Genomic DNA, 57531 nt, shown 5'->3' with positions numbered 1-57531 from the left:
CCTTCGGGTCCCGGCCATGGAGCGCCATCAGATGGCTGATCCAGACCATATATTCATCCACCGTACGCTGGTCGAAGGTGGAGATGCGCCACTGTTCAACAATCGCCTTGTCTTCAATCAGCGCGAAGACGGTGTTGGTGTTGCCTGCATCAATTGTCAAAAGCATGTTTGTCACTCCAGCCCGGCCACGGGGAAAATGTCCCCTGCATATAGGCGTTTTTCCTGTCCGTCGTCCAGTAGGACCACAAGCCCGCCATCTTCGGCGAGATATCGGGGCGTGCCGGTAAAGCTCTCCCCCATGGTCCGCAAGGTACAGACCTTACCTAGTCCCCATGCGGCGTTTGACCAGTCCTGCCTGATATCGGTGAATTCACCCACTTTCCAATTTGTTAGGCGGGCAAACAAACTGGCGGAAAGTGATTCGAATACAGGCCTTACGGCTACATCTCTTCCAACGACTGCACTGAGGCTGGTTGCCGTGAACTGCGCATCGTCCGGATAGAAACCAATGTTCATTCCGATGCCAATAATCACATGGTCAAGCCCGCCGCCGGAACGTGCGCTGCTCTCGATCAGGATACCGCTCGCCTTGCGGTCGCGAATGAGCACATCGTTCGGCCATTTGCAGCGCACATCAGCCGCTGGTGCGCCGTGGGCAATGAAAGCATCCCGCACCGCAAGGGCCGCGATGAACGGCAGCGCCGTCAAATCCTTCGGTTCAAGCTGGGGGCGGATGAGCAGTGAGGCATAGAGGTTGCCGGTCTTCGATGTCCACGCCCTGCCCCGACTACCGCGCCCGGCACTTTGCTGACCTGCAATGATCCACAGCGGGCCGGGCTCACCTGCAATGGCAAGTTCAGTTGCGACCGCATTGGTGCTGCCGCATTCCTCATAAAAGTGGGCCCCGACACCAGCCGGTGCCGAGGCCCCCCAATCTTGATAATCCGTTGTCACTAGAACAACAGCGACCCGGCTGCCCAGCTTGCTGCTGCCACCAGCGGACCGATGAGCAGGAAGTAGCTGACCGGCGAGTTCACGATAGCGGCAATGGCGATCACGCTTGAAACAGCGCGGCCGTGGCCACTTTCAAATGCCGGAGCCGGTTCATCAAAGAACATGACCTTGATGATGCGGAGGTAATAGAAGGCACCCACCACGCTCGTCAGCACGCCGATGACCGCAAGCGGAATAAGGCCTGCCTCAACGGCCGCAAGGAACACATACCATTTGCCCCAGAAACCGGCGAGCAGCGGAATACCTGCAAGCGAGAACATGAAGATCGCCACGGCAATCGCGAGCGGCAGGTTGGTCTGCGACAGGCCGGAAAGGTCTGAAATTTCTTCAACCATGCCCTCGCTACGGCGCAGGGTCAGGATAGCACCGAAGGAGCCGAGCGTCATCGTGAGGTAAATTGCGATATAGATCAGCAGCGCTTCAACACCAGCCGGTGTTGCAGCCGCAAGGCCAACAAGCGCATAACCAATATGACCAATGCTCGAGTATGCCATCAGGCGTTTGATGTTGGTTTGCACGAGCGCCACGAAGGAGCCGACAAGCATCGACGCGATCGAGATAAACACAACAACCTGCTGCCACTCGCCCGACATGGACGGGAAGCCGGTGGTCATGACCCGCACGAAGAGCGCAAGCGCCGCCACTTTCGGTGCTGCCGCAAAGAAGGCGGTAACCGGGGTTGGCGAACCCTCGTACACATCAGGCGTCCACATGTGGAACGGTACAGCCGAAACCTTGAACGCGAGGCCTGCCATCAGGAAGACCATGCCAATGATGATGCCAACTTGCGGCTCATGCATGGCTTTGAGCGTGGTTGCGAGCGTATCGAAGTCCGTCGTGCCAGCAAAACCGTAGATGAGCGATACGCCGTACAGCAGCATGCCTGATGAGAGCGCACCCAGTACAAAATACTTGAGGCCCGCTTCAGTAGAGCGCGAACGGTCACGGTTGAGGGCCGCAAGCACGTAGAGCGAGAGGCTTTGCAGCTCAAGGCCGACATAAAGGCTCATGAGGTTGTTTGCCGAGATCATCACCATCATGCCAAGCGTGGCAAGAAGAATGAGGATCGGATATTCGAACTTCGAGATACCCATCTGGCGCATGTAGGACGCGGACATCAGGATCGCGATGCCGGAGCCGATGAACACCAATGTCTTGGTAAACACCGCAAAGGCGTCGGTCACGAACATGCCGCCGAAGGTCAACTGACGGTCACCACCGACCTGCGTGATCATCACGAAAGCCGCAACAACCATCAACAGGATCGAAAGGTTGGCCATCTGGCCGTAGCTTTTATCGCCCTGGAATACACCCAGCATCAGCAGGAGCATCGCACCGATGCCCATAATCAGCTCGGGCATCACAGGGAGGAGGATTGGCATTTCACCAGTCATGTCTCACTTACTCCTTAGTGCGCGTCGTGATGCGCTTCAGCCGCCGGGGCTTCGGTTTCTTCAACCGGGCCCACATTGACAACCGTCTGGTTCTCAAAAGCGGAGAATTTCGTATCAATCAGGTTTTGAACCGATGCGTGGATCGGGTCGAGGAAGCTGTTCGGATAGATACCCATCCAGAAGACCACAGCAACGAGCGGTACGAAGATGATCTTCTCACGCAGGTTCAGGTCTGGCATGGCTTTCACATCGTCTTTGTCCAGTTCACCGAACACAAGGCGGCGAACGAGGTAGAGCATGTATGCAGCACCCAGTACCACGCCGGTGGTCGCGAAGAAGGCGATCCAGCTGTCGTAGGTGTAGGCGCCGTTGAGGACAAGGAACTCGCCCACAAAGCCGCTCATACCCGGCAGACCAACCGATGCCATCGAGAAGATGACAAAGATGGTCGCATAGATCTTCATGTTGATGGACAGGCCGCCATAGCGCGAGATTTCCCTCGTGTGCAGGCGGTCATAGATGACCCCCACACAAAGGAAGAGCGCGCCAGAGACAATACCGTGGCTCAGCATGGTGAAGATCGCGCCTTCAATACCGTTCGCATTGAGAACGAAGATACCGATGGTGACAAAACCCATGTGGGCGACGGACGAATAAGCAATCAGCTTCTTGATGTCGTTCTGCACAAGCGCCACGAGCGATGTGTAGACGATCGCAATGATCGACAGTGCAAACACAAGCCACGCGAAGTGCATGGTGGCTTCCGGGAACATGGGTAGGCTGAAACGGAGGAAACCGTAACCACCCATCTTCAGAAGCACACCAGCAAGGATCACGGAACCCGCCGTTGGTGCCTGTACGTGCGCATCCGGCAGCCATGTATGCACCGGCCACATCGGCATCTTCACCGCGAACGAGGCAAAGAAGGCGAGCCAGAGCAAATTCTGCACATCCGCATCAAAGTGGTGGTTCATGAGCATCGGGATATCGGTCGTGCCGGTCTCGATGAACATATAGAACACAGCCACCAGCATCAGCACGGAGCCAAGCAGCGTATAAAGGAAGAATTTGAAGCTAGCGTAAATCCGGTTCAAACCACCCCAGACGCCGATGATCAGATACATCGGGATCAGGCCGCCTTCGAAGAAGACGTAGAACAGGAAAATATCAAGCGCGGAGAACACACCGATCATCAGGGTTTCGAGCAGCAGGAAGGCAATCATATATTCCTTCACACGCGTCTCGACAGATTCCCAGCTTGCCAGCACCACAATCGGCATCAGGAAAGCCGTGAGAACCACGAACAGCATGGAGATGCCGTCAACGCCCACATGGTAGCTGATGCTGTTGCCAATCCATTCGTATTTCTCAACGAACTGGAAGTCGGCGGTGGAGCCGTCAAACAGGCCCCAAAGTACAATGCTGAGCACAAACGTGAAGAGCGTTGCAAGCAGCGTTACCCAACGGATGTTACGCTTCTCAATCTCTTTGTCCTGGTGACGCACGATGAGCACGAAGCCGGCACCAATGAGCGGCACGAGCATCATCAGCGAGAGCAGGTTATGTATCAGAAAATTCATCTTTAATATCCCCTGCCCTTAGTGTCCGCCACTCTGGGCCATAAACCATGTCACCACGAGCGCGAGGCCGATGATCATGGCAAACGCATAGTGATAGACATAACCGGATTGCAGCTTGCGAGCTTTGGCCGCAATCACAGCGACCGCGTGCGACACACCGTTCGGGCCGAAGCCATCGATGGTCTGTTCATCACCGCGCTTCCAGAAGAAGCCGCCAAGCCAGAAGGCCGGGCGAACGAAGATGAAGTTATAAAGCTCGTCAAAGTACCATTTGTTGAGAAGGAAGGCATAAAGGCCGTCCCACATTTCTGCCGTGCGCTGCGGCAGGTCTGTCTTGCGAAGGTAGAACCACATCGCCAGCACAGCACCGAGCACCATCACAACAAATGGCATTGCTTTTACGATAAAGGGTACGTGGTGTGCTTCGGTCATGATGTCATGTGCCGACGTTACCAGTGCACCGTTCCAGAAGGCCACGCGGTTATCACCAATGAACGCACCATGGAACACCATACCGGCGAACACGGCACCAACGGCAAGCACGATAAGCGGGAAGCGGATGGTCCACGGCCCTTCATGTGCGTGGTCATAGGTGTGATGGTCCGCACGGGTTTCGCCCATGAAGGTCATGAACCACAGACGCCAGCTGTAGAAGCTTGTCATCAGTGCGGCAGCAACACCCATCACAAAGGCAAATTCAGCGCCCGGTGCGTGCGAAGCGTAAGCAGCTTCGATGATCATATCTTTCGAGTAGAAGCCCGAAAGGAACGGGAAACCGGTGATCGCGAGGTTACCAATGAACATCACAGCAGCTGTGAGTGGGATCTTCTTGAGAAGGCCACCCATGTTGCGCATGTCTTGCTCATGGTGCATCGCGTGGATCACGGAACCCGCGCCTAGGAACAAGAGCGCCTTGAAGAATGCGTGCGTGAACAGGTGGAACACTGCGCCGCCATAGGCACCAACGCCAAGCGCGAAGAACATGTAACCGAGCTGCGAACAGGTCGAATACGCGATCACGCGTTTGATGTCGTTCTGCACAAGGCCAACACTGGCCGCGAAGAAGGCCGTGGCTGCACCGATAACGGTGACAACAACAAGCGCATCCGGCGCATATTGGAATACAGGGCTGAAGCGAGCCACAAGGAATACACCCGCCGTCACCATTGTTGCCGCGTGAATAAGCGCGGACACCGGTGTCGGCCCTTCCATAGCGTCCGGGAGCCAGGTGTGGAGGCCGAGCTGGGCCGATTTACCCATGGCACCCACGAACAGCAGTAGGCAGATGACCGTCAGCGCATGATATTCATGGCCGAGGAAAGTCATCGTCGCATTCTGGAAGTCAGCGGCGTTTGCAAAAATCACGTCGAACTCAACGGAGCCGAACAGCACAAATACAGCATAGATACCAAGCGCGAAGCCAAAGTCACCCACACGGTTGACAACAAACGCCTTGATGGCGGCTGCGTTCGCGCTCGGTTTCTTGAACCAGAAACCGATGAGCAGGTAAGAGGCAAGACCCACGCCTTCCCAACCGAAGAACATCTGCACGAGGTTATCGGAGGTGACGAGCATCAGCATCGCAAAGGTGAAGAGCGACAGGTACGCGAAGAAGCGCGGCTTGTCGGGGTCTTCATGCATATAGCCCATGGAATACCAGTGCACGAGCGCGGAAACCGAGTTGACGACAACCAGCATAACCGCCGTAAGCGTGTCGATCTTGAATGCCCAAGAGAAGTTGAGCGTGCCCGAAGATACCCAGTCCAGCACGTGAACGTGCGCTTTGTTACCAGAAAGCGCGATTTCAGCAAACGCCATCCAGGAGAGGATAGCAGCCACACTCACGAGCGAGGCCGTCAGAAGCTGGCTGGCCTTGTCACCAATCCTGCGGCCAAACATGCCCGCAATCAGGAAGCCGATAAGCGGCAGGAAAACAATAAGTTTGTACATCATCGCCCTACCCTCTCATCTGGTTGATATCTTCCACGGCGATGGAGCCGCGGGTACGGAAGTAAACAACGAGGATCGCAAGGCCGATGGCCGCTTCAGCAGCAGCAACGGTCAGCACGAACATCGCGAATACCTGGCCCACAAGGTCATTGAGATGCGTAGAGAAGGCCACGAGGTTGATATTGACGGAGAGCAGAATGAGCTCCACCGACATAAGAATGATGATGACGTTCTTCCGGTTGAGGAAGATACCGAAAATCCCGAATACAAACAGGATCGCGGCGACCGTCAGATAATGTCCTAACCCAATAGTCATGGACTATCGTCCCCTAGCCTTTTTTGGTTGGCATGGGAACACCCTTGCCAACTTCCACATCAACGAGTTCGAAAGCATCTTCCGGACGGCGGGCGTTCTGTTTGCCGATATTCTGGCGTTTCACACCCGGACGGTCGCGGTGCGTAAGCACAATCGCGCCGATCATGGCCACAAGAAGAATGAGGCCGGCGGTCTGGAAGATGAAAATATAGTCGGTATAGATCACCGAGCCGAGGGCCGCAGTGTTCTCAACCTGCTCAAGCGCTGGCATTGGCGCGGCCGCATTCAGCGCGATATCGCCACCGAACGTCCAGGCTGTGCCAAGCGTTACCAACTCCGCGAGCAGGATAAGACCGATCAGCGCACCAATTGGCAGATACTGCAGGAAACCCTGACGAAGCTCGACAAAGTTGATGTCGAGCATCATCACCACGAAGAGGAAGAGCACCGCAACCGCGCCCACGTAAACAATCACGAGCAGCATGGCGAGGAACTCCGCCCCCATCAGGACAAAAAGCCCCGCGGCGGAGAAGAAGGCAAGGATAAGCCAGAGCACGGAGTGCACCGGGTTCCTTGATGAGATAACCATCAGGCCCGACAGGACCGTAATGGCAGCGAACAGCCAGAAGGCAGCCGCAGGAAGTGTTGAAGCGAGATCCATGTGTCCACCCCTGCCTTAACGGTACGGCGCGTCAAGGGCGATGTTCGCCGCAATCTCGCGCTCCCAGCGCTCACCGTTGGCGAGCAGCTTGTCCTTGTTGTACATCAGCTCTTCACGGGTTTCCGTGGCGAACTCGAAATTCGGACCCTCGACAATCGCATCCACCGGGCACGCTTCCTGACAGAAGCCGCAGTAGATGCATTTGGTCATGTCGATGTCATAACGCGTGGTACGGCGAGAGCCGTCAGCGCGCGGTTCAGCCTCGATCGTGATCGCCTGTGCCGGGCAGATAGCCTCACAGAGTTTACAGGCGATGCAGCGTTCTTCCCCGTTCGGGTAACGACGCAGCGCGTGCTCACCCCGGAAACGCGGCGACAACGGACCCTTCTCATAGGGATAGTTGATCGTCACTTTCGGGCGGAAGAAATATTTGGTCGTCAGCACGAGCGCTGCCCAAAATTCCTTCAGAAGCAAGCTTTTAGCGGCTTGTACGATAGCAGTCATTTATCAAGCCTCTCCGTTATCCGTTGGTGGGGAGCCAGCCGGCGTAAACCATGACCCCCGAGTAAATGATGACAAATGCGAGCGACAGCGGCAGGAACACTTTCCAGCCAAGACGCATCAGTTGGTCGTAGCGGTAACGCGGCACAAACGCCTTCACCATCGCGAACATCCAGAAGAAGAGCGCGGTTTTGATGAAGAGCCAGATAAAGCCCGGAATGAAATCCAGGAACGGAAGCGGCGCATACCAGCCACCGAAGAACAGGATCGCCATCACAATCGACATCAAGAGGATGTTGGCATATTCGCCAAGGAAGAAGAGCGCGAACGCCATCGACGAATATTCAACCTGATAACCGGCCACAAGCTCGGCTTCCGCTTCCGGAAGGTCAAACGGTGGGCGGTTGGTTTCAGCCAGTGCCGAGATGAAGAAAATGATGAAAATCGGGAAGAACGGGATGAAGTGCCAGCTCAGCACGCCGCCTTCTTGCGCATACACCACATCGCTCAGGTTCAGCGAGCCCACTTTCACAAGCACACACACAAGCACAAAGCCGATGGATACCTCGTAGGATACCATCTGTGCGGCGGAGCGCAGGCCACCAAGGAACGCATAGCGGCTGTTCGATGCCCAGCCCGACATGATGATGCCGTATACGCCAAGCGAAGAGATCGCGAGGATATAAAGCACACCAACGTTCAGGTCAGAGATCGCCATGCCTTCATCGAACGGGATTACCGCCCATGAGATGAGTGCGAGTGTGAAGGTGATCATCGGCGCCATCAGGAAGATGACCTTGTTGGCACCTGCCGGAATGATCGTCTCCTTCAGGAACAGCTTGATACCGTCCGCGAAGGATTGCAGCAAACCAAACGGCCCCACCACGTTCGGACCACGGCGCATCTGCACAGCGGCCCAGATCTTACGGTCGAAATAAACCGCGAAAGCGACGGCAATCGTCAGCGGCAGCACGACCCCAAGGATCGATGCAATGACCGCGAGGAAGTAAAGGAAAGGTCCTTCGCCACCGAAAAGGTTATAAAGCGCCTCAACCATGGGTTCCCGTCGCCTCCTCGTCCTCGAAGCCGCGCGCTGCTACGCAGTCAGCCATGATCTGGCTTGCACGGGCAATCGGGTTTGTCAGGTAAAAATTATCGATAATCGGTGCAAAACCGCCGTCTGCGAGTTCACCCTTGGTGCCAAAGTCGCCCCAGGCTTCCGTCGGCAGTGTGTCACGCGTCGCGGTCGCCGGTGCGACTTCTGCAAGGCGGGCACGCAGTTCACCGATGGTATTGTACGGCAGCGTCGTACCAACAATGTCAGACAGTGCACGCAGGATCGTCCAGTCCTCGCGGGCGTCGCCCGGTGCGAAGTGGGCTTTCTCCGTGCGCTGCACGCGGCCTTCGGTGTTGATATAGGTGCCCGATTTCTCGGTATAGGCTGCGCCCGGCAGGATCACGTCAGCGTTCTTCACGCCTTCATCACCATGGGTGCCGAGGTAAACCGTAAAGGTTTTGGCGAGATCGCTTGTATCCACCTCGTCAGCGCCGAGAAGGAAGACAGCCTTCAGTTTGCCAGCCTTCGCGTCATCAAGGATCGCGTCAACGCCGCCCTCGGTCGTGAGACCAAGGTCCATCGCGCCAACACGCGCCGCTGCAGTGTGCAGCATGTTGAAGCCGTTCCAGCCTTCACGCACACAGTAACGGTCAGCAATGTCACGTACTGCCTTGAGGACAGCAGCGCCGTCTTCACGGGCAAGTGCCGCCTGACCGACGATGATCATCGGGTTTTTCGCAGCCTTGAGCGCTTTTGCAGCGTCATGGCGGCCTGTTCCCACCGACTTCAGGATCGTCGCATCGTCGCCAAATTCCTCAACCTTGTAGGTGAGGTCAACAGCGTTGCCGATGTTGCCGACCTTGAGACCAAGGTGACGAACAGCCTTACGGATGCGTGTGTTGATGATCGGCGCTTCTGTGCGCGGGTCACAGCCAACGAGCAGCAGATAGTCTGCTTCTTCGATACCAGCGATGCTGGTGTTGAAAAGGTAGCCTGAGCGCACGCTTGCGTCGATCGCAGCACCATCCTGGCGGCCCTCAATACGGCTTGCGCCGAGCGACGCCATCAGGTCCTTGAGCGCGAGCATGGCTTCCATGTCGGCGAGGTCGCCAACGATGGCTGCAATCTCATCGCCCGAAACGCCTTTGAGCTTTTTCTTGATCGCCTCAAACGCTTCGCCCCAGGTTGCTTCTTCAAGCTTCTTGTTCTTGCGAACATAGGGACGGTCAAGGCGGCGCTTACGAAGACCATCATAAACAAAGCGTGTCTTGTCGGAGATCCACTCTTCGTTCACGTCTTCATTAAGACGCGGCAGAATGCGCATGACCGCAGCACCGCGGGTATCAACGCTGATGTTCGAGCCAACGGCGTCCATCACGTCGATGCTTTCGGTGTGCTTCAGTTCCCAGCTCCGCGCCGTGAAGGCATAGGGCTTCGAGGTCAGTGCGCCTACCGGGCAAAGGTCAATCACGTTGCCCGACATTTCGCTGTCGAGCGATTTCTCGAGATACGTGGTCACTTCCGTATGTTCGCCACGCCACAGCGCGCCCATGTCATCCACACCGGCAACTTCTTCGGAGAAGCGCACGCAGCGCATGCAGTGAATGCAGCGTGTCATGGTGGTGGAAATGAGCGGACCCATGTGTTTGTCTTCAACCGCGCGCTTGTTCTCGTCGAAACGGTTCGCGCCGCGACCGAAGGCCATGGCCTGGTCCTGAAGGTCACATTCACCGCCCTGGTCACAGATCGGGCAGTCAAGCGGGTGGTTGATCAGCAGGAACTCCATCACACCTTCGCGCGCTTTTTTTACGCGTTCGGTATTGGTGTGGATCACCATGCCGTCACCCGCTGGCATTGCGCAGCTTGCGATTGGCTTCGGCGAACGTTCCATGTCCACGAGGCACATGCGGCAGTTACCGGCAATCGACAGGCGCTCGTGATAGCAGAAACGCGGCACTTCAATGCCGATTTCCTCACACGCCTGCAGAACGGTCGTGCCCGCCTCTACAGTTACTTCTTTTCCATCAATGGTTAGCGTGGGCATCTAACTCTCCTTGCCATGCGCTCTATTCAGCCGCTTTGGCATGATATGAATCGATACGTGCTTCCACTTCACCGCGGAAGTGGCGCATCAAACCCTGGATTGGCCATGCCGCCGCGTCGCCAAGCGCGCAGATGGTGTGGCCTTCAATCTGTTTCGTGACATCGAGCAGCGTGTCGATCTCTGATTTTTCCGCCCTGCCCTCGACAAGACGTTCCATCACGCGCCACATCCAGCCGGTGCCTTCACGGCACGGCGTACACTGGCCGCAGCTCTCATGCTTGTAGAACTCGCTCAGGCGTGTGATCGCCTTCACGATATCGGTGGACTTGTCCATCACGATAACGGCCGCGGTACCAAGACCGGACTGCACTTCGCGCAGGCTGTCAAAGTCCATCAGCACGGTGTCACAAATGTCTTTTGGCAGAAGTGGAACCGAAGAACCGCCTGGAATAACAGCCAGAAGGTTGTCCCAACCGCCGCGAACACCGCCTGCGTGCTTCTCGATGAGTTCCTTGAGCGGAATGCCCATTTCTTCTTCGACGTTGCACGGGTTGTTCACATGGCCCGAAATACAGAACACCTTTGTGCCCGTATTGTTTGGACGACCAATGCCAGCAAACCAAGAAGCGCCGCGGCGCAGGATGGTTGGCGCAACCGCGATCGATTCGACGTTGTTCACCGTGGTCGGGCAGCCCCACACACCGACGTTCGCAGGGAACGGCGGCTTCAGGCGCGGCTGGCCTTTCTTGCCTTCAAGGCTTTCGATGAGCGCAGTTTCTTCACCACAGATGTAGGCGCCCGCACCGCGGTGCACATACACATCGAAGTCATAGCCGGAACCACAGGCGTTTTTACCGAGGAAGCCTTTTGCATATGCTTCGTCGATGGCGCGGTTCAGCGCTTCCGCCTCGCGGTAGAACTCACCACGGATATAGATGTAAGCCGCGATGGCATTCATCGCAAAACCGGCGATCAGGCAGCCTTCGATCAGCTTGTGCGGATCGTGGCGCATCAGGTCGCGGTCTTTACAGGTGCCCGGCTCGCCCTCGTCCGCGTTTACCACGAGGTAGGACGGACGGCCATCCGATTGTTTCGGCATGAAGGACCATTTGAGGCCCGTCGGGAAGCCTGCGCCACCACGACCACGAAGGCCCGATTCCTTCATTTCACTGATGATCCAGTCACGACCCTTGGCGATGATGTCCTTGGTCCCGTCCCAGTCACCGCGTTTCATCGCGGCGTCGATGCCGGGGCTTTGGAACCCATAAAGGTTCGTGAAGATGCGATCCTTATCTGCAAGCATTATGCATCCTCCGCCATAAAGTCTTTGAGCGTGGTGGGACCACCGAGCGGCGCGCTCGTCTGACGGTCAACCTGTGGGCCCGGCTTCACGTCTTCACCAGCGCGCAGCTTGTTCAGAAGTTCAACCATGGTCTCAGGCGTCAGGTCTTCGAAATAATCGTCACCAATAGCCACAACCGGCGCGTTCACACAGGCGCCTGCACACTCAACCTCCGAAAGGGTGAACATACCGTCTTCGGTCGTCTGGCCCTTCTCGATACCGAGATGTTTTTTGCATGCGCCCATGATCTCGTCAGAACCACGCAGCCAGCACGGCGTGGTGCCGCACACTTGCACGTGGTGTTTGCCGATCGGCTTGTGGTTATACATGGTATAGAAGGTCGCGACCTCCATCACCTTGATCGGTGCCATATCGAGGTAATCCGCGATATATTCCATGATTTCCTGGGTCACGTGACCGCCGTTCTGACGCTGCGCGATATCGAGAAGCGGCATCACGGCGCTTTGCTGGCGCCCTTCCGGGTACTTCGCGATAAATTTCTGCGCGAGCGCCTCGTTTTCAGGCGTCCACTCGAATTTCTGGTCTACCGCACTCATCGGTCCACCTCACCAAACACAATATCCATTGCACCAAGCACTGCCGGTGCATCCGCGAGCATGTGACCGCGGCACAAGAAGTCCATCGCCTGCAGGTGCGAGAAGCCCGGTGCGTGGATCTTACAGCGGTACGGACGGTTCGACCCGTCAGACACCAGATACACACCAAACTCGCCCTTCGGCGCCTCAACAGCGGCGTAAACCTCACCTTCCGGCACTTTGAAGCCCTCGGTATAGAGCTTGAAGTGGTGGATGAGAGCTTCCATCGATGTTTTCATTTCCGCGCGGCGCGGCGGTGCCACTTTCGTGTTCACGCTCATGGCCGGGCCAGACGGCATCTCGTTGATACACTGGCGCATGATCTTGAGCGATTCACGCATCTCGGCGATGCGGATCATGAAGCGGTCATAGCAGTCGCCGGCGTTACCGATCGCCACTTTGAAGTCCATCTTGTTATAGACTTCATACGGCTGCGATTTGCGCAGGTCCCATGCAAGGCCGGTCGAGCGCAGCATCGGGCCGGAGAAGCCCCATGCCAGTGCCTCTTCCGCCGTGAAGGAGCCAATATCAACGTTACGCTGCTTGAAAATACGGTTGTCGACGAGGAGCGCTTCCATATCCGCAATCATCTGCGGATAGGTTTCAGTCCACGCCATGATGTCCTCAAGGAGGCCATCCGGCAGGTCCTGGTGCACACCACCCGGACGGAAGTATGCCGCGTGGAAACGTGAACCAGATGCGCGCTCGTAAAACTCCATGAGTTTTTCGCGTTCCTCGAACATCCAGGTGATCGGCGTCATCGCACCAACGTCAAGCGCGTGAGTCGTCAGGTTCAGGATGTGGTTGAGGATACGGCCGATCTCGCAGTACAGCACACGGATATACTGGCCGCGCTGTGGTACTTCGAGTTCAAGCAGCTTCTCAACCGCAAGGCAGAACGCGTGTTCCTGGTTCATCGGCGCCACATAGTCGAGGCGGTCGAAATACGGCATCGCCTGCAGATACTGTTTATGCTCGATGAGTTTTTCCGTGCCCCGGTGCAGGAGACCGATGTGCGGGTCAACCCGCTCGATCACTTCACCGTCCAGCTCCAGTACCATGCGGAGCACGCCGTGCGCTGCAGGGTGCTGCGGACCGAAGTTAAGGCAATAGTTCTTGATATCGACTTCAGCCATTATTTTGCCCCCTCTTTCTTGGGCGCAGCAACGTCGGCCTTCTCGTCACCCGGCAGCACATATTTTGCGCTTTCCCATGGGCTCATGAAGTCGAAGTTGCGGAATTCCTGCTTCAGTTTCACCGGCTCGTACACAACGCGCTTCTTCTCTTCCGAGTAGCGCACTTCCACATAGCCCGTAAGCGGGAAGTCCTTGCGGAGCGGGTGACCCTGGAAGCCATAGTCGGTCAGCATGCGGCGAAGGTCCGGGTGGTCGGCGAAGAAGATGCCGTACATGTCCCACGCTTCGCGCTCATACCAGCCAGCGGCCGGGAACACGTCCGTCACGCTCGGCACCGGGGTGTCCGCGTCCGTTTCCACCTTCACGCGGATGCGCTGGTTCAGCTGCAGGCTGAGCAGGTGGTAAACGACGTCGAACCGCTTGGCGCGCGCCGGATAGTCCGCACCGCAAATGTCGACCAGTTGCTTGAACATGCATTCCTGATCGTCGCGAAGGAAAGTGAGGACTTTTTGAATATGTTCAGCCCGGGCGATGATCGTCAGCTCATTATAAGCGACGGTCGCCGAGGCCACTTCATTTTCAAGACTGCTGGCGATGTGCTCGCCAAGTCCAGCTAATGCCTTGTCAGTCATGCGCTCTCGCGCTCCTTTTATGATGTTGCGGCGCCGGGGCCGCAGGCACACAGCGAAGCACCTTCAAGCGAGCTCGAAGGTGCTTCGGATGAGATCTACCGGGCGATGGTACCGGTACGGCGGATTTTGCGCTGAAGCTGCAGGATGCCGTACACGAGTGCTTCCGCCGTCGGCGGGCAACCCGGAACATAGATGTCGACAGGGACGATACGGTCACAGCCACGCACCACCGAATAGGAATAGTGATAGTAGCCGCCGCCGTTTGCGCACGAACCCATAGAGATAACGTACCGCGGCTCCGGCATCTGGTCATAAACCTTGCGGAGTGCGGGTGCCATCTTGTTCGTGAGCGTACCGGCAACGATCATCACGTCGGACTGGCGTGGGCTACCGCGCGGGGCAAAGCCAAAACGCTCTACGTCGTAACGCGGTGTACCCGAATGCATCATCTCAACGGCGCAGCAGGCGAGACCGAAGGTCATCCACCACAGCGAACCCGTACGGGCCCAGTTGATCAGATCCTCAAGCGAGGTAACAACAAAACCTTTTTCGGTCAGTTCCTCGTTGAGGGATTCGAGAAAAGCGCCATCGGCCGCGGGAGTACCCGTGCCGTCAGGACCCATTGGGCTGTTAGGCTGTACTACTCCCATTCCAGCGCTCCTTTGTTCCATTCATAGATGAAGCCAACAGTCAGCACGCCGAGGAAAATCATCATGGACCAGAAGCCGTAAACGCCGATGTCGCCGAGGGACACAGCCCACGGGAACAGGAAGGCGACTTCAAGGTCGAAGATGATGAAGAGGATGGCAACGAGGTAGAAGCGAACGTCAAACTGGTGACGCGCGTCATCAAAAGCCTCAAAGCCACACTCGTAAGCTGACAGTTTTTCGTCATCGGGATTCTGGCGCGCGATCAGCACGGCCGCACCGACAAAGACGAGTGAGAAAGCAATGGCGATCCCGAGGAAAATCAGGATCGGAAGATATTGTGTGAGCAACGACTCCATGGGAGTCCCTTTTTGTTTATTGGCCCTAAATTACTGCGCCCTTTTATCGACCGAGCAGCCGACAGTAAAGGATGAATTTACCCGGGGCGGCAATGCGCGCGAGTATAACGACCGAAATGCTTAATGAAAAGCTTATGAGCCGGTATTTTAAGGGAAAAAGCGGCTATTCGACGCAGAAAAACAAAAAACGCGTCCGAACAAGCCGGAACGCGTTTTTATGGTTGTCAAGCAAGTGGCGCGAGTGACGGGGCTCGAACCCGCGACCCTCGGCGTGACAGGCCGATACTCTAACCAACTGAGCTACACCCGCGCACTGCTTGCGGAGCGGGTTTTATGATTTTGACACCCCCTTGTCAATCAGAGAATGACAATTTTTTTGCACTTTTTTACCACGACAATCCGAGAGGCAGAATCACCTCGAAGATTTTAGTTGGTGGGATGAAAGGCAAGCCGAATCATAAACTTAGATCGCGATATTCAGGCAGGAGGAAACAGAAATGCCTGCGAGAAACAAAAAAGCCTCCAGGCCGGAACCTGGAGGCTTTTTGATACCCTCATCAGAGGGAGCAAGTGGCGCGAGTGACGGGGCTCGAACCCGCGACCCTCGGCGTGACAGGCCGATACTCTAACCAACTGAGCTACACCCGCGCATCGCTTGCGTGAGGGGGTGTTTAGGGCCTGCCGCCGCCGGTGTCAATGCTCTTTTTTCCAATTATTTGCCGCGCATGAAAAAGCGAGGAAAATCAAGGAGACTACCACGAATCTCAGCCCATGGTTGCCCCTGCCCTAAAGCAGAAAATACGCGCCAACTGCGCCTGCTACGGCGACCAGCATCAAAAGCTGAATAAAGCCAGGCAACCGCCTGATCGCATCGTTGATAAGCAGGAAGAAATTAAGCACCGGATGGAAAGCCGCGATGATGCGGATCATCGACATGGTGCGTTCACCCTTGGTGGCTTCAGAATCATAAAGCCGGTCACGCGGGTCCTTTGGCGCCCAGGACGCCTCTATCACAATCGGCTCCTCGTCCGCCTGCCCTGCCTGATTTTCACGGACTTCAGCCACAGCAAAACCTCAAACACAAATAAACAGCCACGACCATGCCGTGCTGCGCGCAAAACGTCCATCAGTATATGTCTGGGATAAGGAAGCCATGGTGGGCGATGACAGGCTCGAACTGCCGACCCTCTCGGTGTAAACGAGATGCTCTACCAACTGAGCTAATCGCCCTCACAAGGCATGTCCCCGAGCTTGGTAANNNANGGNANNNATGGTGGGCGATGACAGGCTCGAACTGCCGACCCTCTCGGTGTAAACGAGATGCTCTACCAACTGAGCTAATCGCCCTCACAAGGCATGTCCCCGAGCTTGGTAATCAAGGGGAAAGATGGTGGGCGATGACAGGCTCGAACTGCCGACCCTCTCGGTGTAAACGAGATGCTCTACCAACTGAGCTAATCGCCCACATGCTGTGTGGTGAGCGCGCTTTTAGGGTGAAACGCGCATGCTGTCTACCCCTTTTTTTGCAATTTTTTTAAAAGAAAACGGCTACGGATTTCTCCGTAGCCGCATCTTAAATCGTGCATGTAAGCGGGATTAGCCGTTTACTGCGTCCTTGAGACCTTTGCCTGCCTTGAATTTAGGCTGCTTGGAAGCAGGAATGTCGATTTCTTCACCGGTGCGTGGGTTACGGCCTTTCGTAGCTGCGCGGGACGCAACTGCGAACGTGCCGAAGCCTACGAGGCGAACTTCGCCGCCGGAAGCAAGTGCACTGCTGATGGAATCGAATACAGCGTCAACTGCTTTGCCTGCGTCTGCTTTCGACAGGTCAGCTGCTTCAGCCACTTTTGCGATCAAATCGTTTTTATTCAAGGTATCCCCCTCTGAGTTGAAGAGATTGATTTCGTTGTTTAGTTCCGAAATGCGAAGGCATCTTGGCCACAAAAAACGCGCTTGTCAAAGCAAAAAACCGCAGAAAACTGCGGCTTTTAGCTTTTTTTTTCTTGAATTTTCACCAATTCGGCGAAAGGCGCTTAATGAGTCGTGAGTTCCTCACCGGATGAGTCGTCATCACGTTTCACATTTGAGGTGTCCGTTTCCTCCGGCCACTCGATTGGCTCAAGCTTGCCAGCAAGCGCATGCTCCAGAACCTCGTCAACCGTTGAAACTGCAACGATTTCAAGGCCTTTCTTCACATTATCCGGAATCTCAACGAGGTCTTTTTCGTTGTCTTTCGGGATCAGAACCTTACGAATTCCGCCGCGCAGTGCCGCCAGAAGTTTCTCCTTGAGGCCTCCGATTGGCAAGACTCGGCCGCGCAGAGTCACCTCGCCAGTCATGGCGATGTCTTTGCGCACCGGCACACCAGCCAGCACAGAAACAATTGATGTGCACATCGCAACACCTGCGGACGGGCCATCTTTCGGAGTCGCACCCTCCGGAACGTGGATGTGAATGTCCCGCTTTTCGAAAACGTTAGGATGAATACCAAAATCGACACAACGCGAGTGTACGTAAGACCGTGCGGCCTGAATCGATTCTTTCATCACATCGCCAAGTTTACCGGTCTGTTTGATCTGGCCCTTGCCCGGAACGGTGACCGCTTCGATGGCCAGAAGCTCGCCACCCACCTCGGTCCATGCGAGACCGGTGGTCAGACCAACCTGATCTTCCTCCTCTGCCTGGCCGAAGCGGAACTTGCGCACGCCGGCATATTGGCTGAGGTTGCGGGATGTGACCTGAATCTTGTCTTTCGAGCCTTCTACAATCTCTTTCACCGCCTTGCGCACAAGCTTGGCGATCTCACGCTCGAGCGAACGCACGCCGGCTTCGCGGGTGTAGTAGCGAACGAGGTCTTTGAGCGCACCGTCAGAAATAGACCATTCACCTTTCCTCAGGCCATGGTCGCGCATCTGCTTGCGGAGCAAGTGACGCTTGGCAATCTCGATCTTCTCATCCTCGGTGTAACCCGAAAGTGTGATGATCTCCATCCGGTCCAGTAGCGGGCGCGGCATGCGGAGCGAGTTTGCCGTCGTCACGAACATCACGTTCGAGAGGTCGTAATCAACTTCAAGATAGTGGTCGTTGAACTTGCTGTTTTGTTCTGGGTCGAGCACCTCAAGAAGTGCCGACGCCGGATCGCCGCGGAAGTCCTGACCCATCTTGTCAATCTCGTCAAACAGGAACAGCGGGTTTGTGGTCCCTGCTTTCTTCATAGATTGCATGATCTTGCCAGGCATGGAGCCAATGTAGGTCCGGCGGTGACCGCGGATTTCCGCCTCGTCACGCACGCCACCAAGCGAAAAGCGCACAAACTCACGCCCTGTCGCCTTGGCGATGGACTTACCGAGCGAAGTTTTACCAACACCCGGAGGACCAACGAGACAGAGAATCGGACCTTTGAGTTTTTTGGCACGCTGCTGCACGGCAAGATACTCGACAATACGTTCCTTCACCTTCTCAAGGCCGTAGTGGTCCGTATCCAGTACCTTCTGCGCGAGTTTGATGTCTTTCTTGACGCGGCTCTTTTTCGACCACGGAACGCTGAGCATCCAGTCAAGGAAGTTGCGCACCACCGTGGCTTCAGCCGACATCGGACTCATGGACTTGAGCTTCTTGAGTTCAGCCAGGCATTTTTCCTGCGCTTCCTTCGAAAGCTTGGTGTTGTTGATGCGGTCTTCAAGTTCGAGGATTTCCTCGCGACCATCGTCCCCTTCCCCAAGTTCCTTCTGGATCGCCTTGAGTTGTTCGTTGAGGTAATATTCGCGCTGGGTCTTTTCCATCTGGCGCTTCACGCGGCCACGAATCTTCTTCTCAACCTGCAGTACACCAATCTCGTCTTCCATGAAGCCGAAGATGCGCTCAAGCCGATCAGCCACCGACGTTGTAGCGAGCAATGCCTGTTTGTCATCAATCTTGAGGGCAAGATGGCTTGCCACGGTGTCTGCAAGCTTGGCGGTGTCATCGATCTGCCCAACGGTGACCAGCACTTCTGCCGGAATCTTTTTGTTGAGTTTCACATACTGCTCAAACTGCGCCACGACGGAGCGACCAAGCGCTTCCACCTCTGCCGGGTCCGAATCGTCACCCGTCAGCATTGTCGCCTTGGCTTCGAAATAGTCTTCCTCGCGCACAAATTCATCGATACGCGCGCGGTTGAAACCTTCAACCAGCACCTTCACGGTGCCATCCGGAAGTTTCAGAAGCTGAAGTACGCTCGCCACCGTACCGATGTCAAACACATCCTTGGTGGTCGGATCGTCTTCGCTTGCGTCTTTCTGAGCGACGAGAAGGATTTGCTTGTCCTTTGCCATCACCTCTTCAAGCGCGCGCACGGATTTTTCGCGACCGACAAAAAGCGGCACGATCATATGCGGAAACACAACGATGTCCCGGAGCGGAAGAACCGGCAGAAGGACGTTGTTGCTCTCGTTTTCGACGGAATCTGACATAGAAAAAGCATCCAGAACTAGATCAAGCGATGGTGAGGCCTAATTTTAGGTGTCTTTTGAGCATTAAGGAAGCAAAAGACGATGAAATTTAGGCAATCGCCGATATTTGTTACATCAAGACATGAAAATGGGGGCTGAAACTATTGTTTCAAGCCCCCGAAACGTTAATGTGACCGCGCTTAAGCCGGTTGACCAGCCTCATCGCGCCGATCAGCATAGATTTGCAGCGGCTTAGCTTTACCCTCGACCACTTCCGCGTTCACCACGATCTCTTCAACGCCTTCAAGCGACGGAAGGTCGAACATGGTATCAAGCAGCGTATCTTCCATGATGGAACGCAGGCCACGTGCGCCGGTTTTACGCTCAATCGCCTTGCGCGCTACAGCGAACAGTGCGTCGTCCGAGAAGGTCAGCTTCACGTCTTCCATATCGAAAAGACATTGATACTGCTTCAGGAGCGCGTTTTTCGGCTGCGAGAGAATCTGGATAAGGGCGTCCTCATCAAGGTCCTCAAGCGTTGCGATAACAGGCAGACGGCCAACAAACTCAGGGATCAGGCCAAACTTCAGCAGATCCTCTGGCTCGGTGTCCTTGAAAAGCTCACCGATGCCGCGCTCATCCGGGCCAGCAACCGAGGCACCGAAGCCGATGGATTTGCCCTGCAGGCGGTTGGCAATCACTTTATCGAGGCCAGCGAACGCGCCGCCGCAGATAAAGAGGATGTTGGTCGTATCCACTTGCAGGAATTCCTGCTGCGGATGCTTGCGACCACCCTGAGGCGGAACGCTGGCGACCGTGCCTTCCATGATCTTGAGAAGCGCCTGCTGCACGCCCTCGCCCGACACGTCACGCGTTATGGACGGGTTATCGGACTTACGGCTGATCTTGTCGACCTCGTCGATATAGACGATGCCGCGCTGCGCACGCTCGACGTTATAGTCGGCGGACTGCAGCAGCTTAAGAATGATGTTCTCAACGTCTTCACCCACATAACCGGCTTCGGTGAGCGTGGTGGCGTCAGCCATGGTGAAGGGAACGTCGAGGATGCGGGCGAGCGTCTGGGCAAGAAGCGTTTTACCGCAACCCGTTGGGCCCACCAGCAGAATGTTGGACTTTGCGAGTTCGACATCTGCACTGGTCGAAGACGCATGATTGAGGCGCTTGTAGTGGTTGTGAACAGCAACCGAGAGAACACGCTTGGCGTTCTTCTGGCCGATCACATAGTCATCAAGCACTTTCATGATATCAAGCGGGGTCGGAACGCCGTCTGTACCCTTGGCAAGCGCGCTCTTGCTTTCTTCCTTGATGATATCGTTACACAGCTCCACGCACTCATCGCAGATAAAGACCGTCGGTCCTGCAATAAGCTTCCTTACTTCGTGCTGGCTTTTGCCGCAGAAGGAACAATAGAGCGTGTTTTTCGAATCACTGTTACTCAAGTCTGTCACCGCTTACTTTCTTGGCTTCTTTTTATCGTAGACTGGTTAAAAAGATGCTTACAACAAAAAACCGCAGAATTTCTACGTCTGCACGCAAAATCCGGATCGGCGGATTATGCCTCGACCTCATCGCGTGAGGTATAAACATGGTCGATGAGGCCAAACTTCTGCGCTTCTTCAGCTGACATGAAGTTGTCCCGGTCCATCGCCTTTTCAACCGCGTCCAGCTTCTGGCCGGTGTGTTTCACATAGATGTTATTCAGGCGTTCCCTGAGCTTCAGGATTTCACGTGCCTGGATTTCAATGTCTGCCGCCTGACCGCGTGCACCACCAGAAGGCTGGTGGATCATGATGCGGGCGTTCGGGAGCGCATAGCGCATACCCGGCTCACCGGCCGCCAGAAGGAGCGAGCCCATCGAGCAGGCCTGCCCGATACAGATAGTGGCGATCTTCGGCCTCACATACTGCATGGTATCATACATCGCGAGGCCGGCAGTCACGACTCCACCCGGCGAGTTGATATAGAAGGAGATGTCCTTCTTCGGATTATCCGCCTCAAGGAACAATAGCTGCGCTACCACAAGGCTCGCAATATGGTCATCCACAGGACCGGTGAGGAAGATGATACGTTCCTTCAGGAGCCTAGAGTAGATGTCATAGGACCGTTCCCCGCGGTTTGTCTGCTCGACAACCATCGGAATAAGGGCACTTTTGAGGGGCTCTAGGATATCGCTCATATGACACTCCAGTAAATCTCGGCCGAGGTGAGAATATGTGGCCAACACGTCTTGAGGCAAGCTGTAGCAAACGTTGCTAACGGCGGGCAAGGAAATAACCCGCTGCCGGGACAAATAGATAGGGAGCTTTCTGTCGCCATCAAGGCTGACACGAAAAAAGGGGCCGAAAAGGCCCCTTTGATCACGCAACTGTGCGTTTGATTATTTGTCAGCTTTTTTTGCTGCAGCTTTCTTGGCCGGCGCCTTTTTCTTCGGTGCAGCTTTTTCTTCTGCATCGTCTGCCTTCTTAGCAGCAGCCTTTCTCGGCGCAGCTTTCTTGGCAGCAGGCTTTTTCTCTGCAGCTTTTTTCTTCGGCGCAGCTTTTTTGCCTTTGGTCGGGTTCGCGTCTTCTTCGTCGATCGCACGAACAGCAGCTTCAAGGTCGTCACGGCTTACGGACTTGTCCTTGAGGTCAGCCATTTCGAGCACGAAGTCCACAACCTTCTCTTCGAAGATCGGAGCACGGAGCTGAGCGCGGGCTTCTTCGTTCTTCTGGTAGAATTCGAAAACCTGAGCTTCCTGGCCCGGGAAGCGACGAGCTTCCTCGATGATGCGGCGGTTTACTTCTTCCTGCGTTACCTGAACCTTGTTCTGCACGCCGATCTCGGAGAGCAGCAGTCCAAGACGAACGCGGCGTTCTGCGATCGAACGGAATTCTTCAGCTTCAGCTTTGTCAGCAGGCTCTTCAAGACCGTCGAAATCTTCCGGTTTTGCTTCACCAGTCTGGATCGCATCGCGCTTGATCTGTTCCCAGATCTGGCGGTACTCGAGGTCAACCATGCCTGCCGGTACGTCGAAGCTGTACTCGTCAGCAAGTGCATCGAGAAGGCCACGCTTCAGGTGTGCACGAGTGAGCGACTTGTTGTCTTGCTCGAGCTGACCCTTGACCGATTCTTTCAGGCCCTTGAGGTCGTCAAAGCCGAGGTTCTTCGCGAGTTCATCGTCAGCCTTCGCTTCCGACGGACGGCGAACTTCCTTCACCGTTACCTTGAACTCAGCGTCTTTACCTTTGAGCGCTTCGGAGTGGTACTCAGCCGGGAAAGTGACTTTCACAACTGTCTCGTCACCAGCTTTGGTACCAACGAGTTGGTCTTCAAAGCCCGGGATGAAGGAACCAGAACCCAGCTCAAGCTGGTAGTCTTCGCCTTTGCCGCCATCGAACTCAACGCCGTCAACGCTACCAACGAAATCGATCAGAACAGCGTCGCCTTCGGCTGCTTTCACAGTCTTGGCGGCTTTCTTGAAGGTTTTCTGCTGGCCAGCGATACGCTCTACGAACGCGTCGACGTCTTTGTCGTCAACTTCAGCAATCCAACGCTCAAGTGCCGGTGCTTTGAAGCCGTCTACGTCGATCTCAGGAAGAACTTCAACCTTGAGCGTGTACTCGAGGTTTTTGCCGTCTTCATACTGATCCATGTCCACTTCCGGGCGCAGTGCCGGACGGATTTTCTTTTCTTCGAAGAGCTTGGTGGAAGATTCCTGCATCGCCTCGTTGAGGACTTGGCCCTTCGCGCGCTCACCGTGCATACGCTTCAGGAGCGAAATCGGCGCTTTGCCAGGACGGAAACCTTTAATCCGTGCGGTTGCGCGAAACTCGTCGAGTACCGCATCAAGTTTTGCGTCCAGCTCAGAAGCCTCAACAACAACTTTATATTCGCGTTTCAGGCCTTCATTCAGCAGTTCTTCGATCTGCATGGGTCTTCCAACTCTCTTTTTCTTTTCCAGTCCAGTTCACCCCGAGGGATGGTGCGGGCGGAGGGACTTGAACCCCCACGTCCGAGGACGCCAGAACCTAAATCTGGTGCGTCTACCAATTTCGCCACGCCCGCACTTAAATCCTCGGATATTCCGCAGCGATAGGTCGCGGGCTAAACCGGATTCATTACACGTGAATTGGACGGGCTTATAACAGGCGCGTGGCGGAGCACAAGTGTTTTTGTTTGCCAATTGTACGGTTTCGTGCCCTGTGAGCACATTTCCCTACGGCAGCACAGCGGGAAGCAGGTCCACAAGGTCAGATGCAATGAGCCCGCGCCCTGCCCGCATGGCAGCCTCGCCCTGAAGCCACACGCCCGCGCACGAAGCCTCAAACGCAGGCATTCCCTGCGCCATAAGCCCGGCGATGATGCCCGAAAGCACATCTCCCGTGCCGCCCACCGACAGCCATGCCGGCGCGTTCGCTGTGATAGCGATGCGTCCGTCAGGCGCTGCAATAAGCGTGGAAACACCCTTGAGCACAACGACAGTGCCAGTTCTACCGGCAGCTTCGCGCACGCCAGAAATACGGTCACGCTCAAGCGAAATATCCGGGAACAGCCGCGTGAATTCGCCTTCATGGGGTGTGAGCACCACGTCGCCATCGCCGTTGAGAATATCAAGCCGACCGACGAGGCTCGTGAGCGCATCAGCGTCAAGCACCATGCTGCGGCCACGGCTGCCCACTTCCTGCACAAGTTCTGCGGTTTTTTCGCTGACACCCGCACCGGGGCCCATCAAGACTACATTAATACGGGTATCGGCCACCATGCTGAGGAAACCGAAAGCGCTATCGAACCGGCGCACCATCACGTCTGTAAGCGCCGCAGCCTGAATGGAATAGGTCTCGCTTGGCGCGGCAAGCGTCACAAGCCCCGCGCCTGAGCGCAGCGCCGACATGCTGGCCAGACGACACGCACCGAGCGTCGGTTCCTTGCCGCCAAGCACAAGAAGATGACCGCGGTGATATTTGTGGGTCGCAGGGCCCGCGTAGGGGAAAGCGTGCCCCCAAAGCGAAGGCTCATTTTCAAATGTATTGGGCTCGATCTTGCCAAGGCATTCGGATGCGATACCAATGTCGACTATATGTATATGCTCACTACCGCCACAGAGGAAGCGGCCGGGGGCAATCACCTGCCCCGGCTTTTTGGTAAAAAACGTGATCGTCGCGTCCGCATGGAAACAGGGACCCAGCGGTTGCCCGGTTGCAGCATTGAGGCCGCTCGGCAGGTCAATCGCGATGCGGAAGGTGTCTTGTCGGTTCGCCTTCTCTATTAATACAGCAATATCGCCTTCAAGCGCGCGTGTAAGGCCCGTGCCAAACAGGGCGTCCACCACCACACACACACCCTTGAAGCTGACTTTTTCCGCGCCCTCAACTGGCCCTTCCCAGCGCACAGCCATGGTTGCCGCGTCGCCCTTCAGGTCAACGGTCGGTACCACGGAGACCACACGGACGCTGTAACCCCAGTCGTCAAGAATGCGAGCAATGACATAGCCGTCGCCGCCGTTGTTGCCGGGACCACAAAGGATCAGCACATCGCCGTCGCACTCATCGGCTGTGCCGATATAGTCACTGATGATTTCTGCCGCGCCGCGGCCTGCATTTTCCATGAGCGTGAGCCCGTCGGTGCCGTGGGCGATTGCCCAGGAGTCCGCTGCGCGGGACTGCTCAGGTGACAATAATATATGGCTGGTCGCTAGCCCCGACACTGCCCATCCCCCATAAAGAATCAGTCGAGCGATTCGACTGAGAATCAGTGGGCAGTGTAACAAAAGAAAAAAGCCCCGGAAGGGGCTTCTTCAAAAAATTCAGAGTGGGGCGAGTGACCGGATTCGAACCGGCGACATCCAGTACCACAAACTGGCGCTCTAACCAACTGAGCTACACCCGCCGTCTCTGAAAATGTGGCGCCTGTTTATGCGCATCGGTGGCGGTTCGTCAAGCGTGAAGTTTCCACTTTATTTGCCATGCGTCATTTTTCTGACAAACGCATGGTCAAGGCTCATACAGTTGCACAAATTTTGTGCACCTTTTCGCACAAAGAACAGTCAGCAGTGCTGTCCAAGTTTTGTGAAATCGCATGTTTCTGCGCGTCACGCTCCTTGGCATGAACCCTGCTTTATCAGGCGCATAACGATAACAATGGTACCAGGAAATGAAGAAGATCGAAGCAATCATTAAGCCCTTCAAGCTCGATGAGGTGAAGGAAGCCCTTCATGACATCGGTATTTCAGGGATCACGGTGACTGAAGCCAAAGGCTTCGGGCGCCAAAAAGGCCATACCGAGCTCTATCGCGGCGCGGAATATGTGGTCGACTTTGTCCCGAAAGTAAAAGTGGAGGTCGTGGTGGCGGCAGACCAGGCGGAACGCGCGGTCGAAGCCATCAAAAACGCGGCTCATACGGGCCGGATCGGTGATGGCAAGATTTTTGTCAGCACCATCGAAGAAGCAATCCGCATTCGTACGGGTGAAACCGGACGCGATGCCATTTAATCGGCCCGGCCAAGCGCCGCGCCAATATATCTTGCTGACCCCTCCCCCGCGCGGACAAGAGGCCGCCTGTCCGGGTCGTTCAGCAAAGGTCGTTTAAAACTAGGGAAAACGGAAATGTCCAAATATACCAATCTGAGTGTCGACGACTTCTTCAAACTTGTTGAAGAAACAGGTGCAGAGTGGATTGACCTGCGCTTCACTGACCCCAAGGGCAAGTGGCAGCACCTCACCATGGCCGCTGACGTTGTTGACGAAGACATGCTGACCGAAGGCTTCATGTTCGACGGTTCCTCGATCGCTGGCTGGAAGGCCATCAACGAGTCCGACATGATCCTCAAAGCTGACCTCAACGCTGTAACGATCGACCCGTTCACCGCTGATGTTACGCTCATCGTATTCTGCGACATTCTTGATCCGGCAACTGGCCAGCCGTACGACCGCGACCCGCGTTCGACCGCGAAGAAAGCAGAAGAATATGTGAAGTTCTCCGGCGTTGGTGATACCGCCTACTTCGGCCCGGAGCCTGAGTTCTTCGTATTCGACGACGTGAAATTCTCGAGCGGCTACCGCGGCGCAATGTACGAAATCGACGACGTTGAAGGCCCGTACAACACGGCTAAAGCGTTTGAAGGCGGCAACTACGGTCACCGTCCGGGCGTAAAAGGCGGCTACTTCCCGGTTGCACCGGTTGACAGCTGCGTAGACCTCCGTGGCGAAATGGTTAAAACCGCCAAGGAAATGGGCCTCAAGATGGACAAGCACCACCACGAAGTGGCCGCTTCCCAGCACGAGCTTGGCATGATGTTCTCCACGCTGACGCAAACCGCTGACAACGTGCAGATCTACAAGTTCGCCGTTCACCAGGTTGCTCACACCTACGGCAAAACCGCGACCTTCATGCCGAAGCCGGTTGCGCAGGACAACGGTTCGGGCATGCACACCCACCAGTCGATCTGGCGCGACGGCAAGCCGCTTTTCGCGGGTTCCGGCTATGCTGACCTTTCTGAAACTGCTCTTTACTATATCGGCGGTATCATCAAGCACGCGAAAGCAATCAACGCCTTCACCAACCCGTCCACGAATAGCTACAAGCGTCTCGTACCGGGCTTCGAGGCTCCGGTTCTGCTCGCTTACTCCGCACGCAACCGTTCCGCTTCCTGCCGTATCCCTTATGGCGCCAGCGCGAAAGCAAAGCGTGTTGAAGTTCGCTTCCCGGATGCGACCGCCAACCCGTACCTCGCGTTCGCAGCCATGCTGATGGCTGGTATCGACGGTATCGAGAACAAGATCCACCCGGGTGATGCCATGGACAAAGACCTCTATGCACTGCCGGCTGAAGAACTGATGGGTGTTCCGACTGTTGCAAGCTCGCTCCGTGAAGCGCTTGAAGCACTCCACAACGACCGTGAGTTCCTCAAGAAAGGCGACGTATTCACCGACGACCAGATCAGCGCCTACATCGAGCTGAAGATGGAAGAAGTGAACCGTCTCGACCTCGCGCCGCACCCGGTAGAGTTCGAAATGTACTACAGCGCATAACTGCTGCAAAAGTAGCACAGGGAGGGGAGCGCTTGTCGCTCCCCTTTTCTTTGGAAATTATTTTTATGGATTCCGTTCCGTTTACCATTTAACAACCCGACGGCTATAGGGTGGCCTTTAGCGGCAGTTTTCCGGGAAAAGCCGCATGGTTGGGATTAACGGGCAAGGATAGGCAGCAGTTTCATGCAGATTGAGTACACAGCAGAACAAGCCGCCATTCAACCACGCCTTGCTGCTGCAAACATCAACGCAGATACGTTTCTGGCGACAGATTATCTCAATCACTACAATGAGATAGTGATGCTCCTTGAGATGATTCCCGACATGCCCGAGCTTGCGGAAGACGCGTCCGACTGGGCGCCCAAAAGTTACCCGCAGCATTTCCTTGATAGCGGTTTTCAGGCCAAAGAACTTGCCGTACAGGCTTACGAGCTTGCACCGTCTCTCATCCGTGCGCAGTTCGAGAAAATCTGTGTCGAGCTAGATAAACTAATCCAAGGCACGCTTGCCGGCATGGCAGCTGTCAATGTGGCCGAGCGCGGTTTCACCCCTGCCGCACAGACATTGATCCGCACTCGCGTCGATGCGATCCAAGGCCTTCTGATGAAGCTCAATCAGGTGATTCACGGCAAGCTTGAGGGTGACATCGAACTGCCAGAGGCGCCGGACGAACTGACATTGCATGATGAAAGCGCGCAAACGCAGGCAGACATCGACAAACTGTTCGACTAGCACCACGCAGACAGATCCCGATAACAAAAAACGCCGGAAACCCGTCGTTTTTTTTGTATTCAGCTCCAACGATTTCAGATGGCGGGACGGAAATCCTCACCCTCTTCGATCACAGCAAGCGAAACGGTTTTCTTGAGGTCCGGATGGCCTTCGCGCGACATGCTTACCAGCGGGTAAGTACTTGAACCGACACTGCTGATGCGCTCAACCACCCATACGGAAGCATGATGATGTTTTGACATATAACGTGCGCCAATGGTCACGCTGGGCTCAACCGGGCCAGCAGCCTCGCCTCTGAACAGGCGTTTTAGCAGACCTACTGAGTTGGCTTTTTCCATCTCATCCCTCCGGAAAGTTGCGGTAAGCCTAAAGCTATCCCGAACCCCTTAAATAAGTTTTAAACCTCCCGTGAATTCTATGTGAATTTTCGCAAAACACACACTATATTTTCTTTTGGTTGAGCTTCCACACCCTATATATTGTTCCGCTTGACGGGAGTGCCGGGACGGTTTACCCCCTGAGTATTCAGCGATTTTCAGGGTGGGTTATGAGCGATCTGTTTCAGGTAACACAGACCAAGTCGGACTATTCCGCAAAAGATATCGAGGTTCTTGAGGGACTAGAACCGGTTAGGCAGCGCCCCGGTATGTATATCGGCGGAACGGACGAGCGTGCTCTCCATCACCTTGTGGCTGAAATTCTCGACAACTCCATGGACGAAGCCGTAGCTGGCCACGCGAGTCGCATCGTTGTATCGCTGCATGAAGACGGCTCTGTCTCTATTTCCGATAATGGTCGTGGTATCCCTACCGACCCTCACCCCAAATACCCTGGCAAGTCGGCGCTTGAGGTCATCATGACCACGCTGCACTCCGGCGGCAAATTCAGCTCGGACGCTTATGCGACATCGGGCGGTCTGCACGGTGTGGGTATTTCGGTCGTGAACGCCCTCAGTGAATGGATGACCGTTGAAGTCGCGCGCGACCGCAACATGTGGAAGCAGAATTATTCGCGCGGCAAAACCACGAGCGGCCTTGAAGACATGGGCCCGGTGAACAACCGCCGCGGCACACAGGTGAGCTTCCTGCCTGACCATGAGATTTTTGGTACGAAGGCCAAGTTGAAGCCTTCGCGCCTCTACCGCATGGCGCGCTCCAAAGCGTACCTGTTCCGCGGTGTTGAAATTCGTTTCCGCTGCGCACCTGAGCTTATCGGCGAAGACGACGACACGCCGACAGAAGCAACCCTGCACTTCCCCGGCGGCCTTGCCGACTTCCTGCAGGACACGGTCAAGAAACGCACCTGTGTCACGAACGAGCCGTTCAGCGGCTTCGTGAAATTCCCGGATGAGGCTGGTCAGGTTGAATGGGCCATCCATTGGCCGGAGTTTGGTGACGGCTTCTCCAGCACCTACTGTAACACGATCCCGACGCCACAGGGCGGCACGCACGAAAACGGTATGCGTAGTGCCTTGGTCCGCGGCCTCAAGGCCTATGCAGAGCTGACGAACAACAAGAAGGCAGCGCAGCTTACGGGTGACGACATCTATGGCACCAGCTGTGCGATGCTTTCGGTGTTTATCCGGGACCCGCAGTTCCAGGGCCAGACCAAGGACAAGCTCTCCACGCTCGATGCGTTCCGGCTGACGGAAAACGCAATCCGTGACGCGTTCGACCACTGGCTTGCTGACCACCCGGACCGCGCAAACGGCCTGCTCACCTGGGCGCTTGAGCGCCTTGAAGAACGCCTGCGCCGCAAACAGGAGCGCGAGATCAAGCGCAAGACCGCTGTGGGCAAACGCAAGCTTCGCCTGCCGGGCAAGTTGACCGACTGTTCAAGCGAAAGCCCCGAAGGCACCGAGATTTATATTGTGGAGGGCGATTCCGCTGGTGGCTCCGCCAAACAGGCGCGGGACCGTAAAACACAGGCCGTGCTGCCGATCCGCGGTAAAATCCTCAATGTGGCTTCGGCCACGCGGGACAAGATTGCCGCCAACCAGGAAATCCGCGATCTTATCCAGGCGCTCGGCTGCGGCACGCGTGACGGGTACGACAGCGCTGCGCTCCGGTACGAAAAAGTCATCATCATGACCGATGCTGACGTCGACGGCGCGCACATTGCTACCCTGCTCATGACCTTCTTCTTCCAGGAGATGCCGGGCATGGTGCGTGACGGCAGGCTTTACCTCGCCATGCCGCCGCTCTACCGCATTGCGCAAGGCGGCAAGGTGATCTATGCCCGCGACGACGCCCACAAGGACGAACTGATGGCGACCGAGTTTAACGGCCGCGGCAAAGTTGAGATCAGCCGATTCAAAGGTCTCGGCGAGATGCCACCCGGCCAGCTCAAGGAAACCACAATGGCACCGGCGAACCGCACCCTGCTGCGCGTGACCTTGCCGCAGGAATATGCCGAGCGCGCTAACGTCAACCAGCTTGTTGACGACCTGATGGGCAAAAAGCCGGAAAAACGCTTCGAGTTTATCCGCGACAACGCCCCTGACGTCGCCGAACTGGATATCTAGGCCAGCGGCAACCTGCCTCTTCCCAAACGCACATCCTGCGATATGATCGCAGGGTCCGTTTGGGGGAAACATAGTGCAAGTTGCAATCATCGGCGCAGGCATCGGCGGCCTGGCGGCTGCCATTTTCATCAAAAAGCTCGGTCACACGGTCACGGTATTTGAAGCGTTTCCAAGCGCTCAGCCCGTCGGCGCAGGTCTTTTGTTGCAATCACCCGGGCAGGAAGTTCTGAGACGCCTCGGTGTGCATGCCGAGGCACTTGCAAACGCGCCTGCAGTCACGCGCCTGCACTCCACCACAAAATCAGGCCACAAACTGCTTGACCTGCACTATGGCGATCTCTCAGGCCCCGCGCGGCACGGCTATGGCGTCACCCGCACCGATCTGCATGGCGCGCTACTTGCCAAGGCAGCGGACGATCAGGTTCCGCTTGAACTCGGCACTCGTATCACTGCGCTGGATGACGACCATATTGTCACCGATGGCGGCACAGCCGGGCCGTTTGACATTATCGTTGTGGCAACGGGCGCTGGCAGCGATTGGCTGGAAAGTGCGCGTTTTGGCCGCACGGCCCCTGCCTACCCGTGGGGCTGTATGTGGACCACAGTGCCACTGCCGAGCAGTCTGTCACCCGACACCTTGCACCAGCGCTGCGACGCCGCCCGAAAGATGGTCGGTCTGCTGCCCATCCAGAAAACCGCAAGCGGGCATAACGCAGCGCTTTACTGGAGCGTATGCAACGCGGATGCTGCAGATTGGCACAATGAGCCCTATGACGCCTTTCTTGACGAACTAGGCGACATCTGGCCCGAGGCGCGGGATGCAGCGGCTGCTGTGGCAAAAGAAAACTTCGTGCACGCGGTCTACCGCGACATCTGGTGCAAACACCCTGTCTCAGCCAACACCGTGTTGATTGGTGACGCAGCCCACGGTACCAGCCCACAGCTTGGGCAAGGTGCCTCCATGGCCCTGCTGGACGCCTATGAACTCGCGCATCAACTTGAACACTGCGACGGCACCGCAGAAGCCCTCTCCGGCTTCGTCCGCTCAAGACGCAGCCAACTGCGTTATGTGCGCTACGCCAGCCGCTTCCTCACCCCTTTGTTCCAAAGCCGCTCCAGCACGCTTGCGTTAATGCGAGACATCTTCTGTGGGCCCGCAACATCGATCCCCGGCGGCTATGGCCTCGCGCTCAAGACTTTGGCGTCAGACGTTTTCACGCCTGCAATAATGCGTGAAGAGCGGCGCTGAACTGCTCGGGCGCCTCAAGCGGCACCAAATGGCCGCACTCCGGCACCTCATAGAACCGGCCTCGCCGCAAGCGTTTAGCCATTTCTTCCTGATGGTTGCGGTTTGAAAGGCCATCCTCGCGGCCAAACATCACCAGCGACGGCATATCGATCTCCGTGAGCAAAGCCATATGGTCTACGCGCGCCATGATAGCTTTCTGCTGACGAATAAGGGCGTCAGCGCCTAGACCCCGCGCCATGGTGTGCACGACCTGTGCGAACTCTGTGCGGTGATGGGGTGCAAGTGCACCTTCCACATAGCTATCCACAAATTGTTCAAACTTCCCGCCTTCGGCGAGGCGAATGGCCTGCTGTCGCTTTTCACGTGCCTCGGGCAGGTCTGCATGGGCATTCGTGCCAACAAGCGCGAGATGGCTAACCCGGTCACCCGCTTGTGCCGCGATCTCAAGCGCCAGATAACCACCCATGGAATTGCCGACAAGGGCAAACCGCGCCGGTGCTGATTTGAGAATATCGGCAGCCATTGCACTTAAATTTTCGCCTTGTGAAATATTCGGCACAATAACTTTTGCGTCGGCTGAAAAACGCGAAATCGCGTGTGAGTACAGCCGACTGTCACATAAAAGTGCCGGTAAAAACATAATTGCGCCTGTGTTTATGCTCATAATCCCGCTTCCCGCATTGACATTGATGCCTTGATACCTATTCTGCGCCTCAAATTAGTAGCGAATAAATGAAGAGATGCGAATGGGTTTCGACCGCCTAGGACTGAGCGAACCAACAATGGTAGCTGTGCGTGAAGCTGGCTACACTGAACCTACGCCTATTCAGGCGCAGGCAATCCCGCAGGTCCTGATGGGCCGCGACGTGCTCGGGATCGCACAGACGGGTACGGGCAAAACCGCATCCTTCACCCTGCCGATGATCGACATTCTCGCTGAAGGCCGTGCCCGGGCACGCATGCCGCGCTCACTCATTCTTGAGCCGACACGCGAACTTGCCGCACAGGTTGCCGAGAACTTTGAGAAATACGGCAAGGAACACAAGCTTACCATGGCGCTTCTGATCGGCGGTGTAAACTTCGCCGACCAGGAAAAGCTGCTCGACCGTGGTGTGGATGTTCTGATCGCGACGCCCGGTCGCCTGCTCGACCACTTTGAGCGCGGCAAGCTGCTGCTCACCGGCATCGACATCCTTGTGATCGACGAAGCTGACCGCATGCTCGACATGGGCTTTATCCCGGACGTCGAGAAAATCTGCGAACGCATCACCAAGAAACACCAGACGCTCTTCTTCTCGGCGACCATGCCGCCACCAATTGAGCGCCTGACCAAACAGTTCCTCGATGACCCCAAGTTTATCGAAGTGGCCCGCACCTCCATGGCGGCCGCGACGATCGAACAACAACTGGTCATCGTTGGCCCGCGTGACAAACGCAAGGCGCTTCGGAAGCTGATCAAGGACGAGCCGGTGAAAAACGGCATCATCTTCTGCAACCGTAAGGTTGACGTGAAGGAAGTTTATAACTCTCTTGCGCGCCACGGCTTCAATGTAGGCCAGCTTCACGGTGACATGGAACAGAGCGAGCGTCTTGAGGTGCTGCGCCAGTTCAAAGCAAATGAAGTGCAACTGCTTTGTGCGTCTGACGTTGCCGCCCGCGGCCTTGATATCGCAGACGTAAGCCATGTGTTCAACTTCGATGTGCCAAGCCACGCAGAAGATTATGTGCACCGCATTGGCCGTACTGGCCGGGCTGGCCGCAAAGGCAAAGCTTTCACCATTGCGACAAGCGGCAAGACCGACACCAAATTTATCGATGCGATCGAAAAGCTGATCGAAAGCAAAATCCCGCGCGCTGGCAAAATTGACTTGGAGCCACCGAAGCCGAAAGTCGCCGCGGACGATATGCCGAAGAAACCGTTCGTCGGTATGGGCCCGCACATGCCTGCCTTCCTTGAGCGCCCGGTAAAAATCGCCCGCAGTCGCCAAGACGAGGCCTAAGCTCCCATCTGTCAGTCACAGGCAAACGCAAATCTGTGTTTGCCTGTATACGCCCCTGCCCTAGTTCACATGCGAAGGGACAAATTTGGGGAGACCACGCTGTGGCTGACTATGAAACGCTCATCCTTGATATCGAAGACGGCCTTGCCATCATTCGCCTGAACCGGCCGGAGCGCCTGAATGCGCTTTCGAACGCCCTGAAGGCTGAGCTTTTGCAAGCCATCCGCCAGATCGCAAAGCCGGATAGCGGCGTGCGGGCGCTTTTGATCACTGGTGAAGGCCGGGCTTTCTGTTCAGGTGCTGATCTTGCCGAAGGTGGTATGAGCACCGACCGCGACATGGGCGCGAACCTGATCGCCACTTACCACCCCATCCTGCTTGAGCTTGCAGCGCTTGATATGCCGGTCATCTCCGCGGTGAACGGCGTGGCAGCAGGCGCTGGCATGAGCATCGCCATATCCGCTGATATCGTGCTGGCTGCCCGCTCCGCCTATTTCCTGCAGGCCTTTGTGAACATCGGCCTTGTGCCTGACGCAGGCAGTACTTTCATCCTGCCGCGCCTTGTCGGCACAGCCCGCGCCCGCGCCATGATGATGCTGGGCGAACGCCTGCCGGCTGAAAAAGCGCTCGAATGGGGCCTTGTCTACGATGTGGTTGATGACGACAAATTGGCAGGGACCGCCAAGGCGCTGGCACAAAAGCTCGCCAAAGGGCCAACCGTCGCGCTTTCCTCGATCCGCAAGCTGATGGTCGCAAGCCATGACAATAGCTATTCGGAGCAGCTTACGATGGAAGCCATGGAACAGCGCAAAACCGGCCGCACCAGCGACTGTGTTGAAGGTGTGATGGCCTTTATCCAGAAGCGGGAGGCCAATTTCACCGGCCGCTAGACCGCTAAAAATACCGCCGTTAAAATTAAGGGTCGCCAAATCGCCACTTTTCATTTTTATTCGAGGGCGTTACAACGTGGCTAAGTCATAAGAACATAACGGCAACAAAGGCACCTTTAGTGTTTAATCCGCTTGCGCTTGTCGGTCAGATCACTCTGTCCGCTCTGGCTGAAATCGGCCGCCTCTCCCGCTTTGCCGGGACGGCGATCTATTCCATCTTCATGCCGCCCATGTATTGGCGGCACGTGCTGCAGCAAATGTGGCTCATCGGCTACAACAGTTTGCCGGTTATTGGCCTCACCGCCCTTTTCACCGGTGCAGCGCTCGCGCAGCAGATTTTTGTTGGTGGTAGCCGCTTTAATGCTTCCTCTGTGGTCCCCGGCGTCGTGGTGATTGCCATCGTGCGCGAACTTGGGCCCGTGCTCGGTGGCCTCATGGTCGCGGGGCGTGTATCCTCTGCCATGGCGGCAGAGCTAGGCACCATGCGCGTGACCGAGCAGATCGACGCGCTTGTCACCCTCTCGACCGACCCATTCAAATATCTCGTGGCCCCGCGCCTCGTGGCTGCGGTTCTGACGCTGCCGCTTCTCGTGATTGTCGCGAATATCATCGGTGTGCTTGGTGGTTTCCTCATTGGTACTGAGCGGTTGGGCCTCAATGCGGGTACATACCTGAAAGTCACGGTAGACTTTCTCGAGCAGACTGATGTCATCTCCTCGCTCGTCAAAGCTGCGGTGTTCGGCTTCTTCATCGCGCTTATGGGCAGCTACCACGGCTATCATAGCCGCGGCGGCGCACAAGGTGTGGGCAAGGCAACCACCAACGCTGTGGTTTCGGCGTTTATTGCCATCCTGCTCTCGAACCTGATCATCACCGTTATCGTGTTTGGAGACGGCGCATGAGCAGCACACCCATGATCCAGCTTGAAAATGTGCACAAGCACTTCGGCCCCAAACAGGTGTTGCGCGGCATTGACCTCTCGGTCGCCAAGGGTGAATCGATGGTCATCATCGGTGGCTCGGGCACCGGCAAATCGGTGATGCTGAAATGCATTCTTGGCCTTCTCGAGCCCACGACCGGCACCATCCATGTGGACGGTGAGGATGTTACTCACCTGCGCGGTCGTGCCCGCAAGGAAGTACTGACCAAATTCGGCATGCTTTTCCAGGGCGCAGCCCTTTTTGACAGCCTGCCCGTGTGGGAAAACGTGGCCTTTGGTCTCATCCAGGGCAAGGGCATGAACAAAAAAGACGCACGCGAAATCGCGACCGAGAAACTGCGCCGCGTGGGTCTGTCACCTGACGTAGGCCTGCTCTCGCCAGCGGAGCTTTCAGGCGGCATGCAGAAACGTGTCGGCCTCGCCCGCGCGATTGCGAGCGAGCCGGAGATCATCTTCTTTGACGAGCCAACAACTGGCCTTGACCCCATCATGGCAGACGTGATCAACGACCTGATCGTTGAGTGCGTGAAAGACCTTGGCGCCACCACACTTTCCATCACCCACGACATGGCCAGCGCGCGCAAGATCGCGGACCGTATCGCCATGCTCTATCAGGGTGAAATCATCTGGGAAGGTGCCAAGGCTGAGGTTGACACCTCCGGTAACGACTATGTTGACCAGTTTATCCATGGTCGTGCCCATGGCCCGATCCAGATGGAACTGCGCAAACTTTAGCCATGGCCAAGAAACTCTCCTCCTACGTCTGTTCAAACTGCGGTGCCGCTTACCGGCGCTGGCAGGGCAAGTGCGACGAATGTGAAGAGTGGAACACCATCGTTGAGGAACAGGCTGCGGTCTCCGGTGCACCAAAGGGCCTTTCGGGCAAAAAGGGCCGCGCGATTGATTTTGTCTCGCTCGACACACCGCTTGAGGAAGCCCCCCGCATCCTCACTGGCATCGCAGAGTTTGACCGCGCGCTTGGCGGCGGCCTTGTGCCCGGTAGCGCCATTCTCATTGGTGGTGACCCCGGCATCGGCAAATCCACCATTCTTTTGCAAGCCATGGGCAAGATGGCAAAAAATGGTGAGGACTGCGTCTATATCTCGGGCGAGGAAGCAACGGCGCAAATACAGATGCGCGCGAACCGGCTTGGCCTGAAAGGCGCGCCCCTCAAACTCGGCTGCGAAACCAGCCTGAGGGATATTCTCACGAGCCTCGATGAAGGCAAGCCGCCGCGTGTCGTGGTGATCGACAGTATCCAGACCCTGTTCGCCGACCATGTGGAATCCGCCCCCGGCACCGTAAGCCAGGTGCGCGTGTGTGCGCATGAGCTGATCAGCTTCGCCAAACGCAAGGGCACGGTGGTGCTGCTTGTTGGCCACGTCACCAAAGACGGCCAGATTGCTGGTCCCCGAGTGCTGGAGCATATGGTGGATACGGTCCTCTATTTTGAAGGTGACCGTGGTCATCAGTTCCGCATCCTGCGTGCGGTGAAAAACCGCTTCGGCGGCACCGATGAGATCGGCGTGTTTGAGATGACGGGCATGGGCCTCAATGAGGTCACCAACCCCTCCGCCCTCTTCCTTGCCGACCATAACGCACGCGAACCGGGCTCAGCCGTGTTTGCGGGCATCGAAGGCTCGCGCCCTGTGCTTGTGGAAATTCAGGCGCTTGTGGCGCGCTCCAGTGCCGCCAACCCGCGCCGCGCCGTTGTTGGCTGGGACAGCGGCCGGCTGGCCATGGTGCTGGCAGTGCTTGATGCTCGCGCCGGCCTCGGCCTTGCAGGCTGTGACGTTTACCTGAACGTCGCGGGTGGCCTCAAAATCACTGAACCGGCTGCTGACCTCGCGGTCGCCGCAGCCCTGATTTCAAGCCTTTCACAAACCGCACTGCCGGATGAAACCGTGGTGTTTGGCGAGATCAGCCTGTCGGGCGATGTTCGTAACGTATCGCAGCCTGAAGCGCGCCTTAAAGAATCCGCCAAGCTCGGGTTTAGTGGCGCACTCACGCCAAAAGTGAAGAAAAACGGCGTGAAAGAAATCAAACAGCAAACGATTTCCCGCGTGGGTGACCTTGTGTCGTTCTTTTTCCCACACGGCGTTGATTAATCGCATTTTCATGTGCGATCCCTTATAATCGCTGCATCTCGCGCCTATATGGCGGCGTGAATGAGGAGAACAAGTTTTGGAAATGTCGACTGATACGCTGACGGCTTTTGACGCGGCGGTGCTTATTATCATCGGGCTTTCAACGCTGTTTGCGTTTGGCCGTGGCTTCGCGACCGTGGCGCTATCCTTTGGCGCATGGGCTGGTGCCCTGCTTGCCACCGTCTTTGGCTTTGAGCTTGCGAGCCCCTATGGCCGTGAGCTTATCAGCCCGCCCGAGCTTGCCGACCTCATCACCCTCGCGGTACTTTTCTTTGTCACGCTCTTTATCCTCAAGCAGGTTGCCGAATTTGTTGGCGGCATGGTGAAGGACAGCCCCGTGGGCATCCTCGACCGCTCGCTCGGTGCCCTGTTCGGCCTGCTACGAGGTGTTGTCATCGTCTCGGTCATCTATCTTGGCTTCGACAAGCTTTTCCCGTCCGAAAACCAGCCAGATTGGATTGAGAACGCCCGCACACGCCCGCTTGTGGCCTGGTCCGCAGGCATGATCGAAGGCTTCGCCGCTGATGCCATGGGCAAACAGTCAACCGATGTCGGCGATGACTACCTCAAACGTGCGGCAGGTGCCGTTCAAAGCCAGTTCATCAATGAAAAGCTTGAGGAACAGGCTGCCAAATATATCGAGGAACAGCGCGACCAGCTTGACGAACTGATGGATGAAGTCGCGAAAGAAAAGAAGCAAAACGGCACTGACTGAGCATCAGTATTGCCTTTTTGCTGCAATATTTCTGTAATTCCGAATTATCCCTATGCAGGGACGGCCTCAGGCGATATATGGGGCGGGCAACACCACCAATTGCCACGCCCAAGGCAGGAATGACGAATGGCCATTAAGCATCCTGATTTCACCACCAATCCTTTTGATGACGACAAGCTGCATGAAGAATGCGGCGTTTTCGGCATCTTCGGCACGCCAGACGCAACCGCCCACTGCGCCCTAGGCCTGCACGCCCTGCAGCACCGCGGCCAGGAAGCCGCCGGTATCACCGCTTTTGACGGGGAAAACTTCTCCACGAAACGTGTGCTCGGGCATGTTGCCGACAATTTCACCAGCCAGGATGTGATCGACAGCCTGCCAGGTGACGCGGCCATCGGCCACACACGCTATTCCACCACAGGCGGCACGGTGCTTCGCAACTGCCAGCCCCTGTTCGCTGAATTCGCCTCCGGTGGCTTCGCTGTTGCCCACAACGGCAACCTCACAAACGCGGCGCACCTCCGTAAATCCCTCGTGCAGCGCGGGTCGATCTTCCAGTCCACCTCGGATTCGGAAGTGATCATCCACCTCATCGCCATGAGCCGCTACCGCACGCTTCTGGACCGCTTTATCGATGCGCTCCGCCAGATTGAAGGCGCTTATTCGCTCGTCTCGCTCACCAAGGAAGGCCTCATCGGCGTTCGTGACCCGATGGGTGTGCGTCCGCTGGTGCTTGGTAAACTTGAAGACGCATACATCATGTGCTCCGAGACATGCGCGCTCGACATCATTGGCGCCGAATATGTGCGCGACATTGAACCGGGTGAGCTTGTGATCATCACAAGCGAAGGCATCACCAGCCACAAGCCCTTCCCGGAAGAGCATCCGCGCCCCTGTATCTTCGAGCACGTCTATTTCGCCCGCCCGGACAGCTACATGGACCATATGAGCGTGTATGAAGTCAGGAAGCGCATCGGTGCGGAACTCGCGCGTGAAAACACGGTCGACGCCGACCTCGTGATCCCGGTACCTGACAGCGGCACGCCCGCTGCCATCGGTTACGCGCAGGAATCCGGCATCCCGTTTGAGCTTGGCATCATCCGCAACCACTATGTGGGCCGTACCTTCATTGAGCCGTCCGACCAGATCCGCCACTTCGGCGTGAAACTGAAACACAATGCGAACCGCTGGCACATCGCCGGCAAGCGCATCGTGCTGGTGGACGACAGTATCGTGCGTGGCACAACTTCGATGAAGATTGTGACCATGATGCGCGAAGCTGGCGCCACGGAAGTACACATGCGTATCGCTTCCCCGCCAACAGCCCACAGCTGCTTCTACGGTGTGGACACGCCTGAGCGCAAAAAGCTGCTGGCAGCCCGTATGGACATCGACGCCATGCGCGAGCATATCGGCGCAGACAGCCTTGCCTTCCTCTCGATCGACGGGCTTTACCGCGCGGTCAATCACAAGGAAGGTCGCAACAACAAGTGCCCGGCTTTCTGTGACGCATGTTTCACCGGCGATTACCCGACGGTACTGACCGACCAATCTGAAGCTGAGCGGGACGACAATCAACTCGACCTGATCGCATCTACAGGAAACTGACCATGAGCAAACCACTTCAAGGCCGCCGGGCTCTCGTGACCGGCGCATCCCGCGGTATTGGCAAGGCTGTAGCCCTTGCCCTCGCAGACGCCGGTGCAGATGTCATTGCTGTCGCCCGTGCACGCAGCCAGGGTGCCCTTGAAGACCTAGACGACCAGATCCGCGCCAAAGGTCAGTCCTGTACCCTCGTGCCCATGGATCTCAAGGATTTTGACGCCATCGACCGTCTCGGCGGCGCTATTTTTGAGCGTTGGGGCAAACTCGACATCCTCGTGGGTAACGCAGGGGTGCTTGGCACCATCTCGCCCCTCGGCCATATCGGCGTGAAGGACTGGGCTGAGTTGATGGATGTAAACGTGACCGCGAACTGGCGCCTCATCCGCTCCATGGATCCGCTTCTGAAGCAGTCTGACGCAGGCCGCGCGATCTTTGTTACCTCGGGTGCTGCTGGCAAGCACAAGCAGCACTGGGGCGGCTATGCTGTCTCGAAAGCTGCACTTGAGGAACTTGTTCTAACTTACGCTGCAGAAAGCAAAATTTCTGGCGTAAAGGTCAATATGGTTGATCCCGGCCCCATCGCCACGCACATGCGCGCGAAAGCAGTACCGGGCGAAGACCCGGCAAGCCTGCCAAAGCCTGCTGACATCGCACCGCTCTTTGTTGAGCTTGCTAGCCCCACATGCGAGAAGTCTGGCGAACGTATCAGCTTCTACGACTGGGCAGGCATCAAGCGGGCCTGATAGACGCGGACGGACGGGGATAGAATATGAGCAAACGTATCGCCCTCGTCAGCCTTGTCGTCGCCGACTATGACGAGGCTATTGAATTCTACACCCAGAAATTCGGCTTTGAACTGATTGAGGACACCGCGCAGCCCGGCAAACGCTGGGTCGTTGTGGCACCGAGGGGCGATGGTGGTTGTCACCTCCTGCTCGCCAAAGCCAAAAACGCTGCTGAGCGATCCGCTATTGGCAACCAGACCGGCGGGCGCGTTTTCCTGTTCCTCGAAACTGACGATTTTGATAAGGATTATCAGGAATATCTGGCAGCAGGCATTAAGGTCGTGCGCCCGAAGAAGGTCGAAGAATATGGCAAGGTCGCAGTATTTGAAGACATCTACGGCAACATGTGGGACCTTATCGAGCGCCCGGGCAGCTAGGCCCAGCCCTACTTCGTAATCGAGAGCAGCTTCTCGGCCGCCGCTGACACCGTCAACTCACCCTCGCTCACTGCTCTCTTGAGCTCAGGAAGCGCTGAGCGCACGCCCTCGTTCCCATAAAAGCTTTGCAGCAAACGGTCACGCACTTGGGCGTCAAGCCAAGTGAGGCGCTGTTCGGTGCGGCGTGTCTCACGCTCACCGCTTTCCGTCATGATACGCGCGTGTTTCTCGATCTGCCCCCAAAGCTCAGGCACGCCTTCGCCCTTGAGGCCAGAGCAGGTCACGACTGGCGGATGCCAGCTCGGGCTCGCATCCGTCAGGATATGAAGCGCGGACTTATATTCCCGCACCGCCTGCTTGAGCTTCTCAGCGAAGATATCAGCCTTATTGATGGCGACCATGTCCGCAAGCTCAAGAATGCCCTTCTTGATGCCCTGTAGCTCATCGCCGGCACCAGGCAGCATGAGCACGAGGAAAAAGTCCACCATATCGGACACCATGGTCTCCGACTGGCCGGTACCAACCGTTTCCACCAGCACCACATCAAAGCCCGCGGCCTCGAGAACCACCATGGTTTCACGTGTGGCACGCGCTACACCGCCCAGCACGCCCGAACTGGGACTTGGGCGGATAAAGGCGTCATCACAGGCCGAAAGCTTCTCCATGCGGGTTTTATCGCCAAGGATAGACCCGCCCGTGCGCCCGCTTGAAGGGTCCACAGCGAGCACGGCCACCTTATGCCCCGCGTCCACGAGCCACATGCCGAGCCCCTCGATGAAGGTAGACTTGCCCACACCGGGAACGCCAGAGATGCCCACACGCTGTGCACCGCCCGAGTGCGGCAACAGCTTGTGCAGGAGGTCCTGCGCTTTTTCCTGATGCTTGGGGTTGCGGCTTTCAATCAGGGTGATGGCACGGCCGATGAGCGCGCGGTTTCCCGCGCGCACGCCGTCATAAAGCTCGTCTACTGTGGGCTGCTTTACTGTGCCGGCCACAAAGCCCCCTATTCCGCTGCTTGCGCGTAACCTAGCCGCACGTTGAGCTTATCGATCAGCTCCCCGGCAGCATTTGCGACCACAGTGCCCGGCGGGAAAATCGCCTCAGCGCCCGCGGCACGCAGGGCATCATAGTCCTGCGGCGGAATCACGCCGCCTGCGACAATCATGATATCCTCACGGCCCAGCTTTTTCAGTTCGGCCTTCAGCTCCGGCACGAGTGTCAAGTGACCTGCCGCGAGCGAAGATGCGCCGATGATGTGAACATCGTTCTCGACCGCTTGCCGCGCGGCTTCCGCCGGTGTCTGGAACAAGGGGCCGATATCCACATCAAAGCCAAGGTCAGCAAAGGCGGAAGCAATGACTTTCTGGCCACGGTCGTGCCCATCCTGCCCCATTTTGGCGACAAGGATACGTGGGCGGCGGCCGTCCTCGGCCTCAAACGCATCCACAAGCTCGTGCACCCGTTTAACCGCCGGGTTGTTCTTGCCAACCTCTGCCTTGTATACGCCTGTCACAGCCCTGATCTCCGCCTTGTGACGCCCGTAAACCTTCTCAAGCGCATCGGTGATTTCACCGACTGTCGCCTTGGCGCGCGCCGCATCAACCGCGAGCGCCAGCAAGTTACCCTCGCCCGTCTCGGCCGCTTTCGTCAAGCGGTCAAGCATGCTGGCGACGTCTTGCCCGTTACGCTCCGCCTTCAAGCGCTTGAGTTTATCAAGCTGGGCGGCACGCACGGCGCTGTTGTCGACCTTGAGGACATCAACTTCTTCGGTCTCATCAAGCTGGTATTTGTTGACGCCCACAACGGTCTGGCGGCCGCTATCGATGCGGGCCTGCGTGCGCGCGGCGGCGTCTTCGATGCGCAGTTTCGGAATGCCGGCTTCAATCGCCTTGGCCATGCCGCCTTCACGCTCGACTTCCTCAATGTGCGCCCAAGCTTTAGCGGCGAGGTCGGCCGTGAGCCTCTCCACATAATAGCTGCCGCCCCAGGGGTCGATCAGCTTGCATGAACCGGTTTCCTGCTGGATGAAAAGCTGGGTATTGCGCGCGATACGAGCCGAGAAATCGGTCGGCAGTGCAAGCGCTTCATCAAGCGCGTTGGTGTGCAGGCTTTGTGTGTGTCCGTGTGCGGCGGCCATGGCCTCGATGCAGGTACGGCCCACATTGTTGAACACATCCTGTGCGGTGAGCGACCAGCCTGACGTCTGACAGTGCGTGCGCAGCGAGAGAGACTTGGGGTTCTTCGGGTCAAACTGCTTCACGAGCTTGGCCCACAGCATGCGCGCGGCGCGCATCTTGGCCACTTCCATGAAATAGTTCATGCCAATCGCCCAGAAGAAGCTGAGACGCGGCGCAAACGCATCCACGCTCATGCCCGCTTTAACGCCGGCGCGGATATACTCCACCCCGTCTGCGAGCGTATAGGCAAGCTCAAGGTCCGCCGTCGCGCCCGCTTCCTGCATATGGTAGCCGGAAATGGAGATGGAGTTGAACTTGGGCATATTCTCTGACGTGTAGGCAAAAATGTCAGAGATGATGCGCATCGACGGGCTGGGGGGGAAAATATAAGTATTCCGCACCATGAATTCCTTGAGGATATCGTTCTGGATCGTGCCTGCGAGCTTGTCAGGGCTCACACCCTGCTCCTCAGCTGCCACGATATAGAGCGCGAGGATCGGCAGCACTGCGCCGTTCATCGTCATGGAAACCGACATCTGATCGAGCGGGATTCCGTCAAACAGCGTGCGCATGTCATATATGCTGTCAATCGCCACACCAGCCATGCCCACATCACCGGTCACACGCGGATGGTCGCTATCGTAGCCACGGTGCGTGGCAAGGTCGAACGCGACCGACAGGCCTTTCTGCCCGGCAGCCAGGTTGCGGCGGTAGAAGGCGTTGCTGTCCTCCGCCGTGGAGAAACCGGCATACTGGCGCACCGTCCACGGGCGCTGCACATACATGGTCGGGTATGGTCCGCGCAGGAAAGGCGCAATGCCCGGGCGCGTGTCAAGAAAATCGAGGCCTGCAACATCGCCAGCCGTGTAGCTGCCCTTGATCTCGATACCCTCAGGCGTCATGCGGCTTTCGCCGGCTTGACCGGCGCTCGCTGCAGCGCTTTTCAGCGCCATTTTGGTGAAATCGGGGTTCCGGCTCATGCGTCGTCTCCCATCATGTCATAGGCCCTTGTGAGCGTATCGAGAACGTCTGCGCCCATGAAAATAAACTCATCCACACCAGCACCCGTCAGCGCATCCGCGTTTACCGGGCGACCCGCGACATAGATACGACCCGCGCCCGCTGACTTCAGTGTTTCTGCGGCCTTCAGGCCCATGTCTTCATACTGCGCATCAGTGCCGCAAATCACAGCGAAAGCTGCGCCGCTCTCGGCAAAGGCTTTCGCGAGCGCGTCCATCTCAGTGAAGCCGCCCGTTGCGAGTGCTTCAATGCCGCCTGCTTCAAAGAAGCTTTTGGCGAATGTCGCGCGCGCGGTGAAATCAGCCACCCGGCCAAGGCCAGCCACAAACACCTGGGGACGTTTGCCTGCGGCGTCCAGCATCGCGTCAGAGCGCGCACGTAGCGCCTCGAAGTCTTCCGCCAGTCGGTGTAACGTCAGCGGCGGGTTCACTTCACCCGCCGGTGCAATGTCGGCAGGCAAATCGGGCATACCGCCAAGGTTTGAGAGCGGCTTTTCATGAATGTCCGGAAACTCGGATACACCAGTGATAGCATCCTTGCGCTTGGCAATATTCACCTTGCGCACAGCCCACGCAGCTGACGTCATTTGATGAATAAAACCAGACCGCAGCACCTTGAGCATGCCACCTTCAAATTCAATTTTCTGGAATATTTCCCATGCCTTATTGCATAGTTCTGAAGTAAGACTTTCAACTGCAAAGGAACCTGCCGCCGGGTCCTCAGGGCTATAAAGCCCACTTTCTTCCTGCAGCATGATCTGGATATTGCGGGCAATGCGGCGGGCGGACTTGCCGCTCAGGCCCAGCATGGTGTCATGGGGCAACACGCTCACGGAATAGGCACCACCCGTACCAGCCGCGAAGGTCGCCGCTGTGCCGCGCAGGATGTTCACCCACGGGTCCTTGACGGTCATCATACGCAGGCTGGTGACCGCGTGCAGGCGGCCATGCCATGTGTCACCGAACGCTTCATAAACCTGAGCAAGGAGGCGCGCCGCAGCGCGGAACTTAGCCATACCCATAAAGATGTCCGCGTCCACGGCCAGCACCGGCTCAATCTCTGCACCCCGTCCATCTGTCGCACGCATATAGGCCGTAACGGTTGCGAGCATACAGGCCAGTTCTTGGGCTTCTGTCGCGCCCGCGTTATGATAGACGGTCGCATCCGCGCGGAAAGTGCTGACATTCCGCCACGCCTTCGGCTTCTGTTTGAGCGCGATGTCCGCCGCTTTTTCAATCGCCTCTTCGGCCTTTTCCTTCAACCGCCCTGTACCGGCGAGCGTTCCAAGCGGATCACAGCCCAGGTTGCCATGGAAAGCCTCAGCCTGCGCCTGCGGGCGCTCATTCAGCATTGCGATCATGGCCGCCGCACCCGCTTCATACTCCTCACCCGGCATCAGGTAGAAGCGCGCCATATTGAGGTAAACACCGTCAAGTGCGGCACCAAGGTCCGCGGCTTTCAGGCCCGGCGCATAACCGGCTTCAAGCTTGATCGCCAGCGCTTCAACGCCGCGCTCCAGGTCCTCGAGGATATCGGCGTTCATCTGCGCCGCATCGGGGTTCCAGTGCGGGCTGGTGATGGTCCAGTTCCCGGCGCGGGTATGGGGCTGCGGCTCAATCCGGGCATTATCACGGGTATAAAGCGCCTCGATCTCGATGCCGTCGTAGCTGAGGCTTTTCATTGCCTTGTCAAACGGTTTGCCGCCAAGCGCCTTGTCCACAAGCGCGCGCCATGCGTCATCGCTCGCGCCGTCAAAGTCACCTGCCAGTTTCAAGCTGTTGTCAGCCATAATCAGCCCTTCCCTTACTCAAATCCTTACACGGCACTGACGAGCCGGATGGTCGCCAATACCAGAAATATGCCGAACGCGATGCTCAGCGCCCGCTTGGGCAGCTTATGCGCTACTTTAGCACCGATGGGTGCCATAATCACGGCGGCAATCGCCACCACAGCTGCGGACGGCAGGTGGATAAAGCCCGCCATGCCAGACGGCATGCCGTCAATATTCCAGCCACCGATCAGATAGCCGAAACCGGCGGCAACGCTGATCACGAGCCCGATGAGCGACGCGGTGCCGACAGCGCGGTAAATCACAACGCCGTAGAGCGACATATAGGGCACCGAAAAACTGCCGCCGCCAATGCCCATGACAGCGGAGAAAAAGCCGATAAGCCCCGGCCCCAGATAGCGGAAAATCCCGCCCGGCAAGTCGTCACCCAGCTTCCAGCGCTCAAGCGGCAGCAGCATTTTGGCGGCGAGGAACGCCGCGAGGGTGGCGAAAAAATACACAAGTTCTGCGGTCTTGAGCGTTTTGGCGAAAAAGCTGCCTGCGATAGCACCAATCGCAATCACCCAGACCCAGTCCTTCACAATCGACCAGTCCACACCGCCCTTCTTGTGATGGGCATAAACAGACGACAGGTTGGTAGCGATGATAATGGTGAGCGACGTGGCGATGGCCACATGCATGCGCCATTCGTGCGGCACACCGATTTCGCCGTATACAAGGAAAAGCGCGGGGATGGTGACAATGCCACCACCAATGCCGAGTAACCCGGCGAGAAAGCCGGCAACAAGCCCGGCGCCAATCAGCGGCAAGCTATAAAGCAGTATCTCTGGCACGCGGCCTTCCCTCCCTTGTTACGCTACGGCAGCTTATATGTTTTGTGCAGCGCCACAACGTGGCCCGCACTTTACTGCAGTGCAGCAAAATCGCAAGAGGGGAATCTGTCGTCCACGGAGAGGCTTACAATCGCCCGCCATTTCCCTATATTCACACGCGAGGGGTTCATCGGCATATACTCATTTGAGGACCAATGATGAACTATGACTATGATATCGACCGCAAGCCCATCCACAAAAGCCTTGAGAAGGTCTCCATCGCTGAAGCGCTGAAGCTCGGTGACCCGAGCTATTTCAACCGCACACTTTGTGAAGTGAATGATACCGCTGTGCGCATCAGCGTGTTCAAGCGCGACTTTCACTGGCATTCGCACGAGAATGAGGATGAGTTCTTTTTTGTGCTTGAGGGCGAACTGGAGCTCGAGGTTGAAGGCCACGAGCCATTTGTCCTGAAGCCGCGCGAAGGTGTTGTCGTGCCGCGCGGTGTGCGCCACCGGCCCAAGTCACCACAAGGCGTGGTGCTGCTGATGGTCGAGCCCTCCAGCGTGATATCCACCGGCAACTGATAATAAAAAACCGCTGCACCCTTATGGATGCAGCGGTTTCTTTATGGTCGGGAAGACAGGATTTGAACCTGCGACCCCCACACCCCCAGTGTGATGCGCTACCAGGCTGCGCTACTTCCCGACAGAAGTATATTAATACCGGGGTATCGGGTGGCGCGGACTATAGCCAAGGGCCCCGGCCCGCGCAACCAGCTTTTTCCAAAAAATGCCGTGCCCATGAGCGCCAACTGATCAGCTTTCCCGGGCGACGGTTTGCCATGCCTGAAAGGCCGTACGCGCTGGATGCCGCTGACGTGTGCGCGCATGCAGGTAGCGGTTCAGTGCCGCAACGATCAGGCGCGCCGTGGGCTTACTCACATGCACCAAAAGTGCCTCGGTCGCCCGCAGCATTTTAAGCCTGTGCACAGCATAGATATAATCGCCTTCGTCCATGTTGAAGAGCTTGGCTTTTTGCGCACCCAGAAACGCCTGAATGTCATCAACAAACCTTCCTTCATCCATTTCGGCCATGAGAAAAGGCGCATTGCGTCCGACAAAAGCCGCCATTTGCGTCAGGCCCGACTGCCAGAGCGCCGCGTTGCGCCCGCCGTGGAAGTGCACCGCTTCGGCGAATGTAATGGCATGGGTGAAATCAAGCCAGCCGATGTTTTGCGCAATGGGCTGGGCAATGCCGTGCTGACGCTCGATATCGAACCGCAGCATGTTCATGGCACTCGCCGCCAGAAGCGCCTCCCACATCTCGTGCACATGGGCGTTCGAGGCGGCAGTGAGCGCAAAAACCTGCCGCACCGACTGACCGGAGAGGCATTCCACCTTCGGTACAGGGCTGAAGCCCGGCTCCAGCGCCAGATAGTCGGCAAAACCCTTGAACTCGGGGATCAGGTCCTCCCGCGCGGCATGGCACAGATAGCGCGCGAGTGAGAGCGCGAGCGGTTCTGCGACTTCCTGACCGAGCGCGTCAATCAACTGCTCCGCCTTCATCAGGTAGATAGCGGGATGGCCAAAGCCGGCATAGTGGGCAAAAATGAGCGCCTCGAACACAGGCTTCACCGCCTGGAAGCCAAGCCCCTCATCAAAGGCACCGCGTATGTGCGCGGTGGCTTCCTCCTCATTCATGTCCTCAAGCGCTTCAAGGCAAGCCTTCGCACTCCAGCGTTTACGGAGGCGTGGTAGTGGCGCATCTGTGCCCATCAGCATATCCCAGGAAATATGGCCGATGGCCTCCAGAAGCGCGACCCTGCGCGTTGCCTGATCGCTGTGCGCGCTGAAAGCAAGCCAATCCGCAAGACCAGCAAACGCATGGCCAAAGCCACGTTCGAACCGATGAACACTGAGGCTGATCACATGACGCAGTGTGTTTTCCACCTCCTCGCCTGCCGCTTCAAGGCGCGCGAGCGAGCGGGCGATACGGTCATAGTCATGTTCGGCCAAGGCTTCATCAAGCTCGCCATAGGCGCGGGCACGCAGCACACTCGGGTCTTCCGGCGCAAGGTCAATCAGGATATCGCCCCGCACACGGGTGACGGCATAGGTTTTAACGGCGTCACGCCCCTGCAATGCCTTGCCTGACGCCAGATCGAACGTCCAGCCATGCCAGTTGCAGGCAAGTTGGCAGCCTTTTTTCAAGCTGCCTTCAACAAGTGGATAACCTTCATGGGGGCAGCGGTTGTTGATGGCGAACAGTTTGCCGTCTGTTTCAAAGAGCGCAATTTGCCGCCCTTTAACTTTCAGGACGGCGCGCCCACGCTCCCTGAGTTCCGGAACAGGCCCCAGATTGACAAGATTTTTTCCACTCGGTTGGTTTTGGTTTGCTGTGCTGCCGTCCATTTTTTCTCTCCTCGCTCGCGCAACTCGCGCCGGATTTCGCTGTATTCAATCCACATTAATTCCCGGTTCATCGCTGTCTCCATATTTTCTAAAGTTTTTTATTTAATAAATGTCATATAGGAGTCCCCTTGATTTACGCAAGATATTTCTTTAGAAAAAAGAAAACCGTTTGAAATCAGGCACCGGAAGGCCATGGCAACCACACGCGAAACCATTTTGACTGAACTGAAACGACGCGGCGGCGCACGCGCGGACGAGCTTGCGGAGACGTTAGAGCTGACACCCATGGCCGTGCGGCAACACCTCTATCAGTTGCAGGACGAAGGGGCTGTCGTGTGCTGTGCCGATACGGCCGCCAGTGGCCGTGGGCGCCCTGCAAAACATTGGGAACTGACCAAAAAAGCGGATGTCTATTTCCCGGACACACACCGTGAGCTGTCGCTCGACCTGATTGAAAGCATCCGCGAACTGATGGGTGACGACGGCCTAAACGCCCTCGTGAACCACCGGACCAAGCGGCAAAACCAGCGCTATCAGGCGCTGATGGAGAAATGCAGCGGCAGCCTTAAATGCAAGCTGGATATCATCGCAAAAGAGCGCAGCCGCGAAGGCTATATGGCGGAAGTGCAGGAAGCGGAAGATGGTGACCTGCTACTGCTTGAGAACCACTGCCCTATCTGCGAAGCAGCCAAAGCATGTTCGGGGCTATGCCGTAAGGAGCTAGAACTGTTCCGCGACCTTGTGGGCGACGGTGCCACGGTTGAGCGCGAAGAACATATGCTGACCGGCGCGCGGCGCTGCGCCTACCGGGTAAAAGCAAAAAGCTGAATTGGGGAAAGGCTCGCGACTAATCGAGCCGCGCGCGAATGGCCTTGAGGTCAGCAAGCAGTGCCTTGAGCGCACCAGTATCGTCCGACGCCGCCACATCCTCCGCACTATCTGCCTCGGTGTCGTCAGCTACGTCTGCTGCTGTGACAGAAGTGGGTACACTGTCGTCCTCAAGCCCGAGGGCTTGGGCAACAGTCGCGCGCAGGCCCTGCGCTTTGAAGAGCTTCTGTACGCCCTTGATGGTGTAACCTTCGGTGTGCAACAGCACCTTGATGGCGCGCAGCAGAGTTACATCGTCCGGGCGATAGTAGCGGCGATTGCCGCCACGCTTGAGCGGTTTGATCTGCGAAAACTTGCTTTCCCAGAAACGCAGGACGTGCTGCGGCAGGTCAAGTTCGTCCGCAACTTCCGAAATGGTACGGAACGCTTCGCGGCCTTTTTCGCCGCGCGGCCTTTCCTGGCCGTCGTCTGCTGGCATGTTCACGCCGGGAATCTCCGTTCAGGTCAGGCGTTGATACGGTCTTTCATGACCTGGCTGGGACGGAAAACAAGAACACGACGCGGATCAATCGGTACTTCTTCACCGGTTTTCGGATTACGGCCCATGCGACCGTTTTTCTGGCGCACGAGGAAGCTGCCAAAGGAGGAAATCTTGACGTTATCACCGGCCACGAGGCAGTCGGAAATCTCGCCAAGGACGGCTTCTACGAGATCAGCAGATTCGTTTCTCGACAGGCCTACTTCTTCGTAGACTGCCTCTGTCAGGTCTGCCCGCGTAAGTGTCTTTTCGCTCATCGCTGCCTCCGCTCAAAAACGGGCACCAAATGCCCTAGCTAAAAAAGCTAAAGCATGCCCAAGGGGCTGTCAATCGTACGAAGGTTTTTTAGCGTGTGATTTGAAGGGTTTATGGCACAGTTTTGACACAATCCTGCATGTTCTGCAGCATTCTGCACCAATTTGGGGCAGCCTAGGCCGCCCCAGCCTCCTCTTCATCCACCTTTGGCGGCTCTGAAATGCGGCCAAGGTCTTCACTGATCAGGCGAATCAGGTCATTTTGTGCCATATCAATCGCCGACGTCACCGCGGACGCAAAGCCATGCGCATTCGCGCCGCCATGGCTTTTCATCACAAGGCCGTTGAGACCAAGGAACACGCCGCCGTTGTGGTTGTTCGGGTCAAGGTGATCTCGGAGCGACCGCAGCCCGTGCCGTGACAAAAGGTAGCCGATCTTGGTCGCGAATGATGAGCGGAAAGCGCGCGACAGCAATTCTGTCATCAGGCGTGCCGTGCCTTCTGCCATCTTCAGCGCCACATTGCCGGTGAAACCATCCGTCACCACCACATCCACCTTGCCAGCGCCGATATCGTTGCCTTCAACATAGCCGGTGAACTCAAGCGGCAGGTGCTTGGAGGCCCGCAACACATCAGCTGCGGCCTTGATGGTGTCCTTGCCCTTGAGTTCCTCAGTGCCCACGTTCAGAAGTGCGACCGTCGGCTTCGACAGGCCCAGCACGGTGCGGACGTATGCCGCCCCCATGATGGCGAACTGCACAAGGTTGTTGGCGTCACATTCCACATTCGCGCCAAGGTCAAGCATCACGCTTTCGCCCCGAAGGGTCGGCAGCGGTGATGTGAGCGCCGGACGGTCGATGCCCGGCATGGTGCGCAGGATGAATTTCGCGAGCGCCATAAGGGCACCCGTGTTACCGGCAGAGATGGCGACATCAGCCGACCCGTCTTTCACCGCCTGAAGCGCAAGCCCCATGGACGATTGACGACCGCGCCGAAGCGCCTGCGACGGCTTGGTGTCGCTGGTGACCACCTCTTCGGTGTGGAAAACCTGGCTTGCCTTCGCAAGCTCGGGGTGCGCTTCAAGAAGCGGCTTGATCTGTGCCTCGTCCCCGTAAACGTGGAACTTCGTTCCCGGAAACAAAGTGCGTGCCTGCGCGATGCCTTCAATGACCATGCCTGGTGCGTGGTCTCCCCCCATGGCGTCGACCGCAATGGTTATTTCTCTTGCCACGAATAATTATCCAATCTCAAACGTTGGCGTAGTTCTTATTATACGTGTCCTCGTGCCAGCCCTCAACCCATGCACTTGGAACCCTTCTTCGGCTGACCATAGCGAAATTCATCGCTACTTCAAGATTCCTTACGAAGCTTGTCCAGCACAGCGAAGGGGTTCGGCTTCTTCAGCTCTTCTTCGTTAACGGAAATATTCTTTTTATTTCCTACATTTAGCTCCGCATCTTCGGCGCGCGGATAAGGATTCATATTGATGGAAACTGTCTGGGCAACAATCTCGCCAAGCGGGATCATATCACCCTCAAGCGCATCATATTCCGGTGCGTCGTCATCGAGATAGACCTCTTCCGCATCCATGCGGTCGGCCGTTGCCTCATCAACGAGCATCAATTCAAACGATGTGGACATCTCTTCCGCGACCGGCTCAAGCGAGACGATACAGCGCTGGGTGAAGGCAGCGTCAAGCGTGCCGGTGACAAAAATGCCCTGCTCCGCGCCGCGGTCCTTGACCTCAATATCAGCCTTCAGCGAACCAAACTCGATCAGGTTGAAGCGCTCAGCCAAAGCCGCAAGCTCTGCTTCTGATGCTTCAAGGCGGTAGGAACGCCCGTCGCGCTCGACTTCCTGAACGGGAAGCATGAAATCAAGGGAGATGTCTTTGCTCATGATAGTGCTCCTTCCGCTCAACCTTGCGTGCCTGAGAACCGGGTCGGGTCCGGATCTGGAAATTCGAATGATAGCGCCCTCACCTCTTCAGTGCCATAGCCTGCAAGCTTCCCGACCGCTGCAATCATATACTCAGCCATCATGCCTGCTTTTTTCGCATCGTCCACTTTATAGAGATTGCGGGCGACAGCTACGGTCAGTTCTGCCTTGGCATCGTCAGCCTCGAGCGCGGCGGCATAAGCCTTGAGGCGCCCAAACCACGCCACACCCATTTTTTTGACCTCACGACCGATTCCCATGTCACCGATGCCCATTTCCCTGAGGGACCGGTCCATGTCAGCGATCATGGCTTCCTGCAGCTGGCGGCGCAATTTGGCTGTCGCCTCGCCGTCACCCTTCAGGCGGTTCTGCACAAGGAACATATGAATGAGGATCATGTCAAAGCGGCCATCAAGCGTATCCGCCACCTCAAAGGCCGTGTAAAACTGCGGCATACGGGCCTGGCCCACAAGCTTGCCATAAAGTTCAAAGGCCGCTTTTTTGTCCCGGAAACCGGAAAACAGGCGCTCAAGCATGCGCTTTCCTCCAAATCGCCGCATTCGCATCATAGGCGATGTGACGGGTAACAGACTGGCTTATTTGCCGTGGCTCTAACACGGAGCCTTGCACCATGCAATGCTGGCGGCTATTAAGTCATTTGGAAGTGATGGTCGCAAGCGACACAAAATAGGTTTTAGTGATGACAGTAAACATGAAGCCCCGCACCATGAAGCCGGTAATCCTCTGCCTTTTGGCTGGTATTGCCCTCTCCGCCTGTGGCAACACGCGTATGGTTCGCGGTTATGTGTTCGACAAGCAGCTCGCCGATGCGATCCAGCCTGGTGTGGATAACCGCCAGTCTGTGGAATCAACTCTCGGCACGCCGACCGTCAAGGCAAACTTCAGCGACAACAAATGGTATTATGTGTCTACCACGGTGCGCGTACGTCCGGTTTTCTGGCCTGACCCCAAAGCACACCGCGTAATGGCAGTGGCCTTCAATGACGCTGGCGTGGTCACCGACGTGCAGAACTTCGACATGTCTGCCATGCACAATGTGAACCCGGTGGGCGACAAAACGCCGACCCTCGGTCGTGACCTCAACTTCTTCCAGCAGATTTTCGGCAACGTTGGCCGTTTCTCGGGCGCCGCACCGGTTGGCTCTGGCGAGACCCGCGGCCCGAACGGCTAAGCGACACGACCTGATACGCCATAAAGCAAAAGCCCCGGCAAAACCGGGGCTTTTCTTTTTGTATGTCTAGCGGTTTAGTGCGCCAGCATCGCCAAGAGCAGCAGCGCCACGATGTTCGTGATCTTGATCATCGGGTTCACGGCGGGGCCTGCGGTATCCTTATATGGGTCACCAACAGTATCACCCGTCACCGCCGCTTTGTGCGCTTCCGAGCCTTTGCCACCGTGGTTGCCGTCCTCAATGTATTTCTTCGCGTTATCCCACGCGCCGCCACCTGCGGTCATGGAAAGTGCGACGAAAAGGCCACCCACGATCACACCCAGAAGCAGTGCACCAACAGCCGCAAAGGCTGCCGCCTGCCCTGCAATCGCATTGATCGCAAAATAGGTGACAATGGGGGCCGCTACAGGCAGCAGGCTTGGCACAATCATTTCCTTGATCGCTGTTTTGGTCAGCAGGTCAACGGAACGTGCATAGTCAGGCTTGGATGTACCGGCCATGATGCCCGGGTTATCGCGGAACTGCGCCCGTACTTCTTCTACCACTTCACCGCCTGCGCGGCCCACGGCTGTCATGCCCATGGCACCAAACAGATACGGCAGAAGTGCACCGATAAAGAGCCCGACCACGACATAAGGGTTGGAGAGGCTGAAATCGACCGTCACATCAGAGAAGAACTTGGCGAGGTCAGCCGTGTAAGCACCAAAGAGCACAAGGGCCGCGAGACCGGCGGAGCCGATGGCATACCCCTTGGTCACTGCTTTGGTGGTGTTGCCCACGGCATCCAGCGCGTCGGTACGGTTGCGTACCTCCTCATCAAGGCCCGCCATTTCAGCAATGCCGCCCGCGTTATCCGTGACCGGACCATAGGCATCAAGGGCGACCACCATACCGGCAAGCGCCAGCATGGCCGTGGCGGCAAAGCCAAGGCCCAACACACCCGCAAGCTGGTGCGCAATGATGATACCCGCACAGATCACGATTGCCGGCAAGGCAGTCGCTTCAAGCGAGATGGCAAGGCCCTGGATCACGTTGGTGCCGTGTCCCGTCTCTGACGCCTTGGCGATCGAACGAACCGGGCGGTAGTCAGTGCCGGTATAATATTCGGTAATCCAGATGATCACCCCGGTTACCACAAGGCCCACAAGGCCGCAGTAGTAGAGCGTGCGGCCCGAGAACATGACATTTCCGGTCTCGAAGGTCCGGTTCATGTCACCGCCCAGTGCCCACTCCATCGCGAACCACATAGCCCCTGCTGACAGCACCGCCGTTACGATAAAGCCCTTATAGAGCGCCCCCATGATCGACTGGCTTTTACCCAGCTTCACAAAATAGGTCCCGATGATCGAGGTGAGAATGCAAACCCCGCCGATGATGAGCGGCAAGGCCATGATGTCGGCAGCCCCGGATGCGATAAAGAGCGCGGAGAGCACCATGGTGGCACCCACCGTGACCACATAGGTTTCAAACAGGTCAGCAGCCATGCCGGCACAGTCACCCACGTTGTCGCCCACGTTATCGGCGATCACGGCCGGGTTCCGGGGATCATCCTCCGGGATACCGGCTTCCACCTTGCCGACAAGGTCAGCGCCAACATCCGCACCCTTGGTGAAGATGCCGCCACCAAGACGCGCGAAGATGGAGATGAGCGAAGCACCAAAGCCGAGCGAGACAAGGCCGTCAATCACGGGCCGTGCCGTCGGGTCAATGCCCATGGGGCCAACAAGGATATAATAGTAACCGGCAACTGCGAGCAGCGCTAGGCCTGCCACGAGCATGCCTGTAACAGCACCGGAGCGGAATGCGATGGTCAGGCCTTCCTGCAGCCCTGTGCTTGCCGCTTGTGTGGTACGGACGTTGGCTTTGACCGAAATCAGCATGCCAATATAACCGGCAGCGCCAGAGAGCACTGCACCAATAACAAAGCCGAGCGCAGCGAGCATGCCGATAGCAAGATAAAGACCGATGGCAACCACAACGCCCACAACCGCGATGGTGCGGTATTGGCGATTAAGGTAAGCGCCTGCCCCGGCCTGAATGGCCGCAGCGATTTCTTGCATTTTCTCGGAACCCGCACTGGCGGACAAAATAGACTGACGCGTTACAATGCCGTAGATCACGGCCGCAACACCGCAGGCAATAGCGGCGTAAATTACTTCCATGGGATATCCCCTCCCTAAAACGGACCCAAATGTTGGTCTTCCCCGGGCGGTGATACTCCCCTCATACTGCCGCCCAGTTCCCTTAGGCGAACCCCATACTCCTGACTAACTAAAAACTAGACAGGGTGGCCACTCATCACCTTATGGAGCAATAAGCCGCCTTGCAACCACCAAAACTGGCGGCCGCTTACACGCACTGGGCGCAAAACACTGTTTTTGGCTGATCCCTGCGGCCTCAGCGGTTGAGGCGCATGGCGTTCTTTACGAGAACCGCTTCAACAATCTTGCCGCCCAGAACCTCGTTGGCCTTGCCCTTGAGCAGATTGCCAACCTTGTCCACATCCAGCTCAAGCGGCGAGTCTTCACGCATCAGGTCATTCCGGCTGATGGCGGAAACAAAGGCGTGTTGTAGCTGCGTTTCGGCACGTTTGATGGCGATCTGGTTTTTCTCGCCCCGCACCTGTACCGCGATATCAATGAAATAATTGCCAAGGAAACGCTGGCCATTGTCGGTTTTGGCGTAGATCGGCACGGCGATACGCTCAAAGTCGATATCGATGAGCGGGCCTTTCGGCGCGACTTTCACTTCTTCCTTCGGTGCACCCTGCCCTTCGGCCGAGCTTTTGGAATAATAGTAGCCGAGGCCACCACCGACCGCGAGGCCCCCCAAAAGGCCCAGCACCAGAAGTATCTTGCCCGAACCGCCTTGTGGTTCAACCGATCCAGTATCTTGTGACATAAGCCGCCGTTATCCCT

At 56.9% G+C, this 57531-nt stretch carries 55 protein-coding genes and 8 tRNA genes (2 of these 63 running past the window's edge); 17 read left to right on the top strand and 46 right to left on the bottom strand.

Annotated features, from left to right (window positions below; genetic code table 11):
• The 30 genes from B150_RS0105470 to B150_RS0105325 all read right to left on the bottom strand — a co-directional run.
• Nucleotides 1-166: the start of a type III pantothenate kinase gene (locus B150_RS0105470; RefSeq protein WP_020398884.1), read on the bottom strand. 608 nt of this gene lie to the left of the window's left edge; only the first 166 of its 774 coding nucleotides appear in the window; it begins with the start codon at nucleotides 164-166; its stop codon lies off the left edge, out of view.
• 5 nt (nucleotides 167-171) lie between these two features.
• Nucleotides 172-954 carry a biotin--[acetyl-CoA-carboxylase] ligase gene (locus B150_RS0105465; protein ID WP_020398883.1) on the bottom strand — a complete coding sequence of 261 codons (783 nt, stop codon included), beginning with the start codon at nucleotides 952-954 and terminating at the stop codon, nucleotides 172-174.
• Nucleotides 954-2408, bottom strand: coding sequence for an NADH-quinone oxidoreductase subunit NuoN (gene nuoN, locus B150_RS0105460; RefSeq protein WP_020398882.1), 1455 nt, complete (start codon nucleotides 2406-2408; stop codon nucleotides 954-956). Before nuoN ends, B150_RS0105465 begins: the two co-directional genes overlap by 1 nt.
• Nucleotides 2409-2422: 14 nt before the next feature.
• Nucleotides 2423-3988, bottom strand: a complete 1566-nt coding sequence (locus B150_RS0105455) for an NADH-quinone oxidoreductase subunit M (protein WP_020398881.1) — start codon at nucleotides 3986-3988, stop codon at nucleotides 2423-2425.
• A gap of 18 nt (nucleotides 3989-4006) precedes the next feature.
• Nucleotides 4007-5941 (bottom strand): NADH-quinone oxidoreductase subunit L, encoded by a 1935-nt coding sequence (gene nuoL / locus B150_RS0105450; protein ID WP_020398880.1) that lies wholly within the window; start codon nucleotides 5939-5941, stop codon nucleotides 4007-4009.
• A 4-nt stretch (nucleotides 5942-5945) separates the two neighbouring features.
• Nucleotides 5946-6254 carry an NADH-quinone oxidoreductase subunit NuoK gene (nuoK, locus tag B150_RS0105445; protein ID WP_020398879.1) on the bottom strand — a complete coding sequence of 103 codons (309 nt, stop codon included), beginning with the start codon at nucleotides 6252-6254 and terminating at the stop codon, nucleotides 5946-5948.
• A gap of 13 nt (nucleotides 6255-6267) precedes the next feature.
• A complete protein-coding gene (locus B150_RS0105440) occupies nucleotides 6268-6915 on the bottom strand; it encodes an NADH-quinone oxidoreductase subunit J (protein WP_020398878.1) in 648 nt (215 codons plus the stop codon).
• A 15-nt stretch (nucleotides 6916-6930) separates the two neighbouring features.
• On the bottom strand, nucleotides 6931-7419 hold the full coding sequence (nuoI, locus tag B150_RS0105435; RefSeq protein ID WP_020398877.1) for an NADH-quinone oxidoreductase subunit NuoI: 489 nt from the start codon (nucleotides 7417-7419) through the stop codon (nucleotides 6931-6933).
• 16 nt (nucleotides 7420-7435) lie between these two features.
• Nucleotides 7436-8473 carry an NADH-quinone oxidoreductase subunit NuoH gene (nuoH, locus tag B150_RS0105430; protein WP_020398876.1) on the bottom strand — a complete coding sequence of 346 codons (1038 nt, stop codon included), beginning with the start codon at nucleotides 8471-8473 and terminating at the stop codon, nucleotides 7436-7438.
• On the bottom strand, nucleotides 8466-10517 hold the full coding sequence (gene nuoG / locus B150_RS0105425; protein ID WP_020398875.1) for an NADH-quinone oxidoreductase subunit NuoG: 2052 nt from the start codon (nucleotides 10515-10517) through the stop codon (nucleotides 8466-8468). Before nuoG ends, nuoH begins: the two co-directional genes overlap by 8 nt.
• Nucleotides 10518-10539: 22 nt before the next feature.
• Complete coding sequence (nuoF, locus tag B150_RS0105420) at nucleotides 10540-11820, bottom strand: NADH-quinone oxidoreductase subunit NuoF (protein ID WP_020398874.1); 1281 nt, start codon at nucleotides 11818-11820, stop codon at nucleotides 10540-10542.
• Complete coding sequence (gene nuoE, locus B150_RS0105415) at nucleotides 11820-12416, bottom strand: NADH-quinone oxidoreductase subunit NuoE (RefSeq protein WP_020398873.1); 597 nt, start codon at nucleotides 12414-12416, stop codon at nucleotides 11820-11822. The genes nuoF and nuoE overlap by 1 nt, the downstream gene beginning before the upstream one ends.
• Nucleotides 12413-13591, bottom strand: coding sequence for an NADH-quinone oxidoreductase subunit D (locus B150_RS0105410; protein WP_020398872.1), 1179 nt, complete (start codon nucleotides 13589-13591; stop codon nucleotides 12413-12415). Before B150_RS0105410 ends, nuoE begins: the two co-directional genes overlap by 4 nt.
• Complete coding sequence (locus B150_RS0105405) at nucleotides 13591-14223, bottom strand: NADH-quinone oxidoreductase subunit C (RefSeq protein WP_020398871.1); 633 nt, start codon at nucleotides 14221-14223, stop codon at nucleotides 13591-13593. Before B150_RS0105405 ends, B150_RS0105410 begins: the two co-directional genes overlap by 1 nt.
• A gap of 95 nt (nucleotides 14224-14318) precedes the next feature.
• The gene (locus B150_RS0105400) at nucleotides 14319-14846 is read right to left on the bottom strand and encodes a NuoB/complex I 20 kDa subunit family protein (protein WP_020398870.1); all 528 of its coding nucleotides are present in this window, start codon (nucleotides 14844-14846) and stop codon (nucleotides 14319-14321) included.
• A 17-nt stretch (nucleotides 14847-14863) separates the two neighbouring features.
• Entirely contained in the window at nucleotides 14864-15229 is a 366-nt protein-coding gene (locus tag B150_RS0105395; protein ID WP_020398869.1) for an NADH-quinone oxidoreductase subunit A, read from the bottom strand.
• 233 nt (nucleotides 15230-15462) lie between these two features.
• Nucleotides 15463-15539 (bottom strand) — tRNA-Asp (locus B150_RS0105390).
• 261 nt (nucleotides 15540-15800) lie between these two features.
• A tRNA-Asp gene (locus B150_RS0105385) sits at nucleotides 15801-15877 on the bottom strand.
• A 138-nt stretch (nucleotides 15878-16015) separates the two neighbouring features.
• Entirely contained in the window at nucleotides 16016-16294 is a 279-nt protein-coding gene (locus tag B150_RS0105380) for a hypothetical protein (protein ID WP_020398868.1), read from the bottom strand.
• A gap of 89 nt (nucleotides 16295-16383) precedes the next feature.
• Nucleotides 16384-16459, bottom strand: a tRNA-Val gene (locus tag B150_RS0105375).
• A gap of 41 nt (nucleotides 16460-16500) precedes the next feature.
• Nucleotides 16501-16576, bottom strand: a tRNA-Val gene (locus tag B150_RS0105370).
• 41 nt (nucleotides 16577-16617) lie between these two features.
• Nucleotides 16618-16693, bottom strand: a tRNA-Val gene (locus B150_RS0105365).
• 132 nt (nucleotides 16694-16825) lie between these two features.
• The gene (locus B150_RS0105360) at nucleotides 16826-17101 is read right to left on the bottom strand and encodes an HU family DNA-binding protein (protein WP_020398867.1); all 276 of its coding nucleotides are present in this window, start codon (nucleotides 17099-17101) and stop codon (nucleotides 16826-16828) included.
• Between the two features lie 161 nt (nucleotides 17102-17262).
• The gene (gene lon / locus B150_RS0105355) at nucleotides 17263-19680 is read right to left on the bottom strand and encodes an endopeptidase La (RefSeq protein WP_020398866.1); all 2418 of its coding nucleotides are present in this window, start codon (nucleotides 19678-19680) and stop codon (nucleotides 17263-17265) included.
• Between the two features lie 179 nt (nucleotides 19681-19859).
• Nucleotides 19860-21119: an ATP-dependent Clp protease ATP-binding subunit ClpX gene (gene clpX / locus B150_RS0105350; RefSeq protein ID WP_272944933.1), complete on the bottom strand. Its 1260-nt coding sequence runs from the start codon at nucleotides 21117-21119 to the stop codon at nucleotides 19860-19862.
• A gap of 113 nt (nucleotides 21120-21232) precedes the next feature.
• Nucleotides 21233-21856: an ATP-dependent Clp endopeptidase proteolytic subunit ClpP gene (gene clpP, locus B150_RS0105345; RefSeq protein WP_020398864.1), complete on the bottom strand. Its 624-nt coding sequence runs from the start codon at nucleotides 21854-21856 to the stop codon at nucleotides 21233-21235.
• 201 nt (nucleotides 21857-22057) lie between these two features.
• Entirely contained in the window at nucleotides 22058-23590 is a 1533-nt protein-coding gene (gene tig / locus B150_RS0105340) for a trigger factor (protein WP_020398863.1), read from the bottom strand.
• Between the two features lie 49 nt (nucleotides 23591-23639).
• Nucleotides 23640-23724, bottom strand: a tRNA-Leu gene (locus B150_RS0105335).
• Between the two features lie 151 nt (nucleotides 23725-23875).
• On the bottom strand, nucleotides 23876-25363 hold the full coding sequence (locus B150_RS0105330) for a bifunctional ADP-dependent NAD(P)H-hydrate dehydratase/NAD(P)H-hydrate epimerase (RefSeq protein WP_026168218.1): 1488 nt from the start codon (nucleotides 25361-25363) through the stop codon (nucleotides 23876-23878).
• Between the two features lie 105 nt (nucleotides 25364-25468).
• Nucleotides 25469-25545: transfer RNA gene (locus tag B150_RS0105325), tRNA-His, on the bottom strand.
• 264 nt (nucleotides 25546-25809) lie between these two features.
• Here B150_RS0105325 and B150_RS0105320 point away from each other — a divergent pair.
• The 3 genes from B150_RS0105320 to B150_RS0105310 all read left to right on the top strand — a co-directional run bounded on the left by B150_RS0105320 (nucleotide 25810) and on the right by B150_RS0105310 (nucleotide 28419).
• Nucleotides 25810-26148, top strand: a complete 339-nt coding sequence (locus B150_RS0105320; protein ID WP_020398861.1) for a P-II family nitrogen regulator — start codon at nucleotides 25810-25812, stop codon at nucleotides 26146-26148.
• Between the two features lie 114 nt (nucleotides 26149-26262).
• Complete coding sequence (glnA, locus tag B150_RS0105315; protein ID WP_020398860.1) at nucleotides 26263-27687, top strand: type I glutamate--ammonia ligase; 1425 nt, start codon at nucleotides 26263-26265, stop codon at nucleotides 27685-27687.
• 183 nt (nucleotides 27688-27870) lie between these two features.
• Nucleotides 27871-28419, top strand: a complete 549-nt coding sequence (locus B150_RS0105310) for a hypothetical protein (protein ID WP_020398859.1) — start codon at nucleotides 27871-27873, stop codon at nucleotides 28417-28419.
• Nucleotides 28420-28493: 74 nt separating this feature from the next.
• On the opposite strand, the gene B150_RS0105305 is transcribed toward B150_RS0105310, so the two are convergent.
• A complete protein-coding gene (locus B150_RS0105305) occupies nucleotides 28494-28757 on the bottom strand; it encodes a hypothetical protein (protein WP_020398858.1) in 264 nt (87 codons plus the stop codon).
• Nucleotides 28758-28966: 209 nt separating this feature from the next.
• Here B150_RS0105305 and parE point away from each other — a divergent pair, with 209 nt between their 5' ends.
• On the top strand, nucleotides 28967-30943 hold the full coding sequence (gene parE / locus B150_RS0105300; RefSeq protein WP_020398857.1) for a DNA topoisomerase IV subunit B: 1977 nt from the start codon (nucleotides 28967-28969) through the stop codon (nucleotides 30941-30943).
• 73 nt (nucleotides 30944-31016) lie between these two features.
• Nucleotides 31017-32192: an FAD-dependent oxidoreductase gene (locus tag B150_RS0105295; RefSeq protein WP_020398856.1), complete on the top strand. Its 1176-nt coding sequence runs from the start codon at nucleotides 31017-31019 to the stop codon at nucleotides 32190-32192.
• Here B150_RS0105295 and B150_RS0105290 read toward each other — a convergent pair.
• Complete coding sequence (locus tag B150_RS0105290) at nucleotides 32158-32832, bottom strand: alpha/beta fold hydrolase (RefSeq protein ID WP_425311190.1); 675 nt, start codon at nucleotides 32830-32832, stop codon at nucleotides 32158-32160. The genes B150_RS0105295 and B150_RS0105290 overlap by 35 nt on opposite strands.
• Nucleotides 32833-32938: 106 nt before the next feature.
• On the opposite strand from B150_RS0105290, the gene B150_RS0105285 reads away from it, so the two are divergent.
• From B150_RS0105285 to B150_RS0105245, 9 genes are all read left to right on the top strand, one after another.
• Complete coding sequence (locus tag B150_RS0105285) at nucleotides 32939-34192, top strand: DEAD/DEAH box helicase (RefSeq protein ID WP_020398854.1); 1254 nt, start codon at nucleotides 32939-32941, stop codon at nucleotides 34190-34192.
• A 101-nt stretch (nucleotides 34193-34293) separates the two neighbouring features.
• On the top strand, nucleotides 34294-35082 hold the full coding sequence (locus B150_RS0105280) for an enoyl-CoA hydratase-related protein (protein ID WP_020398853.1): 789 nt from the start codon (nucleotides 34294-34296) through the stop codon (nucleotides 35080-35082).
• A 119-nt stretch (nucleotides 35083-35201) separates the two neighbouring features.
• A complete protein-coding gene (locus B150_RS0105275) occupies nucleotides 35202-35984 on the top strand; it encodes an MlaE family ABC transporter permease (protein ID WP_020398852.1) in 783 nt (260 codons plus the stop codon).
• On the top strand, nucleotides 35981-36757 hold the full coding sequence (locus B150_RS0105270; RefSeq protein WP_020398851.1) for an ABC transporter ATP-binding protein: 777 nt from the start codon (nucleotides 35981-35983) through the stop codon (nucleotides 36755-36757). Before B150_RS0105275 ends, B150_RS0105270 begins: the two co-directional genes overlap by 4 nt.
• A gap of 2 nt (nucleotides 36758-36759) precedes the next feature.
• Complete coding sequence (gene radA / locus B150_RS0105265; protein ID WP_020398850.1) at nucleotides 36760-38130, top strand: DNA repair protein RadA; 1371 nt, start codon at nucleotides 36760-36762, stop codon at nucleotides 38128-38130.
• Nucleotides 38131-38212: 82 nt separating this feature from the next.
• Nucleotides 38213-38884 (top strand): CvpA family protein, encoded by a 672-nt coding sequence (locus B150_RS19845; RefSeq protein ID WP_155859953.1) that lies wholly within the window; start codon nucleotides 38213-38215, stop codon nucleotides 38882-38884.
• Between the two features lie 126 nt (nucleotides 38885-39010).
• Complete coding sequence (purF, locus tag B150_RS0105255) at nucleotides 39011-40492, top strand: amidophosphoribosyltransferase (protein WP_020398848.1); 1482 nt, start codon at nucleotides 39011-39013, stop codon at nucleotides 40490-40492.
• A gap of 2 nt (nucleotides 40493-40494) precedes the next feature.
• Entirely contained in the window at nucleotides 40495-41232 is a 738-nt protein-coding gene (locus B150_RS0105250; protein WP_020398847.1) for an SDR family NAD(P)-dependent oxidoreductase, read from the top strand.
• 26 nt (nucleotides 41233-41258) lie between these two features.
• Nucleotides 41259-41651: a VOC family protein gene (locus B150_RS0105245; RefSeq protein WP_020398846.1), complete on the top strand. Its 393-nt coding sequence runs from the start codon at nucleotides 41259-41261 to the stop codon at nucleotides 41649-41651.
• Between the two features lie 8 nt (nucleotides 41652-41659).
• On the opposite strand, the gene meaB is transcribed toward B150_RS0105245, so the two are convergent.
• The 4 genes from meaB to B150_RS0105225 are packed head-to-tail and all read right to left on the bottom strand — an operon-like array spanning nucleotide 41660 to nucleotide 47470.
• Nucleotides 41660-42646 carry a methylmalonyl Co-A mutase-associated GTPase MeaB gene (gene meaB / locus B150_RS0105240; RefSeq protein WP_020398845.1) on the bottom strand — a complete coding sequence of 329 codons (987 nt, stop codon included), beginning with the start codon at nucleotides 42644-42646 and terminating at the stop codon, nucleotides 41660-41662.
• Nucleotides 42647-42654: 8 nt separating this feature from the next.
• The gene (scpA, locus tag B150_RS0105235) at nucleotides 42655-44808 is read right to left on the bottom strand and encodes a methylmalonyl-CoA mutase (RefSeq protein WP_020398844.1); all 2154 of its coding nucleotides are present in this window, start codon (nucleotides 44806-44808) and stop codon (nucleotides 42655-42657) included.
• Nucleotides 44805-46637, bottom strand: coding sequence for a methylmalonyl-CoA mutase family protein (locus B150_RS0105230; RefSeq protein WP_020398843.1), 1833 nt, complete (start codon nucleotides 46635-46637; stop codon nucleotides 44805-44807). Before B150_RS0105230 ends, scpA begins: the two co-directional genes overlap by 4 nt.
• Before the next feature lie 26 nt (nucleotides 46638-46663).
• A complete protein-coding gene (locus B150_RS0105225; protein WP_020398842.1) occupies nucleotides 46664-47470 on the bottom strand; it encodes a sulfite exporter TauE/SafE family protein in 807 nt (268 codons plus the stop codon).
• A gap of 194 nt (nucleotides 47471-47664) precedes the next feature.
• On the opposite strand from B150_RS0105225, the gene B150_RS19840 reads away from it, so the two are divergent.
• On the top strand, nucleotides 47665-48036 hold the full coding sequence (locus tag B150_RS19840) for a cupin domain-containing protein (protein WP_020398841.1): 372 nt from the start codon (nucleotides 47665-47667) through the stop codon (nucleotides 48034-48036).
• 44 nt (nucleotides 48037-48080) lie between these two features.
• Here the strand turns inward: B150_RS19840 and B150_RS0105215 are convergent.
• Both B150_RS0105215 and B150_RS0105210 read right to left on the bottom strand, forming a co-directional pair.
• Nucleotides 48081-48157 (bottom strand) — tRNA-Pro (locus B150_RS0105215).
• A 110-nt stretch (nucleotides 48158-48267) separates the two neighbouring features.
• Nucleotides 48268-49863, bottom strand: a complete 1596-nt coding sequence (locus B150_RS0105210; RefSeq protein ID WP_020398840.1) for a Rieske (2Fe-2S) protein — start codon at nucleotides 49861-49863, stop codon at nucleotides 48268-48270.
• Nucleotides 49864-50055: 192 nt separating this feature from the next.
• Between B150_RS0105210 and B150_RS0105205 the strand changes: the two genes are divergently transcribed.
• Nucleotides 50056-50691 (top strand): helix-turn-helix transcriptional regulator, encoded by a 636-nt coding sequence (locus B150_RS0105205; protein WP_020398839.1) that lies wholly within the window; start codon nucleotides 50056-50058, stop codon nucleotides 50689-50691.
• Nucleotides 50692-50710: 19 nt separating this feature from the next.
• On the opposite strand, the gene B150_RS0105200 is transcribed toward B150_RS0105205, so the two are convergent.
• From B150_RS0105200 to B150_RS0105180, 5 genes are all read right to left on the bottom strand, one after another.
• Nucleotides 50711-51169 carry a MerR family transcriptional regulator gene (locus B150_RS0105200; protein ID WP_035921004.1) on the bottom strand — a complete coding sequence of 153 codons (459 nt, stop codon included), beginning with the start codon at nucleotides 51167-51169 and terminating at the stop codon, nucleotides 50711-50713.
• A 26-nt stretch (nucleotides 51170-51195) separates the two neighbouring features.
• Nucleotides 51196-51486, bottom strand: coding sequence for an integration host factor subunit alpha (locus B150_RS0105195; protein WP_020398837.1), 291 nt, complete (start codon nucleotides 51484-51486; stop codon nucleotides 51196-51198).
• Nucleotides 51487-51658: 172 nt separating this feature from the next.
• Nucleotides 51659-52714, bottom strand: coding sequence for a phosphate acyltransferase PlsX (plsX, locus tag B150_RS0105190; RefSeq protein ID WP_211205924.1), 1056 nt, complete (start codon nucleotides 52712-52714; stop codon nucleotides 51659-51661).
• Between the two features lie 119 nt (nucleotides 52715-52833).
• Nucleotides 52834-53382, bottom strand: a complete 549-nt coding sequence (locus B150_RS0105185) for a YceD family protein (RefSeq protein WP_020398835.1) — start codon at nucleotides 53380-53382, stop codon at nucleotides 52834-52836.
• A 17-nt stretch (nucleotides 53383-53399) separates the two neighbouring features.
• Nucleotides 53400-53957 (bottom strand): ubiquinol-cytochrome C chaperone family protein, encoded by a 558-nt coding sequence (locus B150_RS0105180; RefSeq protein WP_020398834.1) that lies wholly within the window; start codon nucleotides 53955-53957, stop codon nucleotides 53400-53402.
• 164 nt (nucleotides 53958-54121) lie between these two features.
• Between B150_RS0105180 and B150_RS0105175 the strand changes: the two genes are divergently transcribed.
• The gene (locus tag B150_RS0105175) at nucleotides 54122-54613 is read left to right on the top strand and encodes an outer membrane protein assembly factor BamE (RefSeq protein ID WP_025896137.1); all 492 of its coding nucleotides are present in this window, start codon (nucleotides 54122-54124) and stop codon (nucleotides 54611-54613) included.
• 74 nt (nucleotides 54614-54687) lie between these two features.
• Here the strand turns inward: B150_RS0105175 and B150_RS0105170 are convergent, their stop codons facing one another.
• The 3 genes from B150_RS0105170 to thiL form a co-directional block, all read right to left on the bottom strand.
• Nucleotides 54688-56775 carry a sodium-translocating pyrophosphatase gene (locus tag B150_RS0105170; protein WP_020398832.1) on the bottom strand — a complete coding sequence of 696 codons (2088 nt, stop codon included), beginning with the start codon at nucleotides 56773-56775 and terminating at the stop codon, nucleotides 54688-54690.
• Nucleotides 56776-57010: 235 nt separating this feature from the next.
• The gene (locus tag B150_RS0105165; RefSeq protein WP_020398831.1) at nucleotides 57011-57514 is read right to left on the bottom strand and encodes a hypothetical protein; all 504 of its coding nucleotides are present in this window, start codon (nucleotides 57512-57514) and stop codon (nucleotides 57011-57013) included.
• Nucleotides 57515-57530: 16 nt separating this feature from the next.
• Nucleotide 57531 carries a 1-nt sliver of a thiamine-phosphate kinase gene (thiL, locus tag B150_RS0105160; protein ID WP_020398830.1) on the bottom strand. 959 nt of this gene lie beyond the right edge of the window, so a 1-nt sliver of its 960-nt coding sequence is all that appears in the window; its start codon lies off the right edge, out of view; the stop codon is cut by the window's right edge — 1 of its three bases falls inside, at nucleotide 57531.

Source organism: Kordiimonas gwangyangensis DSM 19435 = JCM 12864 (assembly GCF_000375545.1).
GTDB lineage: Bacteria > Pseudomonadota > Alphaproteobacteria > Sphingomonadales > Kordiimonadaceae > Kordiimonas > Kordiimonas gwangyangensis.
Note: the sequence above shows the minus strand (reverse complement) of the source record. Positions and strands in the feature narration are given on the sequence as shown.

Bases quoted from the DNA above. Each gene is read 5' to 3' on its own strand.
- B150_RS0105290 (WP_425311190.1), bottom strand. From the start codon at position 32,832: ATGTTTTTACCGGCACTTTTATGTGACAGTCGGCTGTACTCACACGCG.
- B150_RS0105455 (WP_020398881.1), bottom strand. From the start codon at position 3,988: ATGAATTTTCTGATACATAACCTGCTCTCGCTGATGATGCTCGTGCCG.
- nuoE (WP_020398873.1), bottom strand. From the start codon at position 12,416: ATGAGTGCGGTAGACCAGAAATTCGAGTGGACGCCTGAAAACGAGGCG.
- B150_RS0105320 (WP_020398861.1), top strand. From the start codon at position 25,810: ATGAAGAAGATCGAAGCAATCATTAAGCCCTTCAAGCTCGATGAGGTG.
- B150_RS0105440 (WP_020398878.1), bottom strand. From the start codon at position 6,915: ATGGATCTCGCTTCAACACTTCCTGCGGCTGCCTTCTGGCTGTTCGCT.
- B150_RS0105205 (WP_020398839.1), top strand. From the start codon at position 50,056: ATGGCAACCACACGCGAAACCATTTTGACTGAACTGAAACGACGCGGC.
- lon (WP_020398866.1), bottom strand. From the start codon at position 19,680: ATGTCAGATTCCGTCGAAAACGAGAGCAACAACGTCCTTCTGCCGGTT.
- parE (WP_020398857.1), top strand. From the start codon at position 28,967: ATGAGCGATCTGTTTCAGGTAACACAGACCAAGTCGGACTATTCCGCA.
- nuoF (WP_020398874.1), bottom strand. From the start codon at position 11,820: ATGCTTGCAGATAAGGATCGCATCTTCACGAACCTTTATGGGTTCCAA.
- B150_RS0105410 (WP_020398872.1), bottom strand. From the start codon at position 13,591: ATGGCTGAAGTCGATATCAAGAACTATTGCCTTAACTTCGGTCCGCAG.
- B150_RS0105180 (WP_020398834.1), bottom strand. From the start codon at position 53,957: ATGCTTGAGCGCCTGTTTTCCGGTTTCCGGGACAAAAAAGCGGCCTTT.
- B150_RS0105250 (WP_020398847.1), top strand. From the start codon at position 40,495: ATGAGCAAACCACTTCAAGGCCGCCGGGCTCTCGTGACCGGCGCATCC.
- clpP (WP_020398864.1), bottom strand. From the start codon at position 21,856: ATGAGCGATATCCTAGAGCCCCTCAAAAGTGCCCTTATTCCGATGGTT.
- B150_RS0105245 (WP_020398846.1), top strand. From the start codon at position 41,259: ATGAGCAAACGTATCGCCCTCGTCAGCCTTGTCGTCGCCGACTATGAC.
- B150_RS0105405 (WP_020398871.1), bottom strand. From the start codon at position 14,223: ATGACTGACAAGGCATTAGCTGGACTTGGCGAGCACATCGCCAGCAGT.
- tig (WP_020398863.1), bottom strand. From the start codon at position 23,590: ATGCAGATCGAAGAACTGCTGAATGAAGGCCTGAAACGCGAATATAAA.
- B150_RS0105395 (WP_020398869.1), bottom strand. From the start codon at position 15,229: ATGGAGTCGTTGCTCACACAATATCTTCCGATCCTGATTTTCCTCGGG.
- B150_RS0105165 (WP_020398831.1), bottom strand. From the start codon at position 57,514: ATGTCACAAGATACTGGATCGGTTGAACCACAAGGCGGTTCGGGCAAG.
- B150_RS0105310 (WP_020398859.1), top strand. From the start codon at position 27,871: ATGCAGATTGAGTACACAGCAGAACAAGCCGCCATTCAACCACGCCTT.
- B150_RS19840 (WP_020398841.1), top strand. From the start codon at position 47,665: ATGATGAACTATGACTATGATATCGACCGCAAGCCCATCCACAAAAGC.
- B150_RS0105305 (WP_020398858.1), bottom strand. From the start codon at position 28,757: ATGGAAAAAGCCAACTCAGTAGGTCTGCTAAAACGCCTGTTCAGAGGC.
- nuoN (WP_020398882.1), bottom strand. From the start codon at position 2,408: ATGACTGGTGAAATGCCAATCCTCCTCCCTGTGATGCCCGAGCTGATT.
- nuoH (WP_020398876.1), bottom strand. From the start codon at position 8,473: ATGGTTGAGGCGCTTTATAACCTTTTCGGTGGCGAAGGACCTTTCCTT.
- B150_RS0105185 (WP_020398835.1), bottom strand. From the start codon at position 53,382: ATGAGCAAAGACATCTCCCTTGATTTCATGCTTCCCGTTCAGGAAGTC.
- B150_RS0105285 (WP_020398854.1), top strand. From the start codon at position 32,939: ATGGGTTTCGACCGCCTAGGACTGAGCGAACCAACAATGGTAGCTGTG.
- B150_RS19845 (WP_155859953.1), top strand. From the start codon at position 38,213: ATGTCGACTGATACGCTGACGGCTTTTGACGCGGCGGTGCTTATTATC.
- B150_RS0105400 (WP_020398870.1), bottom strand. From the start codon at position 14,846: ATGGGTCCTGACGGCACGGGTACTCCCGCGGCCGATGGCGCTTTTCTC.
- B150_RS0105200 (WP_035921004.1), bottom strand. From the start codon at position 51,169: ATGCCAGCAGACGACGGCCAGGAAAGGCCGCGCGGCGAAAAAGGCCGC.
- B150_RS0105230 (WP_020398843.1), bottom strand. From the start codon at position 46,637: ATGGCTGACAACAGCTTGAAACTGGCAGGTGACTTTGACGGCGCGAGC.
- B150_RS0105210 (WP_020398840.1), bottom strand. From the start codon at position 49,863: ATGGACGGCAGCACAGCAAACCAAAACCAACCGAGTGGAAAAAATCTT.
- B150_RS0105175 (WP_025896137.1), top strand. From the start codon at position 54,122: ATGACAGTAAACATGAAGCCCCGCACCATGAAGCCGGTAATCCTCTGC.
- nuoL (WP_020398880.1), bottom strand. From the start codon at position 5,941: ATGATGTACAAACTTATTGTTTTCCTGCCGCTTATCGGCTTCCTGATT.
- nuoI (WP_020398877.1), bottom strand. From the start codon at position 7,419: ATGACTGCTATCGTACAAGCCGCTAAAAGCTTGCTTCTGAAGGAATTT.
- radA (WP_020398850.1), top strand. From the start codon at position 36,760: ATGGCCAAGAAACTCTCCTCCTACGTCTGTTCAAACTGCGGTGCCGCT.
- nuoG (WP_020398875.1), bottom strand. From the start codon at position 10,517: ATGCCCACGCTAACCATTGATGGAAAAGAAGTAACTGTAGAGGCGGGC.
- B150_RS0105195 (WP_020398837.1), bottom strand. From the start codon at position 51,486: ATGAGCGAAAAGACACTTACGCGGGCAGACCTGACAGAGGCAGTCTAC.
- B150_RS0105170 (WP_020398832.1), bottom strand. From the start codon at position 56,775: ATGGAAGTAATTTACGCCGCTATTGCCTGCGGTGTTGCGGCCGTGATC.
- glnA (WP_020398860.1), top strand. From the start codon at position 26,263: ATGTCCAAATATACCAATCTGAGTGTCGACGACTTCTTCAAACTTGTT.
- nuoK (WP_020398879.1), bottom strand. From the start codon at position 6,254: ATGACTATTGGGTTAGGACATTATCTGACGGTCGCCGCGATCCTGTTT.
- scpA (WP_020398844.1), bottom strand. From the start codon at position 44,808: ATGAGCCGGAACCCCGATTTCACCAAAATGGCGCTGAAAAGCGCTGCA.
- B150_RS0105270 (WP_020398851.1), top strand. From the start codon at position 35,981: ATGAGCAGCACACCCATGATCCAGCTTGAAAATGTGCACAAGCACTTC.
- purF (WP_020398848.1), top strand. From the start codon at position 39,011: ATGGCCATTAAGCATCCTGATTTCACCACCAATCCTTTTGATGACGAC.